This window comes from Rhodococcus sp. UNC363MFTsu5.1 (assembly GCF_000686785.1).
GTDB classification, from domain to species: Bacteria; Actinomycetota; Actinomycetes; order Mycobacteriales; family Mycobacteriaceae; genus Rhodococcus_G; species Rhodococcus_G maanshanensis.
Window position 1 is genome coordinate 57,672 of sequence record NZ_JMLO01000017.1, and the last position, 50,427, is coordinate 108,098.

Here is a 50,427-nt window from a genome sequence, read left to right on the forward strand (position 1 = left end):
CTTCTGGCTGCTGCTGCGATTGCCGTCCGCGGACTTCTACGAGAACCAGGCGTCGCTCGAGGCGGTGGTCGGGGTGTACCCCCGGCTGCTGTTGGCAGGCCTGTCCGGATACCTCGTCGGCCAGTTGCTGAACTCGTTGGTGATGGTGACCATCAAAGAGCGCACCAAGGAGAAGCACCTGTGGGCGCGGCTGATCGGGTCGACCGTGGTCGGCGAGTTCGCCGACACCCTGATCTTCTGCGCCATCGCGGCGGGCGCGATCGGGATCAGCACCTGGGGCGACTTCTTCAACTACCTGATCGTCGGCTTCCTGTGGAAGACCCTGGTCGAGGTGCTGGTCATGCCGATCACCTACCGCGCCATCGCCTTCGTCAAAGAGCACGAACCGACGTACGTGATCGCGAGCTGACGGCTACACGCGACTGGTCGCGTAAAACCGTCCTAGCGTCTGCTCCTTCAGCTCGTCGAAGTAGCCGCCGTCGATGCTCTCCCGGATCCGGTCCACCAATCGGATGGTGAATCGCTCGTTGTGAATGGTCGCGAGCGTCGACGACAGCATTTCTTTCGATTTGAACAGGTGGTGCAGATACGCCCGCGAATAGTTCTTGCAGGTGTAGCAGTCGCACTCGTCGTCGATCGGGTTGTAATCGCGCCGGAAACGGCTCGTGTTGATGTTGAACCGGCCGGTGGTCGTGTAAATCGCGGCATTTCGCGCCACCCGCGACGGATTCACGCAGTCGAACGTGTCGGCCCCGTTCTCGATGGCGACGAACAGGTCGTCCGGCTCGCTGATGCCCAACAGGTGCCGGGGCTTGTGCTCGGGCAGCTCCTCGTTGCACCACCGCACGATGGTCCCGAGGTTCTGCTTCTCCAGTGCCCCACCGATCCCGTAGCCGTCGAAGCCCTGGCCGGTCTCGCCGACGATCGACTCCAGCCCCCGGCAGGCCTTCCTGCGCAGGTCCTCGTACTGCGCGCCCTGCACGACGCCGAACAGCGCCTGGTAGGGACGGTGGCTGCGCTCGGCCGTCAGGCGTTCGTGCTCGGCGATGCACCGCACCGCCCACGCCTGGGTGCGTTCGACCGACTCCTCCTGGTAACCCCTGGTGTTGAACAGGGTGGTCAGCTCGTCGAACGCGAAGATGATGTCGGCGCCGAGCCGGTGCTGGATGCTCATCGAGATCTCCGGCGTGAACCGGTGCCGGGAGCCGTCCCGGTGTGACTTGAAGGTCACCCCGTCGTCGTCGACGTGCGCGAGGCGCTCCTTGCCGACGGCGATCACGTCGTCGGACTGGACCCCGACGGAGTCCATCGAGAGCACCTTCTTGAAGCCGACACCCAGCGACATCACCTGGAATCCACCGCTGTCGGTGAACGTCGGACCCGGCCAGTTCATGAACCGGCCAAGGCCGCCAGCCTCGTCGACGATGTCCGGACCCGGCTGCAGATACAGGTGGTACGCGTTCGCCAGGACAGCCTGCGTGCCAAGGTCTTTCATCGTCTCCGGCAGCACCGCCTTGACGGTGGCGTTGGTACCGACCGCGATGAACGCCGGGGTCTTGATCTCGCCGTGCGGGGTGTGGATGGTGCCGGTACGGCCCAGCCGGCCCGGCAGCCGGGTACCGAGGGTGAAGAAGGGTTGGCTCACCGTGTCATCCAATCAGCCGGTTCACACGGCCGCCTCGGCCGGTCCGACGAACTGGCTGTTGTAGAGCTCGAAGTACGCCCCGCGCCGGGCGAGCAGCTCCTCGTGGGTGCCCTGCTCGACGATGTGGCCCTCCTCCATCACCACGATCAGGTGGGCGTCGCGGATGGTCGAGAGCCGGTGCGCGATGACGAAACTCGTCCGGTCGCTGCGCAGCGCCGCGGTGGCGTGCTGGACGAGCAACTCGGTGCGGGTGTCCACCGAACTGGTGGCCTCGTCGAGGATCAGGATCGACGGTTGCGACAGGAACGCGCGCGCGATCGTGATGAGCTGCTTCTCACCTGCACTGACGTTGCCGCCCTCCTCGTCGATGACGGTGTCGTACCCGGCCGGGAGCGAGTGCACGAAACGGTCCACGTAGCTCATCCGGGCCGCCTCGCGGATCTGCGCCTCGGTGGCGTCGGGATGCCCGTAGGCGATGTTCTCCCGGATGGTGCCACCGAACAGCCAGGTGTCCTGCAGCACCATCCCGATGCGGGACCGTAGGTCGTCGCGCGACATGGTGGTGATGTCGGTGCCGTCCAACCTGATTCGTCCCGAGTCCACCTCGTAGAAACGCATGATCAGGTTCACCAGGGTGGTCTTGCCCGCCCCGGTCGGGCCGACGATCGCCACCATGTGTCCCGGCTCGGCGGTCAGCGACAGGTTCTCGATGAGAGGCTGCTCCTCCTTGTAGCGGAACGACACGTTCTCGAACTGGACGTGACCACGGCGGACCACGGGAGAGGCGGGTGAGACGGGGTCCGGCGACTGCTCGTCCTCGTCGAGCAGCGCGAAGACCCGCTCGGCGGACGCGACGCCGGACTGCATCAGGTTGGTCATCGCGCCGATCTGGGTGAGCGGCTGGGTGAACTGACGCGAGTACTGGATGAAGGCCTGCACGTCGCCGAGGCTCATCGACCCGGACGCCACCCGCATGCCGCCGACCACCGCGACGGCCACGTAGTTGAGGTTGCCGAGGAAGTTGATCGCAGGCATCACCATGCCCGAGATGAACTGTGCGTTGAACCCGGACTGGTAGAGCTGCTCGTTCCGCTCGTCGAAGGCGGCCCCGACCTCACGCTGGCGGCCGAACGCGGTGACCAGCTCGTGCCCGGTGAAGGACTCCTCGATCTGCGCGTTCAGCGCGCCCGTGGTGGTCCACTGCGCCACGAAGTGCTTCTGCGACCGCTTCGCGATCAGCGTGGTCGCCAGCACCGACAGCGGCACGGTGGCCACTGCGACCAGGGCCAGCAGCGGCGAGATCCACAGCATCATGGCCAGGATGCCGATCACCGAGAGCACGGACGTCAGCAACTGGCTGATCGTCTGCTGGACGGTCTGGGCGATGTTGTCGATGTCATTGGTGACGCGGCTGAGCAGGTCGCCGCGGGGGTTGGTGTCGAAATAGCGCAACGGCAGCCGGTGGATCTTCTCCTCGACGTCCGCGCGCAGCCGCATGATGGTGCGCTGCACCACGATGTTGAGCACGTAGCCCTGCACCCAGCTGAACAACGAGGCCGCCAGGTAGATCACGAGCACGACGGCGAGCACGCGGCCGAGCGCGCCGAAGTCGATCCCGGTGCCCGGCACCACGTCCATCGAGGACACCATGTCCGCGAAGGTGCCCTGCCCCTGCGCCCGCAGCTCGTCGACGGCCTGGTCCTTGGTGAGGCCCGCGGGCAGCTGCTTGCCGACGACGCCGTCGAAGATGATGTTGGTTGCGTGCCCGAGGATCTTCGGGGCCACCACGCTGAGCACCACGCTCATCGCCGCGAGGACGAGGACCAGCCCGATCGCGAGCTTGTCCGGGGCGAGGCGTCCGAGCAGGCGCCGCGCGGACGGACCGAAGTCCATCGGCTTCTTCGACGGCGGGCCAGCGGCGGCGGCCATCGGGCCGCGCATGGCGCTCACGACGCCGCCTGCGCGGCGAGCTGGGACTCGACGATCTCCGCGTAGGTCTGACAGCGGTCCACGAGCTCGGCGTGGGTGCCGATCCCGACGACGGCGCCGTCCTCGAGCACGATGATCTGGTCGGCCTCGATGATCGTCGAGACCCGCTGCGCGACGATGATCACGCAGGCGTCGCGGGTGACCGGCGCCAACGCCGCCCGCAGCCGTGCGTCGGTGCTCAGGTCCAGCGCGGAGAACGAGTCGTCGAACAGGTAGATCTCCGGTTCCCTGACCAGGGCCCTTGCGATCGCCAGCCGCTGCCGCTGACCGCCGGAGACGGTGGCGCCGCCCTGCGCGATCGGGGACTCGAGGCCCCCCGGCATGGCCCGGACGAAGTCGGCCGCCTGCGCGATCTCCAGACATCGCCACAGCTGGGCGTCCGTCGCGTCCGGCCTGCCGTACCGCAGGTTGCTGGCCACCGTCCCGGAGAACAGGTACGGCTTCTGCGGCACCAGGCCGATCGAGGCGCGCAGCCGGTCCGGGTCAATGACCCGCACATCGGCGGCCCCGACGCGGACCTCGCCGCCGGTGACGTCGATCAGCCGCGGGATCAGGTTGAGCAGGGTGGACTTGCCGGATCCGGTGCCGCCGATGATGGCGGTGGTCATGCCGGGTTCGGCCAGGAAGCTGACGTTCCGCAGCACCGGCGCCTCGGCGCCGGGGAAGGCGAAGGTCGCCCCGCGCATCTCGACGATGCCGCGCTCGCGCCAGCTCGTGAGCGGCTTCGGCGAGGCCTGCACCGAGGGCTCGGTGTCGAGGACCTCGGTGAGCCGCTCGGCGCACACCGAGGCGCGCGGCAGGATCACGGCGATGACGGTCACCATCATCACCGCCATCAGGATCTGCATGATGTAGGAGAGCACCGCGGTGAGCGAGCCGATCTGCATGGTGCCCTCGTTGATGAGGTGGCCGCCGAGCCAGAGCACCGCGACGCTGGTGATGTTCGCGATCAGCATCACCATCGGGAGCATCAGGGCCATCAGCTTGCCGACCCGCAACGCGGTGCCTGCGAGGTCCTCGTTGGCCGCACCGAAACGCCGCACCTCGTGCGATTCACGGACGAACGCCCTGACCACCCGGATACCGGTGATCTGCTCGCGCAGGACCCGGTTGATGGCGTCGATCCGCGATTGCATCAGCCGAAACTGCGGCACCATCTTGGAGATCACCAGGTACATCGCCAGGCCCAGCAGCGGGACCGCGACGGCGAGCACCCAGGCCAGACCCTGCGACTGACGGATCGACATGACGATGCCGCCGATGCCCATGATCGGTGCCGCCACCAGGATGGTGCAGCTGATCACCACCACCATCTGGACCTGCTGGACGTCGTTCGTGCTGCGGGTGATCAGCGAGGGCGCCCCGAAGTAGCCGACCTCGCGCGCGGAGAACCGGCCGACCTGGTGCACGACCGCGCCGCGCAGGTCACGGCCCATGCCCATCGCGGCGCGGGCGCCGAAGTACACGGCGCCGATGCTGCACGCGACCTGCAGGCATGTGATGAGCAGCATCGTGCCGCCGGTGGAGAGCACCACCCCGGTATCGCCCTTGGCGACGCCGTTGTCGATGATCTCGGCGTTGAGGCTCGGCAGATACAGCGTGGTCAGGGTCGAGATCAACTGGAGCGCAACGACACCCGCCAGGTCACCCCCGTATGGACGCAGGTAGGTGCGCAGCAGTGAGTACAACATAGGCTTCGAGGCTACCAATCGGCCGCCGCGATCGGCGGGATACACCGGGCGAACCCGCAGCTCAGCGCCTCCGCCACGCCTCCGGGTCGGCCGTGAGCCGCTCGACGAATCCGGGCAGCCGACCGCAGGCGATGTCCGCGACGGTGACGCCCTCCAGGACGGCCCGCAGGTTCACCCGCACCGCGATCCACACGTCGAGCAGCGGGGCGGCCGGCCCGTCATAGTGCACCTCCTCGGGGCGCTGGCCGCGCACCGAGGCCAGCGGGCCCTCCACGGCTCGGATCACGTCGGCGACGGTGATCTCGGCGGCCGGCCGGGCCAGCCAGTACCCGCCGTCCGGGCCCCTCCTGCTGTGCACCATGCCCGCCCGCCGCAGGTCGCCGAGGACCGCCTCGAGGAACTTGTGCGGGATCGTCTGCGCGTTCGCGAGGTACTCCGCCTTCACGGGGGCCTCCCCCGCCGCGGCCAGTTCGACCAGCGTGCGCACGGCGTAGTCCACCTTCGCGGTGATGTGCACGGCTGCCCCCTCGCCTGACCGGTCCATCCGGCGGTTGATTCCTACCATCGCGGTATGAAACCGGGCAAGCGCAGTTGACAGGCCCAGCTCGCCACTGCCAGCCTGAACCGCATGTCCGGCAACTCTGCGCTCACGGTGCGACGCCACGTCGACCTCCTGCGCGTTGCCGCCGCGCTCTGTCAGTAGCGGTCCACCCCGCTCCCCCCTCCCCGCGACCGGGCCCCAACGGCTCGTCGACCGGCGCGCGCATGCCGCCGCACTGACATCTCGGAGCACCCTTCATGAGCATCGACCTGCACTGGTTCCTGCCCACCGCCGGCGACGGCCGCGGCATCGTGGACAACTCGAACTCGTCCACCGCCGATCCCCGGACCGCCGGGAACCGGGCCCCGACCCTCGACTACCTGACCCAGGTCGCCCGCGCCGCCGAGCAGGCCGGGTTCACCGGGGTGCTCACCCCAACCGGGACGCACTGCGAGGACGCCTGGCTGACCACGGCCGCCCTGATCCCGCTGACCCAGCGGCTCAAGTTCCTGGTCGCGTTCCGGCCGGGCGTCATCTCGCCGACACTGGCCGCGCAGATGGCCGCCAGCTACCAGCGCCTGTCCGGCGGGCGACTGCTACTCAACGTGGTGACCGGCGGCGACTCGCAGGAGCAGCGCAGTTACGGCGACTGGCTGACCAAGGACCAGCGCTACGCCCGCACCGCCGAGTTCCTGCAGGCGTTGCGCGGGACGTGGGGCGAGGCCCCGTTCGACTTCGACGGTGAGCACTACAAGTTGGTCGGCGCGACCACCTCGGCGCCGCCGAACCCGGTGCCGCCCATCTACTTCGGCGGATCCTCCGCGGCGGCCCTCCCGGTGGCGGCTGCCCACGCCGACGTGTACCTCACCTGGGGCGAGCCGCCCGCACAGGTGGCCGCGAAGATCGCCGCGGTCCGCGAGCACGCCGAACGGGCCGGGCGCACCATCCGGTTCGGCATCAGGCTGCACGTGATCACCCGCGACACCTCGAGTCAGGCGTGGGCGGTCGCCGAGACGATGCTCGCCGGCCTCGACCCGACCGCGGTCGCCGAGGCCAGCGCCCGGTTCGCGCGGTCCGAGTCGGAGGGGCAGCGGCGGATGGCGGCCCTGCACGGCGGCAGCACCGCGTCCCTGGAGATCTCCCCGAACCTGTGGGCGGGCGTCGGGCTGGTCCGCGGCGGGGCAGGCACCGCGCTGGTCGGCAGCCACGAGGAGGTCGCGGACCGGATCGAGGAGTACCACTCGCTCGGTCTGGACGAGTTCGTGCTGTCCGGGTACCCGCACCTGGAGGAGGCGTACTGGTTCGGCGAGGGGGTGCGGCCGATCCTGGCGCGCCGGGGTCTGCTGGCGGATGAGCGGGCGCTGATCTCGGTGTGACCGACGGCGGGCAGGGGCATCTGCGGTCGACCGGACCTACAGTCGCAGCACGCCCATCGCCGCGTCGAGCAGCACCCGCCCGAGCTCCTCGTCGTCGGCGTCCGGCACCGCCAGGTTCGCCGACAGCGCCGTGTTGAGCACCTCCAGCGCCGCGACCGCGCGGATCGTGGACTCCGCTGGGGCGTCCGGGCCGGCCAACCAGATGTTGATCCGCCGGTTGATCTCGATCAGCTCGGGCAGGATCGGGCCGAGGGTGGCGCTCATCGCGGAGGCGTCCCGGACGAACAGCGACCCCTCCGCACGGTGATTGAGCAGCCCGATCAGGTAGCGGCGCAACACCTCCCGGATGCCGTCCTCGGTGTGCGGCGCCTGATCGAGCGCGTCGGCGACGTCGCGCATGACGAACAGGATCGGGGTCACGATGGCCAGGAGCAGGTCGGCCTTGGAGGAGTAGTGGTAGTAGAGCGAGGCCTTGGTGATGCCGACCTCGTCGGCGATCTCCCTCAGACTGGTCTGCTCGACACCCTTGGCGATGAACTGCCGGAGAGCGGCCTCCCTGATGGCCGACCTGGTATCTCGCGCGCCCATCGTCGACCACCTCTCTTCCTTCGGTCCGGTCCGAACACACCGGCACCATAAGGCCCCACACAGCGCGGCGACGAATCATTCCAGTTGTCCGTCGCCCACGTGGGTGCGTAGTCTACCTACCGCACGGTAGGCAAACTTGCAGAACGCGGTGTGGAGGGGCACATGTTCGGGAAACTTGCTCGATTCGTTGTACACAATCCATGGAAGATCATTGCGGCGTGGATCATCGCCGCCGTCGCGGTCGTGGCGCTCGCGCCAACGCTGACCGACGTGCTCAACAAGGAGCAGTCCGGATTCCTGCCGGATACCTACGAGTCCATTCAGGCGCAGCACCTCGCCGAGGAGCAGTTCGGGAAATCCGAGGACGCCACGGCGACCATCGTCATCAAGCGCGAGGACGGGCAGCAGCTCTCGGCGGAGGACCAGGCCAAGATCGAGAGCCTGGCAGGCGCGATCAACGCGACCGGGATCGATCGGGTCGTCGGCGCCGAGACCGGACCGCAGGCGCTCGCCGAGAACAAGGAAGTCCAGCTGGTCAGCGTCGGGCTCCAGGGCCTGCCCGACGAGAAGCCGGTCGGTGAGGCGGTCAAGGAGATCCGCAAGGTCGGTGGGGAGACCCTCGCGGACAGTGGCCTGCGGATGTCGGTCACCGGTGACGCCGCCCTCATGGTCGACAACGAGGAGGCGTTCAAGAACGCCGAGGCGATCATCGGCATCGTCACGGTCCTGCTGATCATCGGGCTGCTGCTGGTCATCTACCGCAGTCCCGTCGCGGCCCTGCTGCCGATCGTCTCGGTCGGCATCGTCTCGTCCATCGCGCCCGGCATCATCGCCCTGGTCGCGAAGGGCACCGGCCTGCAGGTCGACCAGTCGCTGCAGATCATCCTGACCGTCGTGCTGTTCGGCGTCGGCACCGACTACATCCTGTTCCTGCTGTTCCGCTTCCGTGAACGGCTGCGTGCGGGCGAGGAGAAGACCACCGCGCTGATCAATGCGGTCGAGCGGGTCGGCGAGGTCATCGCCTCCGCGGCCGGCGCCATCATCGTGGCGTTCTGCGCGCTGCTGCTCGCGATCTTCGGCGCATTCCGCAGCCTCGGCCCCGGCCTGGCCATCGGCGTCGGCATCATGGCGCTCGCCTCGCTGACGCTGATCCCCGCGATCGTGGCGCTGATCGGCACCAAGGTGTTCTGGCCGTCGAAGTCCTGGCAGAAGGAGCCCAAGGGCACCGTTTTCGCCAAGCTCGGCGCGTTCACCGGCCGTCGTCCCGGCGTGGTCGCACTCGTCTCCGGCGGGCTGCTGGTCGTGATGGCGCTCGGCATGTTCGGCTTCAAGACGGACTACGACCAGCTCGGCCAGCTGCCGTCCACCACCGAGTCGGCGCGCGGCATCAAGGACCTGCAGTCCGGGTTCCCCGCAGGCGCGCTCAACCCGACGCTGGTGTACCTGCACTCCACGAACGGCGCTGCGCTGGACAAGGCCGAGGTGGAGCGGGTCGCCCACGAACTGGCATCCGCACCCGGCATCGGCGGCGCCATGCCCGCGGGGCCGGACGGCGGTTTCGCGCTGATCTCCAAGGACGGCAGCACCGCCCAGATCAACCTGCTGCTGAACTACAGCCCGCAGTCCAACGAGGCGCTCGACGCGATCGACCCGCTGCGCGAGGCCGCGCACACCGCCGCGCCGGAGGGCACCGAGGTGCTGGTCGGCGGGCCGACCGCAGCGTTCACGGACATCCGCGACGCGAACAACCGCGACCTGTCGGTGATCTTCCCGGTCGCGGGCGTGCTGATCGCGCTGATCCTGGCGCTGCTGCTGCGTTCGCTGGTGGCACCGCTCTACCTGATGGCGTCAGTGGTGCTGGTGTTCTTCTCCACCATGGGCGCGACCGCGTTCCTGTTCACCGTGGTCGGCGATCGGCCCGGCATCTCGTTCTCGCTGCCGATCATGCTGTATCTGTTCGTGGTGGCGATCGGGACGGACTACAACATCCTGATGATCGCGCGACTCCGCGAGGAGGCACGCGAGGGCCGAAGTCCAAGGGAGGCAGCCCGATTGGCCATCGCACACGGCGGGCCGTCGGTGGGCGCCGCCGGCATCATCCTGGCGGGCACCTTCGGGTCGATGCTGCTGTCCGGGATCGCCTTCATGACCGAGATGGGATTCGCTGTCGCCCTTGGCATCCTGCTCTCGTCGTTCGTGATGTCGATGTTCCTGGTGCCCTCGATCACCGCGCTGCTCGGCCACAAGGCCTGGTGGCCGGGCCACGGTGACGCCGTCACCGAACACGGCCGTCCCGAGGAGGACCTGGAGCCCGCACGGGTCTGACCCCGCCGAGCCGGAACCACACAGGGCCCGCCCTTTCCGTCACACACGGAAAGGGCGGGCCCTGCTCGTTGTCGTAGTGGCTAGCTGGTCCAGGCCGCCCGGTGGCTGTCGGCCGGCTGCGCCGGATCCCAGTTCTCGGCCTGGAAATTGGTCGTGTGGACGGAGTCTCCCCCGACCTCCGTGACGGTCAGCACGCCGATCATGGATCCCAGCAACGACGGCTTGGCGATCACGGCGATCGCGGAGGCCGTGTCCTTGAGCGCGTCGCCGTCGAGGTCGCTCGCGCAGACCCGGACCGTGAGATCCACGGTCGACGGGGTCTGTCCGCTGTTCAGCTTGGTGACGGCACCGTCGACGGTGACGCCGGAGGGCAATGCCGCGGACTTCGCGATCACGGTCGCGGTGGGATCGTCGGCGCTGGCGTCGCCGGGGCAGGTGGTGGTGGGAGCGGCGGAGGCCTCGGCCGCGGACGAGGTGTCCTCGGAGCTGCAGCCGGCAAGAAGGAGAGTGGCCCCGAGTGCGAGGGCGGTCACAGTGCGTTTCACCCGGTCATTGTGGATGCAAATGTCGGCGCCCGCATCACGGGGGGTGAACATCCGGTGACAGGGCGCCGTGTCGCCGGTCACACTGCTCTACATGTGGGAATCCCTGCCGGAATTGTGGAACTCGCTGCCGAGGCCGTTGCGCGACCCGGTCGCGTTCGCCATTCCCTTCTTCGTCCTGTTCCTGGCCCTGGAATGGACGGCGGCCCGGTACCTGGCCGCGCCCGAATTCGGCGCGGACGGGCGGGCTCATCCCCCGCGCGGCGGCTACGACGCCGTGGACGCGCGGACCAGCATCTCGATGGGCGCGGTGTCCGTGCTGACCAGCGCGGCATGGAAGGCCATCGCCCTGGTCGGCTACGCGGCGATCTACGCGTATCTGGCGCCGTGGCATCTGCCGGTGGACGCCTGGTACACCTGGGCGATCCTGATCGTCGGCGTCGACCTGTTGTTCTACTGGTACCACCGGATCGCCCACCGCACCCGGATCGTGTGGGCCACCCACCAGGCGCACCATTCCAGCGAGTACTTCAACTTCGCCACCGCGCTGCGACAGAAGTGGAACAACAGCGGCGAGATCCTGATGTGGATTCCGTTGCCGCTCATCGGGATACCGCCGTGGATGGTGTTCGTCGGGTTCTCGATCAACCTGGTGTACCAGTTCTTCGTTCACACCGAGCGGGTGGACCGGCTGCCCCGGCCGTTCGAGCTGGTGTTCAACACACCGTCGCACCACCGGGTGCATCACGGCTGCGACCCCGAGTACCTCGACAAGAACTACGCAGGAATCCTGATCATCTGGGACCGCATGTTCGGCACCTTCACTCCCGAGACGCACCGCCCCACCTACGGGCTGACCACCCCGGTGCGCACCTACAACATCCTCACGCTGCAGGGGCACGAGTACGCCGCCATCGGCCGCGACGTGCGTGCCGCCGGGTCGTGGCGGGAGCGGTTCGGGTACGTATTCGGACCGCCGGGATGGACGCCATGACCGCCAGGTAGCGGGGATGGCTTGCGTCACACTTCACGTGTTAACTTACTCAAAAGTAAGAAAGTGTGACGACAGGGGGAACCGATGGCAATCCGAGATCGAGGCCTGCGGGCGGGCCTCGCGCTGATCGGCCTGCTGGCCGCCGTCACCGCAGGAACCGGCACCGCGGCGGCCGAACCGGCGAGCGGGCCGCTCCCGGTCCCCTTCGACCTCGGCGCCGGGCTGCACGCACTGCCCTTCCCCGAGGCGACTCCGCCGGGCGCGAACGACCCGGCCTGCCGACCGTCCGCCGCACACCCGAACCCGGTGGTCCTGGTGAACCCGACCTTCGCGACGCAGGCGTCCGCGTGGCAGGCCGGTGCGCCCTACCTGCGCAACAACGGGTACTGCGTCTACACGTTCAACTTCGGCAACCCCGTCTGGGTGTCAGAGCTCCCCGTCCAGGCGCTCGGGGACATCCGCGAATCGGCCCGGGTGTTGTCCGGCACCGTCGATCGGGTGCTCGCGGCCACCGGCGCGTCGAAGGTCGACCTCGTCGGCCACTCCCAGGGCGGCGGCGTGCTCTCGCACTACTACCTCAACGCCCTCGGCGGCGATCAGAAGGTGGACAAGCAGATCGGTATCTCGCCGAGCGCCCACGGCACCACGCTCAGCGGGGGTGTCTATGTCCGCAGCCTCGTCCCGCCGGTGGGCCGCGCCTTCTACGACATGCTCACCGGGCTCACCCCGGCCCTGACCCAGCAGGCGACCGACTCCGACCTGATGCGGCAGACCTACGGCAACGGCGACACCCGGCCCGGTGTCCGGTACACGACGATCGTGACCAGGTACGACGAGATCGTGACCCCGTACACCGAGCAGTTCCTCACGGGCGCGAACGTCACGAACATCCTGCTGCAGGACGGCTGCGCGGCGGACAGGTCCGAACACCTCTCGTCGCTCTACAGCGAGAGGGCCTGGCGGTTCGTGCTCAACGCCCTCGACCCCGATCACCAGACGCCGGTGCCCTGCTTTCCCGTCGACCCGTTCTTCCCGAACGTGAAGTAGGAGTTCAGTCGTCGAACACGCTGCCGAGTTTGCGCGTCACGACAAAGTGGTGCTGGCACGCAACGGCATTCTCTTGACCCGTGGCCGATACTTGCTGAATGGTCGTTGATGTGAACTCTGCCGGAACGGGCCTCCTGTGAGCGTGGGAACTCTGTCGATGGAGCTGACCAGCTTCGTCGGCCGTAAAGCCGAACTGTCCGAGGTACGCAGAGCCATGTCGGCCTCTCGCCTGGTGACGTTGACCGGCATCGGGGGGGTCGGCAAGACCCGGCTCGCCCTCAGTGCGGCCGAGGCGGAGCGGAGGGCCTATCCCGATGGGGTGTGGCTGGTCGAACTCGGCGAGCTGCGCGATCCGACGTTGGTGGTCGAGCTGGTCGCCGCCGGCGTCGGGGTGAACAATCGCTCAGCCCGCCCCCTACTCGAGGTGCTTGTCGAGCTCCTGTACCCGAGCAAGGGACTGCTCATCCTGGACAACTGCGAGCAGCTGATCGAAGCCGTGGCCGAGCTCGCCAAGAAGCTGTTGACCACCTGTCCGAATCTCCACATCCTCGCCACCAGCAGGGAACCGCTCACCGTCGGCGGTGAATCCGTGGTTCGGGTTGCCCCCCTGACGACGCCACCAGCGGATCGCCCACTCTCGCTTCGGAACTCGGCTCATTTCGATGCCGTGTCACTGTTCGCCGAACGGGCCTCGTTCGTGCTCCCGGATTTCGAACTCACCGGCGGCAACGTCGACGCCATCGCACAGGTCTGCGCCCGGCTGGAGGGGCTACCGTTGGCGATCGAGCTGGCGGTGGCTCGACTGAAAGTGCTCTCACCCGAGCAGATCCTCCAGCGGCTCACCGACCGATACACCCTGCTGACCCGCGGCCGCAGGAATGCTCCGACCAGGCAGCAGACCCTGCAATGGTGCATCGACTGGAGTTACGACCTGTGCACGCCCGCCGAACAGCAATTGTGGGCTCGGCTGTCGGTGTTCGCAGGCAGTCTCGACCTCGAAACGGCAGAGGCCGTGTGCGCCGAAGGCGGGGCTGAGCAGGATCTGGTCTATACCGTGGCCTCTCTGGTGGACAAGTCGATCCTGATCCGTGAGCAATCGGGCGGTGGGGTTCGCTTCCGATTGCTGGAAACCGTGCGGGACTTCGGCCGCGAGAAGCTCGACGACGCCGGCCAGCGGTTGGCCCTGCGCCGGCGACACCTGGACTGGTACCTGCATTTGGCGCTGGAGGCAGACGCCGCGTGGAGCGGTCCGGACCAGCTCGAGTGGACTGCACGCCTCGCCCGGGAACTGCCGAATCTGCGAGAAGCTCTCGAGTTCAGCCTGTCCGAATCCGGCGAGAGCGCGCTTCGGATCGCCGCGGCCATGGGCAAGTTCTGGCTCTCCCGTGGGCTCCTCAGCGAGGGGCGACTGTGGCTCGACCGGGCTCTGGCACGGACATCCGATGAGCCCTCCGTCTACCGGGCCGATGCGCTGTACAACGCCTCCATCCTCGCCGCAACCCAGGGGGACCTGGAAGCCGCGACCGCTCGGCTCGAGGAAGGCCGCGCCCTCGATGCGCTGCGAGAAGACCCGATCCTGCACGTCGACGCCGTGATCATCGAGACATTCATCGCGCTCCACCGCGGTGAGATCGATCGAGACCTGGCACCACTGGAAGAAGCCATCGAAATCTCCCGGGCACGCGGGGACTTCAGACGGCTCGTCGAGGCGCTGTTGGTACTCGGTTTGGCCCGCCAGGCACGCGGCCAGGTCGCAGAGGCAGTCGCTTGCCACGAGCAGGTTCTTGCCGCCAATGAGGCGCACGGCGGGACGGTGTACCGGTCGTATGCGCTGTTGTCGATCGCAACCGCTGTGCGGGGGCAGGGTGACAACGATCGCGCCGTGAAATGTCTCGAAGAGGCGCTCCGGTTGATGCGGGCGGGAGAGGACCCTGGCTCGGCGGTGACCTGTCTGCAGACGCTGGCCTGGATAGCCAGCGAGCAGCACGAACCGCGGCGGGCCGCCGTGCTGATGGGAGCCTCTGACGCGCTCGGCCGTGCCGCAGGCACCGTCACCGTGCGCTTCCCCGACCTCCATGTCCATCCGGACGAGTTCACGCGGAATGTCAGTGGGGCGCTCGGCCTGCCGAAATACGAGGCGGCCTACCGCGAGGGCGGCGCGTTGGACTTCGGCGGCGCGATCGCCTTTGCCTTGAGAGAGCAATCAACCGAGGAGGCCCCCGCCGCTCGACACCTGGCCGGTCTGACCGAACGCGAAAGTGAGGTCGCCGATCTGATCGCCGAAGGCCTGACCAACAGGGACATTGCCGACCGACTGGACATCTCGACGCGCACGGTGAACGGCCACGTGGAACACATCCTGGCCAAATTGGGGCTCTCCTCGCGCGTACAGATCGCGGTCCTGGTCCTCCAGCACAGGCAAGGCGAGCATGGGTGACAGTGCTGCCGCCTTGGAGGCGCGCGACCTGACGCCCTAACGCCCTAACGCCCTAACGCTCACGATCCGTCGACCACGATCTCGACCCCACCGGTCAGCAGAGCGGTCGCGGTCAGACCGAACATCCGACGGAACGCGTCGCTGAAATGCGAGGGGGTCGCGAAGCCGGCGTCGACGGCGGCGCGGGTCAGATCCGAGCCCTTCGACACCGCCGACGCGACGTGCAGCATCCGGGCCCACAGCCGGTAGCGCCGGAAGCTGGTGCCGGTCTCGGCGGCGAACAGCCGGAGGAAGTAGGGCGTCGACAGGTGCGTGTCCCTGGCGAACTCCGCCGCGGAGACCGGCGCCCCCGGCTGCGCCCGGATCGACCGGATCACGCCGTCGATCCGCTCGTCCACCGGACCGGGAACCGGGCCGGACGCCGCGTCCAGGATGCCTAGGGCGTCGAGGGCTGGGGCGCCACAGAGCCCGACCAGCTCCGCTTCGGCCCGGTGCCCGCTCCCGAACCCGCTCTCTGCCGCCGCCATCCGCTCGAGGCACCCGCCCGCCCGCGCCGAGCCGGGATCGAAGTAGCAGAACAACATTCGCTCCCCCGTCGCGACGATCTGGTGCGCCGCCCGCGGCGGCACGAGCACCGATCGGAGCACCACGTCGGCGCTCCCGTCCACCCGCAGGATCAGGGGCGCGTCCACGCCGATCGCCAGGCAGTAGACCGCCGTCGAGTGCGGATCCAGCCGCAGCGAGGGTCCGAGATAGACGGCGTGCCCGTACCCGACCCACAGCGCGGGCGCCGGGGGTGCAGCGCACGTTTCTGGAAGCGGCAGCCGGTCCACAACCGCCATGCTGACACAACAACCACCACGGAAGGGGCAACCATGTGGGCCGATCGGATCGCACGGGCACTGTTGGTCGGGGTCGGACTGGTCAACCTGGCGCCCGGCGCCGCGGCGCTGTCGGCGTCGCGAGTCGAGTCCCTCTACGGCGTGCGGGTGGCCGACGCCGATATGGAACTGCTGCTGCGCCACCGCGCCGCACTGCTGGCGATCGTCGGCGGCGGACTGCTGGCGGGCACATTCGTACCGTCGTTCCGGGTCCCCACCGCCGCCGCCGCCGCGACGAGCATGGGCAGCTACGTCGCGCTGACCGCGGCGGTGGGACCGACGAACCCGCAGTCGTCTCGGGTGCGGGCGGTGGACGTGGGCGCGCTCGCGGCGCTGGCCGTCGCGGTTGGCCTCGAGTCCCGCTCGCTCAGGCCCTCCGCAGGCTGACCAGGAAGTCGACGGTCCCGGACCCGTCGACCGTGACGAACCCGAGGGACGGGGGCTGCACACCGAAATCGGTCCACGTGACCGGGATGCTGCCCGAGGCGACCAGCGAATCGCCCGAACGGAGCACCTCGACATCGACGGTCACGGGCCGAGCCACCCCCTTGATGGTCAGGGCTCCTGTCGCGGTGACGGTTCCTGTGGTGCCGTCGCGCGGCAGGCCGGACAGATCCGCCGGGCCGTCGACAGTGAAGGTGGCGGTGGGAAATTCCCCGGTCGACATCGCGCGGGTGTCGAACTGCCCGTCGCGGCGGGGGTCGTCGGTGGCGATGGAGGCGACCTGCACGGTGATCTCGCCCGCCGTCAGCTTCTCGGCCTCGACCGTCGCCGAGCCGCTCACCTCCCCGGTGGAACCGACCACGGTGACGCTGGCGCCGTTGAGGATCTCGTGCACCGTGTAGCCGGCGGCGGTCTCGTTCGGCGGGAGGCCTGCGTCGACGACCCACCGCCCGTTCACCTCCCCGGTCGCGGGCTGTGCCCCAGAGGTGGACACCGAGGCGGCGGGCGCGTCGTCCTCGGCGATCCAGGTGCCGTACACCCACGGCCCCGCGACGAGCGCGAGCACCGCGACGAGCGCGATCCCGCCGAGTACCCACCAGCGTCTGCTCATGTCGGGGACACTACTGACCGCCCGCGCGCTCCGCAGGGTCTCAGTTCACCGAACCGAATCGCTTGCGGGTGTCCCGGACGAAGCTCGCGAAGAGCGCCTTGTTCACCGGCAGCGCGAGCCGGACCGGGATCCCGAAGCCGGGGCGCGGCGTGAAGGCGAAGGTCCAGACGAAGCGGCAACCGGTCGGCGTCGGCTCGACCCGATAGTCCTCGGCGAAGGACCGGAACAGCGGGACGTTGGCCTGTTTCACGTAGAACGCGTGCCGCCGCTGCTCCTCGTCCCAGACGAAGAACTGCTCGCGCAGCTGCATGAAGCCGCCCGCCACCTTGGCGGTCCTGGTCGTCGCCGCGCTGTGCGGGGCCGCCGAGGTGTAGTGCACGCCGAGCAGCCGGCACCACGACAGCGGCTCGAGGCCCGTCAGGCCCCGCCACACCTCGTCCGCGCCCGCGCGCAGATCCATGCCGTAGGTGTAGACGAAATCCGCGGTCTCGAAGTAGGAGTCGTCGATCGGGTCGAGGTCGAACCAGTGCATGGTCGCTCGCTTTCGTTCGAGGGCCCGCGGCCGTGCCGTGCGATACGTCTCGGGGGCCGACAGTACCGAACTATGCTGACCGACATAGGCAGCAAGGGAGAACGAGCACGTGACACAACGCCCAACCGCCCGCGACCGGATGCTCACGAGCGCCATCGCCCTCTTCCGCGAGCGGGGCATCGACGCCACCTCCTTCGCCGACGTCATCGAGCGCGCGGAGGCCCCGCGCGGGTCGATCTACCACCACTTCCCCGGCGGTAAGACCCAGCTGGCCGAGGAGGCCACCCGCACGGCGGGCGCGCTGATGGAGACGCTGATCGAGTCGAGCCTCGCGCGGGGCGGGCCGTCCGAGACCCTGGCGCGGCTCATCGGCGTCTTCCGTCGGCAGCTGCTGGACTCGGACTTCCAGTCGGGCTGCCCGGTGGCCGCGGGCGCACTGGAGAGCGGGGACTTCGCGGCCGCGCGGGAGATCGCCGGCGAGGCGTTCACCGCCTGCGAGGACGCCATCGCTGCGGCACTCACCCTGCGCGGCGTGCCTGCCGCCCGCGCCGACTCCCTGGCGACCACCGCCGTCACCGCCATCGAGGGCGCGCTGCTCGTGGCAAGGGCGCAGCGCAGCGTGCGGGCTCTCGACCGCGTCGGCGCCGAGCTGACCGGGATGATCGCGTCCGCCGTGGACGAAGCCGAGCGGTAGCCGGGACGCCGTCTGCCACACGTCGCAGGGCTTTTCTGAGAGTTTGCTGAGTATCGTGGCGGGCCCGACGGCGGGTCGCCTACCGTCGCTGCCTGCCGCCCCGGCCCCTAGCCCGAGTCGGGCGGCACGTGGGCCTCGCTGATGTGGAGAGCAGCGAGGCCCACGTTCACACCAGACATAAAAAAAGCCCCTCACCTGCGTGAGCAGGTGAGGGGCTTTTTGGCGGTGGCGGAGGGAATCTGCCACTCCCACCCCCTGTGTGGCACACGAGCCCCGCCGGATGCGCGACCTTCGGCGAGGGCTCGTTTCACGGGCGAGGCCGTCGACGCCCCTGACGCACGCCGGCGGCCCCTCGAAAGCGTGGACAGCCGGAACGGACTCACGCCAATCGCCTACCAAAGTTCACAGAAAATTCAGCGCCCGGTCAGACTCGCCGCTACCCTCCTCTCGATTCTCACGGCCGAGCACCAACCACCCGTCACCACGACTGAAGGAGGAGAACCTTCCGTGTCCCACCGAACTCTCATACGGACCAGGTCGGCGGCGGCCCTCGCCCTGACCGCCGGCATCCTGCTCGCTCCTATCCCGTCGATCGCCGCGGCCGCACCGGTACCGGTTGTCGCGCCTGCCGCGATCGACCATTCGCTGCACCTGACGGGCGCTCCGAACGGCCGCGACCTCGGCGGCTACACCACCACCGACGGGAAGACCGTTCGATCCGGGGTGGTGCTGCGCAGCAGCACGCTCAACGCACTCACCACCGATGACCTGGCCAAGCTCGTGCAATTGAACGTCAAGACAGTGGAAGATCTGCGAACCGACTACGAAAGGGTGCTCGAAAGGGACCAGATCCCCACCGGCGCCACCGTGCACCACCGCGACGTGACCGGCGGAAACCTGGCCACTGCGATCGCGATGAGGGACCTGCGTCAGTTCTACAAGGTGATGCCCAGCAATTCCGATGCCTCCGCCGCGTTCCGGGCAGTCCTGCTGGACATCGCGAATTCCCCCGACACGGTCCTCTACCACTGCAAGAGCGGCAAGGACCGAACCGGCTGGCTATCAGCGGTGCTTCTCACGATCCTCGGCGTACCGCGTGAAACCGTGAACGCAGACTTCATGCTCAGCAATGACTACCTCGGCGGCAGCGGAGGCGGGACGGGCAGCCTCGGGAGCAGCAGCGGGCCCAGCCCTGTGGAGCAGGCCTGGCTCGATTCCGCATTCGCCACAGCGGACGAGAAGTACGGCAGCTTCGACAACTACGTGAGCCAAGGCCTCGGTCTGACGAGTCAGGATATCGCCGGCCTCAAGGCAAAACTGCTCAGTTGATCGCTGTCCGGTCAGGATCAACGATGCAGTGCCAGGGTATGAAAAAAGCGTCCCACCTGTGTAACAGGTGGGACGCTTTGGCGGTGGCGGAGGGATTTGAACCCTCGGACGGGGGTTACCCGTCACACGCTTTCGAGGCGTGCTCCTTAGGCCGCTCGGACACGCCACCGCCGGTGACTTTACCCGACTCGGGGCCTGGCGCTAAATCGGCCGCTGACCGGGGCCTCCGCGCGATCAGCGCTGCTCCCGGAAGAAGCCCTCCAACAGGGCCGCGCACTCGTCCTCCAGCACGCCGCCGCGCACCTGCGGGCGGTGGGTGAGCCTGCGATCGCGGACCACGTCCCACAGCGATCCGACGGCCCCGGTCTTGGGCTCCCACGCCCCGAACACGACCTTCTCGATCCGGGCCAGCACCAGCGCCCCCGCGCACATCGTGCACGGTTCCAGGGTCACGGCCAGGGTCGCGCCCTCCAACCGCCAGCCGTCGCCGTGCACGAGGGCGGCCGCGCGCAGCGCCAGGATCTCGGCGTGCGCGGTCGGGTCGGCGTTGGCCTCGCGGGCGTTTGCGGCCCTGGCCAGCTCGACGCCGTTCGCATCGAAGACAACGGCGCCGACCGGGACGTCTGCGGTGTCCGCGGCGGAGGCGGCGGCGATCGCGGCCCGGATCATCGCCTCGTCGCGGTCCCTCGCCCCGCTGGGCAGCGACATCTACCGGGGCAGGGTGTCGAGCACCGAGGAGAGTTCGGTGGCGAAGCCGAGCCGCTGCGCGATCATGCCCAGCTGCTCGTCGGGGTACAGCTCGGTCTCGGCGAGGATCACCCCGAGCACCGGCTCCGGCAGGCCGAGGTCCGCCAGCAGGCTGAGGTCGCCCTCCTCCCACGGATCGACGTCGTCGAGCTCGTCGGGGTCGAGGTCGGGGGTCTCGATGTTGAGCGCGTCGAGCACGTCGGAGGCGATGTCGTAGTCGAGTGCCGCGGTGGCGTCCGAGAGCAGCAGCCGGGTGCCCGTCGGCGCCGGGCGGAGGATGACGAAGAACTCGTCGTCGATGTCGAGCAGGCCGAACACGGCGCCGGAGCTCCGCATCTCGCGCAGCTCGGTCTCCGCGGCCTCGAGACTGTTCAGCGCGGCCGAGGTGAGCGCCGTGCACTTCCACTTGCCGTCGTCGAGGACCACCGCGACGCCGAAGCCATCGAGATCCTCGAACTGGTCCGAGGGGGCGCTGTTGTCACGCGCGCGCTGAGCAGCCATGCCGTCACCGTAGTCCGCCTGGCGCCGGTAAATGAAGTCCGCAGGCAAATGTGCCAACCTATCCGGGTGTCTGCTGAAGCGACTGACCCGCCGGTGTGCGTTCTCGGGCTCGGACTGATCGGCGGTTCGGTGCTGCGGGCCGCGATCGCGGCCGGCCGGACGGCCTGGGGCTACAACCGCTCCGCAGGTGCCGTCGAGGACGCCCGCGCCGACGGATTCGACGCCGACACCGACCTCGAGGCGGTGCTGCGCCGGGCCAAGCGATCCGGCGCGCTGATCGTCGTCGCGGTGCCCGTCCCTGCCCTCGACGCCGTGCTCGGCGCGGTCGCTACGCACGCCCCCGACTGCGCGCTCACCGACGTGGTCAGCGTGAAGCGGGCGGTCCTCGACGCGGTGCGTGGGCACGGCCTCGGCGCGCGGTTCGTCGGAGGACACCCGATGGCGGGGACCTCGCAGTCCGGCTGGGCGGCGGGCGACGTCGCCCTGTTCCGCGACGCGGTGTGGGTGGTCGGCACCGACGACGGCGTCGATCCCGTGGTGTGGGGCCAGGTGGCCGCGCTGGCCGTGGACTGCGGCTCGGTGGTGGTGCCTGCCGCCGCCGACGAGCACGACGCGGCGGCCGCCCGCATCTCGCACCTGCCACACCTGCTGGCCGAGGCGCTCGCGACCGTTGCGGCGGCAGGCGGCGACCTCGCGCTCGGGTTGGCCGCAGGCTCGTTCCGCGACGGCACCCGGGTGGCGGGCACCGCACCGGAACTGGTGCGCGCGATGTGCGAGGCGAACTCGGGCGCGCTGATCGTCGCGCTGGACGAGGCGCTGCGGCTGCTGACCGACGCCCGCGACGCCCTTTCCGACAGCGGCAGCACCGAGACCCTGGTGACGGCGGGGCACGCCGCGCGGCTGCGCTACGAGAACCTGGAGCGCTGGGAGATCACCGACGTCACGGTCGGCGAGGACGGCTGGGTGGAGCGGATGCGCGACGCCGGCCGCCGCGGAGGGGCGCTGCGCGACCGTGCGCGCCTGGCGAGTGCAGGGACTCGGTAACCGCGCACGGGCGCGGAGCGCCTAGATCCGCTCGGCCAGGCCCTGGTAGTCGAGGATGAACCCGTCGCGGTCGATGGTGACCGACGAACTCGACACCGGCGAGAGCACGTGGATGCCGTCCGCGCCGCTGCTGTAGGTCAGGCTCGCCTCCTGCACGCTCAGGTCGGGCAGGTAGACGTACACGACCGGGACCTGGATGTCCTCGGAGTCGGTGTGCATGCCCAGCCGCCGGATCGGCAGGGTGTTGAAGAACGGGCTGAGCACCACGTCGACGTCCAGCGCGCCGCCGAAGGTGGATCGCTTGGGATTGGTCCCGTTCTCGACCATCCAGTTGCCCTGCGAGTCCCGGCTGATCGAGACCTGCCGCTCACCCGACGCCAGGCTGGTCCGCAGCGAGAGCCTGCGGGTCACCCCGTTCTCGTCGGTGACCAGGTCGTAGGACGCGCTGAACGCGGGGTGCTCGGCGCACTGGCCACCGATGATCCGGCCGGCCGCCTTGATCCGGTTACCGACGAGCTGCACTCGTACCGACTCCATCCGAGGAGCGGTGTGGGCCCGCCACGTGAGGACCGCAGGCCAGACCGAATCGGTGGCCGCTGCGCCCTGAGCTGGATTGGTCACCTGACTACGGTAAGCGACGTGGGGCCTTCGGGCAGCAGTGGCGGCAGAACCTCGCGGGTCGCGGAGGCCTCGACCGCTCACGCCGCCTCGGCCGCCCTGCGCTCGAGCACCGCGATCCTGGCCGAGAGCACCGCCAGCGCGAACAACCCGACCACCACGTTGAGCAACGCCCCGAACTCCTGCGCGACGAAATCGAAGACCTGGGTCAGCAGTACCGTGACCAGTGCCGCGGCCCGCAGGAACTGCAGCGGCCACAACTTGCCGTTGCGGAGCCTCGCGACGCCGACCCAGCTCAGCACGCACGCGACGGCGGTCCCGGCGAGCTGCCCCACGGTGGTGACGACCCCGGCCGAGCCCTCGAGATCGGAGGACAGCGTGACGATCGCGTTGATCAGCCCGGACGTCGAGAAGAGCACCAGGACGAAGGCGGCCACCCCGACCGCGGTGCGACCGCTCAGCACGGCCGGGATCCGCCGCGATCCCCACGCCCGCACTCCCCCGAACCGGCCGGGCTCCCGCGGATCGCAGCGCGCGAGCAGATCGCCGATGTCCGCGACCGCGGTCAGGTCGGCGCCCGCCGCCTGGGCCCGGTGCAGTTGCGCCTCGGCGAGCGCCCGGCGCTCCGGCGGCAGTCCCCTGATCAGTCCGTCCACCGCGATGGCGGCGGCGTTGCTGATGTCCTCGGCGACGCTCGGCGGCCGGGAGTCGTGCAGCCAGCGGTTGAGCAGCAGCAGGACCACCACGACGACGTACATGATCGCGACGGCGGGTCGGTAGAAATAGTCGTTGGTCTTGGTGACGAACTTGCCGACCTCGTCGAGGAAGAGCCCGAATCCGATGCCGCCGAGCACCACGGCGAGGAGCCGCGGCCGCAGGCCGAGGAACGAGAACGTCACGACCAGGGCCGCCACCATCAGCAGCCCGCCCCACAGCACGTGTGCGACGTGCAGCGTGGAACCGCCGACCTGTGGGTAGCCGGTCAGGTGCAGGTAGGCGCGGGTGATCAGGATCGTCAGCACCCCGATGATGACGAACGCCTCCACCAGGGCGCTGGCCTGCGCGTCACGCAGCAGCATCGGCCTGTGCCGGGCGCGCCCGGTCTCGGTCCGACCGGTCAGCGCGGACACCAGTGTCATGGCTGCGTTCCTTCCGTGGCCCTGGATTCCCCAGTGTCCCCCAACCGGGCGGTCGTCGTCCCCGTGACCGTGCCCACGACTTGTCCACAGCTGTGGACAAATCCTGTTAACACCCGGGTCCGGACTGTGGACAGTGTGGACGAACCTGTGGATTACATCGATGTAATTAGCCTGTACCTGCGACTATGCCATCCACAGGCCTGTGGATAGCGGGGTGGCGCACCGGCCACGGCCTGTTGATCCCCAGCCCGACCGGACGCTCCTCCACAGGCGGCACACAGATGGCGGCGGGACCACGGTGGTTCGGGCGCCCCCGCGCCGGGCAACAATGCGAAAGGCCCCGCCGATCCTTGGATCGACGGGGCCCGCATGCCGCCCCAGGTCGGGGAACCGGGCGGCACGTTTGGTGCGGGCCCATGCCTACGAGCTGGCTGGCTCCATCGGCCCGCATCGACCACCTTAGCGGGAATCGAACGTGCGTGCTAGCCGCCTTGATCGATCATGCGACCGAAAGCCATTGCACCCGATGGAAGTTCAACCGTTGGCCCACGAGAAAGCCCCTCACCGGCATCTCTGTCGGTGAGGGGCTCCTCACTGTGCGCCCGAAGGGATTCGAACCCCTAACCTCTTGATCCGTAGTCAAGTGCTCTATCCGTTGAGCTACGGGCGCATGTCTTCAGTTGTGCTGGCCTACGAGCACCAGCGTGGCGGAAGCGAGAGGATTTGAACCTCCGGTCCCCTTTGAGGAGGACAACTCATTAGCAGTGAGTCCCATTCGGCCGCTCTGGCACGCTTCCTAGGCTCAGGTCCTTTCGGAACCGCCGGATGGAAAGATTACACAGGCACGGCGTAGGGCGCAAAACGGCCGGTCACAGCGATTTCTAGCGCAGATTGCCATCGAACCAGTCGAAGATCCGGCGCTGCGCATCCATCATTGCCTGCGCGGCCGGATCGTTGTCATCGCCGTCCACCGGGAACTCCGGCGGTTCGTCCGCTCGATGCTCGAGACCGCTGTAGCTGACCACGAGGGTCGCGACCTCCGCGCGCGCGATCGCGTCCCGCAGTCGTTCGACCTCCGCGCGCGGCGTGCCGGGGTCGTCCTCCCCGTACAGCCCCAGCCACGGCGCCTGCAGTTTCGGGGCCGCCTCCACCAGAGCCGGGGCACCTTCGGCGAGCGGGTTGACGATGCCCCGCGCGGACACGCTGACCGCGGCGCCGACCGGTCTGGACGTCGCGACGAGCAGGGCGGCCGTGCCCGCGTCGTCGAAGCCGAGCACCCCGACGCAGTCCGGGTACACCCCGCGCGCGGTGAGCCAATCGAAGGCCGCGTCGAAGTCGGCGAACAGGTTGTCCCCGAACACCTCGGCGGTGCTGTGCTGCGGCTCCCGGTGAAACAGGTGCGGGGCCACGGTCAGCCAGCCCTCGGCCGCGAGCGAGCGCATGAGAGCGAGCAGGCTGTCGGTGAACTCCCGCGATTCGTGCAGGACCACGATGCCGCCACGGGCGGGTCCGTCCGGTTCGACGGCCGTCAGGGGGACTCGAACGGGGGGCTCGTCCGGATGCTCCCCAAGGGCGCGCAGCACCGCGCTGTCCGTGAAGATTCCCGACATACGTATACCTTGGCACGCTCACGGCCCACCCGTTCAAGATTCTTTTCGCCGGTCACCGCATTCTTTTTCGCCGCACCCGCCACGCCCGATCGGATGCGGCGCATAATGTCGATCCATGACCGTGCGCACCCGCCCCGACCTCTCGAGAATCGCCCCCTACGTGCCGGGACGCAACTTTCCCGGCGCGATCAAACTGGCGAGTAACGAGACCACCGCCGGTCCGCTGCCCAGCGTGATGGAGGCGATCGCCGAGGCCGCGGCCGGCGCCAATCGCTACCCGGACAACGGCTCGGTCGCCGTGCGCGACGCGCTGGCCGCCAAGCTCGGCGTGAGCGCCGACCGGATCACCACCGGCTGCGGATCGGTCGGCATCTGCCTCGAACTGGTGCAGGCGACCTCGGGGCCGGGCGACGAGGTGATCTACGCGTGGCGCTCGTTCGAGGCCTATCCCGTGGTGGTCAAGGTGGCGGGCGCCACCCCCGTCGAGGTCCCGCTGACCGCCGACTACGAACACGACCTCGACGCCATGCTCGCGGCCATCACCGACCGCACCCGGCTGATCTTCATCTGCAACCCGAACAACCCGACCGGGACGGTGCTCGACGCGGAGGCCCTCACGCGGTTCCTCGACGCGGTCCCGCCGCACATCCTCGTCGCACTGGACGAGGCCTACTTCGAGTACGTGCGACCCGAGGCGGGCGCCGAGGCCGCGCCCGACGGCGTGGCCCTTGCCGAGGGACGGCCGAATGTCGTTGTACTGCGGACCTTCTCGAAGGCCTACGGCCTGGCCGGCCTGAGGATCGGGTACGCGATCGGCGACCCGGAGATCATCGCCGCCCTGTTCAAGGTTCACCTGCCCTTCGCGGTCACCAGCGTCGCCCAGGCCGCCGCGGTCGCCTCGCTCGCCGCCGACGCGGAACTGCTCGCCCGCACCGACGGGGTGGTCGCCGAGAGGACACGGGTACGGGACGCACTGATCGCGGGCGGATACGACGTGCCACCGACCTCCGCCAACTTCCTCTGGCTCCCGCTCGGCGAACATGCGACGGCGTTCGGCGAGGCGGGCGTCGCCGCGAAGGTGCTGACCCGACCGTTCGCAGGGGACGGGGTTCGCGTCACCATCGGCGACCCCGACGAGAACGACACCTTCCTGGCGTTCGCCCTCGGGGCCGGACTGCCGATCTGGAAGGCCTCCCAGCAGGACTGAGGTCTCCATACCACGCACAACGGCTCCGACCAGGGCACACCTGGTCGGAGCCGTTTCTGCTTGGCGGAAGCGGAGGGATTTGAACCCCCGGTCGCTCTCACGACGCTCGCTTTCAAGGCGAGTGCATTCGGCCGCTCTGCCACGCTTCCATCGCAGATCCTAACGGCACCCCCGGTTCCCGGCGGAATCCACCGCGCCGGATCAGCCCGCCGATCGCTCCCCGATGGCCGTGTTCACCTTGGTGAACACCCTCTCGACGCTCGTCAGCTCGTCCGCGTCCAGGAGATCGACGAGATAGCGACGCACCCCGCTGACGTGCGTCGGGGCTGCCTCCTCGAGCCGTCGCCGCCCCTCCTCGGTGAGGATCGCCAGCACCCCCCTGCCGTCGTCGAGGCAGGTGTTCCTGGTGACCATCCCGTCCGCCTCCATCCGACGGATCTGGTGGGTCAGCTTGCTGCGCGAGGAGATCACGCCGTCCGCGAGATCGCTCATCCGGACCGACCCGTCCGGCGACTCGGACAGCATCACGAGAATGCGATAGTCGGCCGTGGTGAGCCCGTGCCGGTCCTGTAACTCCCGGTTGAGTAATCCCATCAGCCGCTGGGAGCCGTCGATGAAGGCGCGCCAGGCGGCCATCTCCGCGTCATCGAGCCAGCGAGGGGCCTCGCCCTCAGAACCGTCGATCTGTGTTGTCACACAACCATTCTAGTTGCCTGCGCTCATGATTCATACCGCTCGGTATGAAAGCGGCGTCGCCTCAGCCGGAGACGGCGCGCAGCGCGGAGGTGTCGATCTCGGCAACGCAGGCGAACCCGGCCAATCCGAGCGTCAGGTCGAAATCCGCCAGCAGAATTCGCAGCGCGTGCCGGGCACCCGCCTTGCCCGCGAGGCCGAGCCCGTACACCCAGGGCCTGCCGTAGAGCACCGCGTCCGCACCGAGCGCCAACGCCGTGAGCACATCAGCACCGCACCGAATTCCCGAGTCCAGCAACACATCCGCATGGTCGCCCACCGCCGCGGCCACCGGCGCGAGGGCATCGAGCGCGGCGATCGCACCGTCCACCTGCCTGCCGCCGTGGTTGCTCACCACGACGCCAGCCGCGCCCGCGTCGACCACCGCCCTCGCGTCGTCCGGGTGCAGGATGCCCTTGACCGCGATCGGCAGGTCCGTCCACTCCCGCAGCCGGGTCACGTCCGCCGGCCGCAGGGTGTGGTTCCCGAACATCGACACCCAGGTCAGCACGGCCATCTGCATCGCCTCGGCGCTGTCCTCCGGCGCACCGGGGAGCCGGGATCGGAAAACAGGGTCGGTGAGATAGTTCGCGATCCCCTTGCCCTGCAGGAACGGCAGATGACCCAGCTCGAGATCTCGTGGGCGCCATCCCATTCCCGGAGTGTCGGCGGTGAGCACGATCGCCTTCGCGCCCGCCGCCTCGGCCCGGCGCACGAGCGACTGCGCCACCTCGTCGTCGGACGGCCAGTACAGCTGGTACCACCAGTTCTCGCCGGACACCGCCCCGACCTGCTCGATGGGGGTGGACGACGCCGTGGACAGCACCGAACCGATCCCGAGCTCGTCTGCGGCCTCGCCGACCGCGAGCTCTGCGTTCGGGTGCACCAGTTCGAGGACCCCGACGGGCGCGGTCAGCACCGGCGCGGCCAGCCTGGTGCCGAGCACCTCCACGCTCAGGTCCCGCGCGTCCGGGGCCGCGGTCCCCCGCAGCATCCGGGGCACGATCGAGTGCCGCTCGAATGCGGCCAGGTTCGCGGCGGCGGTCCGCTCGCTCGACGCGCTGCCCGCGATGTAGGCGAACGCCTCCGGCGACAGCGTGGTCGAGGCCAGCTCCTCGAGCCCGGCCGCGGTCATCGGCAGCTCGGGCCTGGCGCCGCCGACCCCGGACAGGTAGATCTCGTTCTGCATGTTGCCGAAGTAGGTCACCCGCGTGACGCTAGCGGGTCCCGGCCCCCGACGGGAGGGGGTGGCGCATCGGTTCGGCCGCTCCCGCGACAGCGGGGCGGCCGCGGGGCTAGCGTCGTCCCATGCGCGCCATCACCGTGACCGGCCCCGGCGGACCCGAGGTGCTCGACTGGACCGAGGTCCCCGATCCGCGGCCGGGGCAGGGCCAGGTCCTCATCGACGTCGCGGCGACGGCCGTCAACCGCGCCGATCTGTTGCAGCGGGAGGGCCTGTATCCCCCGCCGCCGGGGGCCAGCGAGATCCTCGGGCTCGAATGTTCGGGCACCATCGCCGAACTCGGCGACGGCGTGCGCGGGTGGGCGGTCGGCGACCCGGTGTGCGCGCTGCTCTCCGGCGGCGGTTACGCGCAGCGCGTTGCGGTCCCGGCGACCCAGCTCCTGCCGGTGCCCGACGGCCTGGACCTGATCGCGGCTGCGGCGCTGCCCGAGGTGGCCTGCACGGTGTGGTCGAACCTGGTGATGATCGCCGGCCTACAGGCGGGACAGGTGGTGTTGATCCACGGCGGAGGGGGCGGCATCGGCACCCACGCGATCCAGGTGGCCGCCGCCCTCGGCGCCACCGTCGCCGCGACGGCCGGCTCCGAGCACAAGCTGGCTGTGTGCCGTCGACTCGGCGCGTCGATCACCGTCAACTATCGCGAGGACGACTTCGTGGCCGCGCTGTCCGAGACCCCTCGCGGCGGCGCCGACCTGATCCTCGACAACATGGGCGGCGCCTACCTCGGCCGCAACATCGACGCCCTGGCCAAGGACGGCCAGCTCTGCGTCATCGGCATGCAGGGCGGCCGGGTCGGTGAGCTGGACCTGGGCAAGCTGCTCGCCAAGCGGGGCCGGGTGTTCGCGACGGGCCTGCGCGGCAGGCCGGAGACCGGCCGCTCGAGCAAGGCCGCCATCGTCGCCGCGGTCACCGAACGCCTCTGGCCCATGGTCGCGGACGGCGCCGTCCGGCCGGTGGTGCACGCGGAGCTGCCGATCACCGAGGCCGCGCGGGCCCATGCCCTGCTGGATGCGCCCGAGACCGTCGGCAAGGTCGTGCTGACGCTCGGGTGAGGCCGATCAGCCGAGGGCGGCGACGGCGCGCACGAGCTGATCGATCTCGTATCGGGTCGTGTAGGGCGCCAGGCCGATCGTCACGGCGCCGCCCTCGTCGCTGACCCCGAGCGAGTCCAGCAGCCTGCTGCCGCCGCGCTCGCCGACGAGCGTCCCGATCCGGCGCTCGGCGAAGTGCAGCGACACCTTCTCCGCTGGCACCCCGGCGACCGTGAAGCTGATGGTCGGCACCCGACTGTGCGAGGTGCCGATCAGCATCACCTGGGGCAGCCGGCGCAGAGACGCCATCAGGTAGTCGAAGATCCGGTCGTGGTAGTCCTGCAGCGAACTGATCGAGGTCTCCAGTCGCTCCCTGCGGCTGCCGCGGGCGGTCTCGTCCAGCCCGGCCAGATAGTCGATCGAGGCCGTCAGCCCGGCGAGCAGGGCGTACTGGTGCCCGCCCATCTCCAGCCGCTCCGGCCCGGTGGCGTACGGGTTCAACGAGATCGCGGGGATCTTGTCGAGCAGTGCGGGTTCGCGGAAGATCAGGGCGCCGATCTGCGGGCCGCCCCAGCTCGGCGCGTTCACCGCGAGCACGTCGGCGCCCATCTCGTGGATGTCGACGTGTGCGTAGGGCGCCGCCGCGACGGCGTCGGCGACCAGCAGGCCGCCGACCTCGTGGATCCGGTCCGCGGCCACCCGCACGTCCGGCGCCGACCCGACGATCGGGGAGGCCGCGGTCAGCGCGACCAGTCGCGTCGTCGGCCCGATCAGCTCGGCGAACTGCCAGCTGGGCAGGTCACAGGTGTCGATCTCGACCTCGGCCCAACGAACCTGCGCGCCATAGCGATTCGCCACCCGCAACCAGGGCGCGACGTTGGCCTCCTCGTCGAGCCGGGAGAGCACAACCCCGGTGCCGAGGCCGAGCCTCGAGCTGAGCGCCTCGGCCAGCCACGCCAACAGCACGGCCCGGTCCTGGCCGAGCACCACGCCCGCCGGGTCGCCGCCGACCAGATCGGCGACGGCCTCACGGGCCGCATCGAGGGTCGCGGCGCTGCGCCGCGCGGAGACGTGCCTGCCGGCGTGGGAGGCCGCGGAACCACGGAAGGCGGTCGACACCGCGGTGGACACCGAATCCGGGTGCTGCATGCCGGCCTGAGGATCGAGGTGGATCCAACCGTCTCCGAGCGAAGGGATAAGTCCCCGCACCCGGGCGACGTCGTATGCCATGCCCGACAGCCTAGGACCTAATTTCGAATCGGTGCGATGGGGATGGCCGGATTGTGAGGCGTCACAGTATCTGTAACTGCATACAACACAAACTTTTCCGAGTCCGGCGCCGCGCACCGAAACCCGCGCATCGTTCGCCGTAGGCCGATGCGCGGGATCCGCTCCTGATACAAGATGGAGCCATGACGCAACCGGACAATGAGCAGGTGGTCGTGATCGGACCCGATGGGCAACCCATGATGGTCGCCGCCGCAGGCCTCCCCGGTGTCGGATCGGGGCCGGGCGAGACCGGCTTCGCGGGCGGCGGGCGCGCCAACGGGGAGAACGGGGAGTCGATCGCGGACATGGTCGAACAGCCGGCCAAGGTGATGCGGATCGGCACCATGATCAAGCAACTCCTCGAGGAGGTCCGCGCGGCACCGCTCGACGACGCCAGCAGGAACCGGCTCAAGGAGATCCACAAATCCTCGATCCGTGAGCTCGAGCAGGGCCTCGCCCCCGAACTCCGCGACGAGCTCGAACGGCTGACCCTGCCGTTCACCGACGACACCGTGCCGTCCGACGCGGAACTGCGGATCGCGCAGGCGCAGCTCGTCGGCTGGCTCGAGGGCCTGTTCCACGGCATCCAGACCGCGCTGTTCGCCCAGCAGATGGCGGCGCGATCCCAGCTCGAGCAGATCCGTCAGAGCGCGCTCCCACCAGGCATGACCGCAGGCCACGGGCACCAGAATCCGCAGCAGGGCTCGGGTACCGGCCAGTACCTCTAGCCGTGGCGGCTGGTCGGCCGCACGCGGCCGACCAGTAGGCTCGGTCTCCGTGTCAGCATCCGCCCCAGAATCCGAGGCATTGGCCACCGAGGTCCCCCCGGTCTCCGACTCGCAGACCCTCCGTCGCGCGTTCAAGGACCTGCGGGACGGATTCGCGCAGCGCGAGCTGTGGCTGAGCCTCGGTTGGCAGGACATCAAGCAGCGCTACCGCCGCTCGGTGATCGGTCCGTTCTGGATCACCATCGCCACCGGCGTGCAGGCCACCGCCATCGGCATCCTGTACGCGGCGCTGCTCGACATCCCCCTCGCCGAGTTCCTGCCCTACGTGACGGTCGGCCTGATCGTGTGGAACCTGATCAACGCCTCGATCATCGAGGGGTCCGAGGTCTTCATCGCGAACGAGGGCCTGATCAAACAGCTGCCGTCGGCGTTGAGCGTGCACATCTACCGCCTGGTGTGGCGGCAGCTGCTGTTCTTCGCACACAACCTGGTCATCTACGTGATCATGGTCGTCGCGTTCGGGGTGTGGCGAGACCTGAGCTGGGCATCGCTCGCGGCGATCCCGGCGGTGGCCCTGCTCGTGCTCAACGCGGTGTGGGTGTCGATCGTCTTCGGCATCTTCGCCACCCGCTACCGCGACATCGCCCCGATCCTGTCGTCGATGACCCTGCTGCTGTTCGTGCTGACGCCGATCATGTGGACCACACAGAGCCTCGTCGCGCAGGGCGGCGCGGTCGCCGATCGCGCGAGGATCGCCGAACTCAACCCGCTCTACCACTACCTCGAAATCGTCCGCGCGCCGATGATCGGGCAGCCCCAGCAGCTGTACCACTGGTACATCGTGCTCGGCATCACCGTGGTCGGCTGGGCGCTGGCGCTCGTGGCACTGCGCAAGTACCGGGCCCGCGTGCCCTACTGGGTTTAGGGAGAGCGGTCACAGATGACTAAGCACGTCAGCATCGACACGCACAACGCGTGCGTCGACTTCCCGATCTTCGACGCCAAGTCGCGGTCGCTGAAGAAGGCGTTCCTCGGCAAGGCCGGCGGCGCGATCGGCCGAAACGACTCCGACGTCGTTGTGGTCGAGGCCCTGCGCGACATCACCCTCTCGCTCAAGGAGGGCGACCGGATCGGACTGGTCGGCCACAACGGTGCCGGCAAGTCCACGCTGCTGCGGCTGCTGTCCGGCATCTACGAGCCGTCGCGCGGCAGCGCCAGGATCCGCGGGCGGGTGGCGCCGGTGTTCGACCTCGGCGTCGGCATGGACCCCGAGATCTCCGGCTACGAGAACATCATCATCCGCGGCCTCTTCCTGGGCCAGACCCGCAAGCAGATGCTGGCGAAGATGGACGAGATCGCCGAGTTCACCGAGCTGGGCGAGTACCTGTCCATGCCGCTGCGCACGTACTCGACGGGCATGCGGGTGCGGGTCGCGATGGGCGTGGTGACCAGCATCGACCCGGAGATCCTGCTGCTCGACGAGGGCATCGGCGCGGTCGACGCGGAGTTCATGAAGAAGGCGCGGGTGCGGCTGCAGGCGCTGGTCGAGCGCTCCGGCATCCTGGTCTTCGCGAGCCATTCCAACGAGTTCCTCGCCCAACTGTGCGACACGGCGATGTGGATCGACCACGGCCAGGTGCGCATGCACGGCGAGATCGAGGACGTCGTGCGCGCCTACGAGGGCGACGACGCCGCCGACCACGTGCGGCACGTCATCGCCGAGATGGAGCGCGAGCAGGCCGAACCGGGGCACACCCGGTGACCGAACGGATCATCGGCGTTGTGGTCACCCACAAGCGTCGCGAGCTGCTCGCCGAGTCGCTGAAGGTGCTCGCCACCCAGTCCCGCCCGCTGGATCACCTCGTGGTGGTCGACAACGCCGACGAGGAGGAGGTGCGCGCACTCGTCGAGGGTGCGGGCGTGCCGGCCACCTACCTGGGCTCCAAGCACAACCTCGGAGGTGCGGGCGGGTTCGCGCTCGGCATGCTGTACGCGCTGTCCCTCGGCGCCGACTGGCTCTGGCTGGCCGACGACGACGGCCGCCCGGAGGGACCCGAGGTCCTCGCCACCCTGCTCGACTGCGCCACCCGGCACGGACTGTCCGAGGTCTCCCCCGTGGTGTGCGACATCGACGAGCCCGACCGACTGGCGTTCCCGCTGCGTCGCGGCGTCGAGTGGCGGCGACTGCGATCGGAACTCGGCACCGAGGACCTGCTTCCTGGAATCGCCTCCCTGTTCAACGGCGCGCTGTTCTCCGCAGCCGCGGTCGACGCGGTCGGGGTCCCGGACCTGCGCCTGTTCGTCCGCGGCGACGAGGTGGAGGTGCACCGCCGCCTGGTCCGCTCCGGGCTGGCGTTCGGCACCTGCCTGCAGACCGCCTATGTGCACCCCAACGGGGCGGAGGAGTTCAAGCCGATCCTCGGCGGCCGGATGCACACCCAGTACCCGGACAACGAGACGAAGCGGTTCTACACCTATCGCAACCGCGGGTACCTGCTCTCGCAGCCGGGCATGCGGCGGCTGCTGCCGCAGGAGTGGCTGCGCTTCGGCTGGTTCTTCCTGGTCGACCGCAGGGACCCGGCCGGCCTGCGCGACTGGGTGCGGCTGCGCAAGATGGGCAGGCAGGAACGCTTCGAGCGGCACTGACGGCCCACCGGCCCCGGTCGGGGCGTCCCCGTGCGGTCCGACCGCACGGGGACGACTCCTGGCCTCGGCCTACTGCTCGTAGAGGCGTTCCCAGTTCGCGCGGCTGGTCAGCTGCGGGGCGGCGTCGCGGTACTGGCGGGAGACGGCGGCACCGTCCTCACGCAGGCGCCGCAGCACCCTGACCGTCCGCCGCAGCAGCGCGATCGCCTTGCCCTTGTCCCGCTGACGGATTCGCACCCCGGACTGCGAGGCGTCGGTGACCACCACGTGGTCGAACAGCGAGATGTGCCACCAGTGCGCATCCTCGCGCGGAACGTTGACCAGTCCGTGCTGGGTACGGCCGAACCACTGGTCGATGGCCCGCTTGACCAAGATCAGCCGCATGGCGCTCGGCTCGCCGCCCGAGCGCCTGGTGGTGAGGTCCGCGGACCGCACCGGCGCGGTGGCCGCGTCGTGCTTGACCGTCTCCGGGTAGTCGGCCCGCTCCGCGCGGATCGCGGCCATCGCCTCGATGCCGCCGTCCTGCAACACCTTCGGGCCCTCGAGGAAGTCCTCGATACCGCGCAGCGTGGTCGCCGCGAGACCGTACTGCATGCCGACGAGGTACTCGCTGATCTGCCGGAAGAACTGCCGCCCCAGCCGCTTGGTGTCCAGGTCGCTGTGCAGCGCGCCGACGATCAGGGAATTGCGGGTGCTGAAGTAGCGCGCCCAGTCGTCGAAGTCCTTCCAGTAGAAGTCCGCGTGCCAGACCGCCGCGTTCGGCAGGGTGACGGTGACGAACCCGGCCTCCCGGGCGCGGACCCCGTACTCGACGTCGTCCCACTGGAAGAAGATCGGGATGGGGAGGCCGACCTTCGCGACCACCTCGGCCGGGATCAGACACGTCCACCAGGCGTTGTATCCGGCGTCGACCCGGCGCTCCTGGTTCTTCTTCAGCATGCTCGTGTTGCGCAGCGCCTTCGGCACCCTCTGCCCGTGCTGCAGGGTGCCGAGATCGACATCCTCCGCGCCGACGTTCAGGTAGTCCGGGTTGAGCAGGAACAGCATCTGGGCACCGACGAGGGTGGGCTCGACGGTGACGTTCGCGAAGGCGTTGAGCCGCAGCACGGTTTCCGGCTCGCACAGGATGTCGTCGTCCATCAGGATCACGTCGGCATGCCCGTCGGTCGCGGAGACCTCGTAGAGACCGCGGGTGAAGCCGCCCGCGCCGCCGAGGTTGGGCTGCCGCAGGTAGTGCAGCTTGTCGCCGAACCTGGGCGCGACCTCGCCGTACAGCTCCCGGTCCCGGACCAGGTCGGTCCCCTGGTCGACGACGTAGACGGCGTCGATGACCTCGAGCACGCGGTCGTCGGAGGCCAGCGCCGCGACCGTCTTCGCGCAGTCGTCGGCGCGGTTGAACGTGCAGATCGCGATCGCGACAGGGCGGACGGTCTCGGGCGCGGCCGCGGTCCACTCGAGCCGGTCCACGGTCAGCGGGGCGTCCAGCGCGTCGATCTCCACCCAGAGGGCGCCGCCGTCGACGAACTTGTCCAGCGGTGAGGAGAGTTCGACCGTTTCGTCGCCGGATCCGGCGACGGCACCCACGATCCGGCGGTGCCCGGCGATGTCGGAGGCGACCAGGCGGACCCGGAACCGGCCGGAGCCTGCCGCCCGCAGGCTGACCCGCACCTCGGTGACCGTGGTCCAGCGCTGCCAGTAGCTGGCCGCGAACCGTCCGAAGTAGGTGTTGGTGTGGGCGCGCGCCCCCGCGTCCAGGCGCAACGTGTGGCGTTCCCGATCGCCGGAGCCCTTGCGGAACGCGACATAGAGGTCGTCGTTGACGATCGGCGACATGCCGACGAAGACGCCGCGCTGCACGAGCAGCCGCGGCTCGACCTCGGCCGCCGGGGCCCCGGACTCAAGGAATTCGGGCTTGTTCATCCAACCGCCAACTCTCGATCGTGTCGCCAATGTCCACCCGCAGGGTATCCCGACGTGCAGTTGACCGACGAAACCACCGAGGCCGACCTCGGTTAATGTCACTGGGCACCCGACCGCGCTATCTGGAGTTCTCGTGACACTCGAACCGCCCGTATCCACCCGGAGCACCCGATGGGCATGGGGGGCCGTGGTCGCGGGCGTGATCTTCCTCGGGTTCGTCCTGATCCTGAGCGTCGACCCCCGGTACTTCTACGTCGACGACACCGAGTCGGGCGCGGTCGGCAACTGGATCCAGCTCGGTCACCTGATGCGGGAGGGTCAGTGGTTCCCGACGCTGGTGCTCGACCAGTGGATGGCGGGCAACTACCCGGTCGAGGGCCAGGGCGGCCTGTGGAACCCCGTCCAGATGGCGATCAACTACGCGGCGCCGTCGGTGGACAACCTCGCCCTGCTGGCGACGGCGGTCAAGCTCGGGTTCTCGATCGTCCTCGGCTGGGGCGTCTACCGGGTGGCGATGGAGTACGGCGCCCGCCCGGCCTGGGCCGCGGTCGCGGGCGCGGCCGCCCCGTTCGGGGGCTTCACCCTGTACTTCGAGGACCCGTCCTGGGTCACCTCGCTGATCGGCATGGCGTGGGTGGTGCAGGCCTGGGCCAGCGGGGTCCGGTACGCGCGCGGCCGGTCCGGGCCGCTGCCCCTGTTCGCGTTCCTCTATCTCGCGATCAGTGTCGGCTACGCGCACTCCGCGCTGATGGCGGGCGTGCTGATCGGCTGCCTGATGATCGGCGAATACCTGTTCCAGCGACGCTGGCAACCGTCGCTGCTGCTCGGCGGCGTCGGCGTCGCCGCGGCGGCCTGCGGTGCCGTCACCTTCCTGCCCGGGATGCTGTCCTCGTCCGTGACCTGGCGCACCGGCGAGGAGGGCGCACTCAACGACAACTTCCTCACCGCGCCCTGGTCGGAGACGCTCACCGCGAGCATCCCGTCGTCCGTGTCGAGCATCGAGTCCTGGACCGGGGAGACGACCACCGCGCCGATCACCTACATCGCCTGGTTCGCGATCCCGGCGCTCGCGTTCATCGCGTGGCGCAAGGCCCAGCCCGCGCTGCGGGAGTTCTCAGGCGCGATCCTGCTGCTGGCCTTCATCCTGCTGTTCACCGCGGGACCGAGCGACATCGGGCAGATCCGCTGGCCGGCGCGGCTGCTGCCGTTCGTGGCCGTGATCTCCCTCGTGCTGCTGGCCGCGCTGCTGAGCCGATACGGCACCACTCGCCCACTGCGCCCCCGGCTGGTGGCGGCCGGGTTGCTGATCGTGGTGCTGGTGCTGCGCGCGAGCTCGTCGGGGCCCCAGTACTTCGGGCGCCACGTCATGTGGGGCGCGCTGATCGCGATCTTCGGCGCCCTGGCCCTGTACCTGGCCAAGAGGTTCGGCGATCGCGCGGTCGCCGCGCTGCTGATCGCGACGATCCTGCCGATCGCGGTCTACCAGGTGTCCAACTATCCGCAGGCCCTGAACAAGTGGTACCTGCCGACCTCGCAGTCCGAGGCCAAGGAGGGGTTCCCCGACTTCGAGGGCACCACCCTGCAGCTCGGCAACCGCAGCCTGATCCGGATCGACGCGGAATCCACGGAACTGCCCTGGCAGTCGCAGGTGTACGGCAACTACGCCAAGGACCTGGACCTGACCTACGTCAACGCGTACACACCGGTCGGGCATCGATGGTTCTCCGGGATGCTGTGCATGGAATTCGACGGGTCGACCTGCCCCGATGCGCTCGAGAACGTGCTCACGGTCGATCCCTACACCGGCAGGAGTTTCGCCGATCTGATGCTCGTCGATCGGATCGTGCTGCAGGACAAGCAGTACCCCGACGCCGCGGACAACCCGCCCCCGGCCGGATGGACCTGGGTGAGCGTGCCCGAGCCGGCCGCGAGCCAGGTGCACGTGCTCGAGCGGGTCGACGGTCCGGTGTCCACCCAGGCCGGGCGGGTGAGCGCCGCGGTCGGGACCGAGGTCGTGCCCGAATCGGCCGAGGTGAACTCCGAGCGGCTCCGCGTCACCGCCCCCGACGGCGGCAGCGTGGTCTTCGCCCGTCTGGCCTGGCCGGGGTACACGGCCACCCTGAACGGCGCCCCGCTGCAGACCAAGGGTCTCGGCGATATGTTCCTGATGGTCGACCTGCCGCCCGGCACCGACGACGCCGAGCTGGTGATCGACTTCCGGCCGCCGGGGCAGCGACTTGGTTTCGCGGCCGCCGGGTTCGGGCTCGTGCTGATCGTCATACTCACGGGGCTGTACTACCGCGGTCGTCGCACCTCCCGCACCGACGCCCCGGTGGATGCGAACACCAGCGAGACCTAGGCGGGCGGACCGGAAAGGTTGCCGATGAGTCCAACGCACTCCCCCGACGTCGTGGCGACGCCGGGGAGCGACTCGCTGCTCCCCGGTGACGGCGGGGCGGCGCGCCGGAGCCGGGTCGCCTCGGTGTTGCTCGTCGCGGCGGGACTGCTCGGGGTGCTCGTGCCGCTGACCATGGCTGCGGTGACCGGCGGCCTGTCCATTCCGCACAACGACGCGTGGTCGTACAGCCGGATCGCGCAGACGTTCGGAAGCACCGGGGGCATCGAACTGCTCGGCTGGAACCGTTCGGCGCTGTTCGGGCAGTTCATCGTGCTGGGTCCGCTGGCCCGCTGGCTGGTCGCCCAGCATCTCTTCGTGGCCCTGCTGGGTGTGGTCGCGCTCGCGGCGGTCTACGACCTGGTGGTCCCGTCCGCGGGTCGGGCCCGTGCCGCCCTCGCCGTGCTGATCGTCGCGATCTGGCCTGGATTCGGGCTGCTGACCACCAGTTTCATGCTCGACGTGCCCGCGATGGCGGCGATCATGGTCTGCCTCGCCGTCGGCCGACGGGCACTGCGGAGCGGGTCGCTGGTGCTGCTGGCGGTGTCGATGGCCGTCGGATTCTGGGGCTTCACCATCCGGGAGCAGGCGCTCGCCGCACCGGTGACGGTGTTGGCGGTCGCCGCGGCGACCGCCTGGCGCTCGCGGCGCAGGCGTGACTGGATCGTGGTGGCGGGTGCCTGCGCGATCCTGCTCACCGTGGTCGTGGGGTTCGAGCTGTGGCGCCAGTCCTTCGGCGCCGGCGACCCACCGGTGCTGGCCGTGCCGGAGAGCCTGGCAAAGACCGGCGGCAACATCCTGGTCCAGGGCTATTTCGTGCTGGCGTTGGGCGCGGCGCCCGCGGTGCTGCTGGTCGCGCGGCCGTGGCGCTGGGGCCGGGGCGCCCTCCTCGCCGCCGCCGCGGCCGCGGTGGTCGCGGTCGCGGCGGTGTACCGCTACGGCACCGAGAGCTTCTTCGTCGGCAATTACCTCGACCCCTCCGGGCCGTACTGGGCCGCGGGCCACGGCCGTCCCGCCGCGATCTTCCCCACCGGCGTGTGGTGGCTCATCGTGGCGCTCGCCTGCGGTTCGGGTGTGCTGCTCGCCGGGATCCTTGCGCGACAGCTCCGCCGGGTCGACCCGGTGCTGGGCACGTTCAGTGCGCTGATGGTGCTCGGCAATCTCGCGACCGCGCTGACCGGGCAGAACCTGTTCGACCGCTACTGGCTGCTGCTGTTGCCGCCGCTGCTGGCGATCGTCCTGGCCGAACGGACCTCCGGCTCGTCGGAGCCCCAACGGCGCCCGGCCGCCGCCCGCGTCGCCGAACGGCTGCCCGCGGCGGCCGCGCTCGCCGGGTTGGCCGTCGTCTCGCTGATGATCACCGCCGCCGGTCTCGCCTACGACTCCGCCCGCTGGGACGCGGCGGAAGACCTGGTGGCGACGGGCGTCCCGGCCGTCGACGTCGACGCCGGGCTGGAATGGAACGGCTATCACTCGGCCGTCGGCATGTCGCCGCCCGGTTCGTGGATCTTCCCCGGCAACCGCTCCTGCTACCTGGTGAGCGCCGTGCCGCGTCCGGGCCAGGACGCCGCGACGGTCTCGACCTACCGACCCCTCCTCGTCGCGGGCACCGCCCGGTTGTGGGTCTACGGCGACGATTGCCCGTAGGCCCGACGACGGCAGGAGCCGTCACACGGGGGCGGCGAACTCACGGCGTGGGCGGAGGCCGTGGTCGTCCCGAGTAAACTCCCAGCCCGTGACCTCCGATGACGCCCGACCCTCGGCTGCTCCGCACCGGATCTCGGTCGTGGTGCCGGTGTACCAGGGCGCCCAGACGCTCCGCGCGCTGATCGACGAGATCCTGCCGTGGACGACGACCCGCCTCACCCCGGCGGGCCGGCCGATGCTGGTCGAGGAGGTCCTGCTCGTCTTCGACCACGGCCCCGACGACTCGGCCGAGGTCATCCGGCAGCTGGCGGCCGAACACGACTTCGTCAGGCCGATCTGGCTGAGCCGGAACTTCGGACAGCATCCCGCGACCCTGGCGGGCATGGCCTCGAGCGGGGGCGAGTGGATCGTCACCATGGACGAGGACGGTCAGCACGACCCCGCCGCGATCGGCGGGCTGCTCGACACCGCACTCGACGAGCAGGCCACCGTCGTCTACGCGAGACCGACGAACGCCGCGCCGCACGGGATGCTGCGCAACGCCGCCTCCCGCGGCTCGAAGTGGCTCATCGCGCGCGCTCTCTCCGGCGACAACACCCGCAGCTTCCAGAGCTTCCGGCTCGTCCTCGGCGAGGTCGGCCGCTCGGTGGCCGCGTATGCGGGCTCCGAGGCCTACCTCGACGTCGCGCTCGGCTGGATCGCGGGCGACGTGACCACCAGCCCGGTGGAGCTTCGCGCCGAGCACGGCCGCCGCTCCGGCTATCACCTGCGCAGCCTGCTCTCCCACTTCTGGCGCATGGTCCTCTCCAGCGGGACCAAGGGCCTGCGCATGGTCAGCTTCATCGGGGTGCTGTTCGCCGTGCTCGGCCTCGCGCTGGTGCTGTACGTGCTGGTGTCCTATCTGTTCTTCGATGTCCACAGCGAGGTTCGGGGCTGGGCATCGACGATGGTGATCCTGCTGTTCGGTATGGGTGCGATCCTGTTCTCCCTCGGGGTGATCGCCGAGTACATCGGGGTCAATGTCAAGACCGCGATGGGCAAGCCGCCCTACCTGATCGTCGGTGATCCGGCGGCGGGCCCGCTCGGACGCGTCGAGCCGGTACCGCACGAACATCGAACCGACCCAGCGGGCGCCTGACTTGGGCACCCCGACCTGGGTCGTAGGCGGCGGCGGACTGCTCGGCAGCGCCGTCACCGGCGAGCTCGGGCGGCGGGGCCTTCGGGTCGAGACCAGCCGGATCCCGTGGCACGACGGCGACCTCGCCAGGAGGGTGCTCTTCGCGGAGGCACGCCGGGTGATCGACACGGCCGAGGGTGGACCGTGGCGGCTCGTCTGGTGCGCCGGGATCGGCGTGAACGGCACCACGTCCGAGGAGTTCGCCGCGGAGAACGCCGTCCTGTCCGACGTGCTGGACGAGATCGGCAGGATCACCCGCGGCTCCGCGGGACCGGGCGTGGTCCTGCACGCCTCCTCGGCCGGCGGGGTGTACGCCGGCTCATCCGGGGCGCCGTTCACGGAGGACACCGACCCGGTGCCGCTCGGCGACTACGGCCGCGCGAAGCTGGCGGCGGAGCAGTTGATGTACCGCTTCGGCGCCGACACGGGGTCGTCCGTCGTCGTGGGGCGGTTCGCCAACCTGTACGGGCCCGGCCAGAACCTGACCAAGCCGCAGGGACTGATCTCGCACCTGTGCCGCGGCTACCTGATGTCGGCACCGATCTCGATCTACGTACCGATGGACACGATGCGCGACTACCTGTTCGTGACCGACGCGGCCGCGATGGTCGCCGACGCCCTCGACCTCGCGCAGTCCAGGACTGGCGAGCGGGTCACCAAGATCTTCGCCTCGGGCCAGAGCACCACCATCGGCGCCCTGCTCGGCGCCTGCCGGACCGTGTTCCGCCGCAAGCCGACCGTCGTGCTCGCGTCGTCGCCGCTCGCGAACGTCCAGGCCGGTGACCTGCGGTTGCGCTCGACCGTCTGGACGGAACTGGATCGACGGCCGTACCGGACCCTGCCCGCGGGGATCGCCGCCACCCTGGAGGCGACCCGGCGGTCACTGGGCCGGTAGTCCGGTCAGCTCGCCGAGTCGGCCGATCCCAGCACGGTCTCGCCCGCCGCGGCGTAGGCGCGTTCCGTGGCGTCCTTCTGCGGACGCCACCACTGCTCGTTGTCGCGGTACCAGTCGACGGTGGCGGCCAGGCCGGAGCGGAAGTCCCGGTATCGCGGTTGCCAGCCGAGCTCGGTGCGCAGCCGGGTGGCGTCGATGGCGTACCGCATGTCGTGGCCAGGCCGGTCGGTGACCGCGTCGAAATCGTCCGGATCCTTGCCGAGCAACTCCAGGATGGTCCGGACGACCGTGCGGTTGTCGACCTCGCCGTCCGCGCCGATCAGGTAGGTCTCCCCCGGCGTGCCGCGCTCGATGATCGTCCACACGGCGCGGTTGTGGTCGTCGACATGGATCCAGTCCCTGACGTTGAGGCCCTGACCGTAGAGCTTCGGCCGGACACCGTCGAGGACGTTCGTGATCTGCCGCGGGATGAACTTCTCCACGTGCTGGTACGGCCCGTAGTTGTTCGAGCAGTTCGAGATGGTCGCGGAGATGCCGAACGAGCGGGCCCAGGCGCGCACCAGCAGGTCGCTCGACGCCTTCGTCGAGGAGTACGGGCTCGACGGGTTGTACGGGGTGGCCTCGGTGAACCGGGCCGGGTCGTCGAGTTCCAGGTCGCCGTACACCTCGTCGGTGGAGATGTGGTGGTAGCGCACGCCGTGCTTGCGGATGGCCTCCAGCAGCGTGAAGGTGCCGATCACGTTGGTCCGCACGAACGGGGACGGATCGTTGAGGGAGTTGTCGTTGTGCGACTCCGCGGCGAAGTGGACGACGAGGTCCGTCCCGGCGATCAGCCGGTCGACCAGGTCGGCATCGGCGATGTCGCCCTGGACGAACTCGATCCGGTCCCGGACCGGCGCCAACGATTCGACGTTGCCCGCGTAGGTCAGCGCGTCGAGGACGGTCACCTCCACATCGGGCCGCTCGTCGACGGTCTGCTGGACGAAGTTGGCGCCGATGAATCCAGCGCCGCCGGTCACGAGTAGCTTCACGATCCGCACGATACCGGTGGCCGGAGTTTGCGAGGGAACCGAACACTGGAACACTGCCCGCTATGCGCGGAATCATTCTGGCCGGTGGAACAGGGTCTCGGCTGCATCCGATCACGCTCGGGGTCAGCAAGCAGCTGGTGCCCGTGTTCGACAAGCCGATGATCTATTACCCGCTGTCGACGCTGATGCTGGCCGGCATCCGCGACATCCTGGTGATCACCACCCCCGAGGACGCCGAACAGTTCCAGCGACTCCTCGGGGACGGATCCCGCTTCGGCGTCTCCCTGACCTACCAGGTGCAGGCCGAGCCCAACGGGCTCGCACAGGCCTTCGTGCTCGGCGCCGAGCACATCGGTTCGGACTCCGCCGCGCTCGTGCTCGGCGACAACATCTTCTACGGACCCGGTCTCGGCACCCGGCTGACGCGCTTCGAGCAGATCGAGGGCGGCGCGGTGTTCGCGTACTGGGTCGCCGACCCGACCGCATACGGCGTGATCGAGTTCGACGGCGACGGTCGCGCGATCTCGCTGGAGGAGAAGCCCCAGCAGCCACGCTCCAACTACGCGGTGCCCGGTCTCTACTTCTACGACAACGACGTGGTGTCGATCGCTCGCGACCTGTCGCCGTCGGCACGCGGCGAGTACGAGATCACCGACGTCAACCGCGCCTATCTCGAGGCGGGTCGGCTGCAGGTCGAGGTCTTGCCGCGCGGCACCGCCTGGCTGGACACCGGTACCTTCGACTCGCTGCTCGACGCCTCGAACTACGTACGCACCATCGAGGAGCGACAGGGCCTGAAGATCGGCGCGCCGGAGGAGGTGGCCTGGCGGCGGGGCTTCATCACCGACGACGAGCTCCGGGTGCGGGCCGAGTCACTCGTCAAATCCGGTTACGGCAACTATCTCCTCGGTCTGCTCGACCGCGGCAAGGAATGGTGAGGAATGCAGTTTCGCGAACTGAAAGTGCCCGGCGCCTGGGAGTTCACCCCGCAGCAGTTCGGTGACGACCGCGGCGTGTTCCTGGAGTGGTTCCGGGACCCGACGTTCACCGAGGCCACCGGCCGCACCCTCGACCTGCAGCAGGCCAACTGCTCGGTGTCCGCGGCTGGCGTGCTGCGGGGCGTCCACTTCGCGGACGTGCCGCCCGGTCAGGCCAAGTACGTGACCTGCGTCCGGGGCGCGGTCCTCGACGTCGCGGTGGACCTGCGGGTCGGGTCGCCGACGTTCGGGGTGTGGGACGCGGTCCTGCTCGACGATGTCGACCGCCGCGCGGTGTTCCTGAGCGAGGGTCTCGGTCATGCGTTCCTCTCGCTCGAGGACGACTCCACCGTCGTCTACCTGTGCTCGACCGGGTACGCGCCGGGCCGCGAGCACGGCATCGATCCGCTCGACGCCGAGGTCGGCATCGACTGGCCAACCACGGGCCGGGACGGGACCGCGCTCGAGTTCGGGCTCTCCGAGAAGGACGCGGCCGCGCCGTCGCTCGCCGCGGCACTCGAGTCCGGGCTGCTGCCGCGGTTCGGGGCCGGTGCACCACCCCTCGGGTAGGGTGCACCGGGCAAGCGGGCAGCACCACCAGCGATGAAGGACCACCAGTTGACCGACCGAGGTCCCCACGACCCGAGTTCGGGCACCGCCGCGGCGACCCCGCCTGCGGGGATGTCGGGCGGCGCCGGACCGCTGATGCGGCTGGTGAAGAACCAGGGACTGGCCTTCCTGCTGGTCGGCGGGTTCAACACGGCGCTGGGCACGGCCTGGTTCATCGCCTGGCAGCTCGCCGTCGGTGACCAGCTCGGCTACCACTTCGCGATCGTCGCCGGCTACCTGTGCAACGTGCTGTGTGCGTTCGCGATGTACCGCTACCTCGTGTTCCGCGTCCGCGGGCACCTGCTGCGGGACCTGTGGCGGTTCGTCGTCGTCAACTTCGGCGCCTTCGCGATCAACATGGCCCTGATGACGCTGGCGGTGTCGGTGTTCGGATTCCCGCCGATCCCGGCGCAGATCGTGATCACCGCGGTGACCGCGACCGCCAGCTTCTTCGGATATCGAGATTTCTCGTTCAGTAGAAAGAAAAGGTCTGGTTCCGCATGACGCCTCGGGTCTCCGTCGTCGTTCCGGCGTACAACAACGCCGACTACATCGCCGAAACAATCGACTCGATCCTCGGGCAGACCTTCGAGGACTTCGAGCTGATCATCGCCGATCACGCCTCGAGCGACGGCACGCTCGCCGCCCTCGCTCCCTACGCCGATGACCCCCGCGTCACGATCCTGGACACCCCTGCCGGAGGCGGCGCCAAGGCCAACTGGGACCGCGTCAGCCAGGCCGCGAGCGGCGACCTGCTCAAGCTGGTGTGCGGCGACGACACGATCTTCCCGACCTGCCTCGCCGAGCAGGTGGCCGCGTTCGACGAGCATCCGGAGACGGTGCTGGTCGCCTCGCAGCGCACCCTGGTCGACGCGGCGGGCAAGACCGTGCTCGCGGCCCGCGGACTTGCGGGCCTGTCCGGTCCGGTCAGCGGCCGGGTCGCCGCACGACGGGCGGTGACCGCGGGCGCGAACATCTTCGGTGAGCCGGGCTGCGTGCTGATGCGGCGGGCCGTACTCGAGAAGATCGGTTGGTGGGACGACGCCAACCCGTACCTGATCGACGAGGCCACCTATGTCGGCGTCGCCCTGCACGGCGACGTCGTGGCGATCCCCCGTCCGCTGGCGTCGTTCCGCATCAACGCCGGCCAGTGGAGCGTGCGACTGGCGCGCCAGCAGGCCTCCCAGGCGGCGGCGTTCCACGAGGCGCTGCGGGCGGCCGAGCCGGGACTGCTGTCCGCGATGGACGTGCGGATCGGCAACGCCAAGGCGCTGGGCACCTCGTTCATGCGCCGCGCCGTGTACATGGTGCTCAAGCGACGAATGGGCTGACCCGGCAGGCGCCAGGGCATGTCTCCTAATCCCTCTCGGATGCTCCTGGCGAGACAATCGTCGTCCGGCAAGGCGGAGGAGAAGCCGATACCGGGGTTGTATCGGCGCCGACGACAACGCCGCAGGGCGGCGATTGGACGCCAGGAGCGCCGAAATGGGGATTGGGAGACATGCCCTAGTTCCAGTTGATGCCGAGCGATCCGAAGCCGACCGATCCCAGCCCGGTGACGAAGATGCCCTCGGTGAGGATGCCGGTGTTCCCCGAACCGGTGTTGAGCGAGCCGGTGTTCAGGGACCCCATGTTGCCCGAACCGGTGTTCCCGAACCCGACGTTGTCGGAGCCGGTGTTTCCGACGCCGGTGTTGCCGGAACCGGTGTTTGCGACGCCGGTGTTGTTCGAGCCGGTGTTCCCGAAGCCGGTGTTGTGCGAGCCGGTGTTCTGAGAGCCCGTGTTCTCGGAGCCGGCGCTACCGGAGTCGAAGGTGAGCCCGACGCTGCCGAGCCCGGCGAAGCCGGTGTTCAGGCTGCCGATGGCGGGGCGGGTCAGCGAGTCCGCGAACTCGGCCAGGCCCGGCGGCGCGGCGCCGGGCGCACTCGGGCCGGTGGACGCGAATGCGATGCCGGCCGAGCCGGCCGTCACGAGCGTCGAGGCGAGGGCGATGGTCGTCGCCCGCGCGAACCGGCGCGACCTCCCCTTCGATGTGACCTCCATGGAAGTGCCCCTCCCCGGTTCGCAACGAGTGATCGTGCACGCGCCAGGGACGCTACCGCCGCAACGGCACCGAACTGTCGATATCGGCACTTTTCGGCGAGTCCCGCAGTGAGGGGGGACGCCAAACGCCCGACCGCGCCTGCGGCACCCGCGTAATCTTGAACGACCGCACCACGCCGACCAGAGTCCCCTCCGGATGCCGGGTGTACATGACCAGGACCGAGCAAGACCGGACCACCCCGCAGCGTCGCCGCGCCCGCCGCGCCCGCCGCGCGCTCGCGATCCTGGCGGTCGCGGCGGCCGTCACCGCGGGCCTGCTCGCCGGCCAGCGGCTGACGTCGGAGCCGCCGACCCTGGTGCCCGCCCCGGCGCCCTCCGGGGTCGTCGCCCCGGAAGTCGCCACCCCGCAGTCGATTCCCCCACCAGCACCGCCGCCGCCGATCCTGCTCACCCCCGAACAGATCCACCAGCGGGTGGCGCCGACGACCGTGCACCTGATCTCGCGCGTTGGCTGGCGCGAGACCGCAGGGACCGGCATCGTGCTCACCCCGGACGGCCTCGTCCTGACCAACCACCACGTCATCGACGGCGCCACCGACATCCTGGCGGTGAACCAGGGCAACGGCGCGAGCTACGACGTCGAGGTGGCCGGGTACGACCGGACCCGCGACCTCGCGGTGCTCCGACTCGCGGGCGCCACCGGGCTGCCGACGCCCGCGCTCGGCCACTCCGCCGCGGTGCGGACCGGCGATCCGGTGACCGCCATCGGCAACGCCGAGGGTGCGGGTGTCCCCCTGGCCGCAGGCGGCATCGTCACCGCCCTGAACCGCTCCGTCACCGCGCGCGACTCCGCCGACGGCTCCACTAACAAGCTGTCGGGCCTGATCGAGGTGAACGCCGACATCCGACCTGGCGACTCGGGCGGGCCGCTGGTCGACGGCACCGGGGCCGTCATCGGAGTCAGCACCGCGGGCACCGCCGTCTCGCACGACCCCGGGCCGACGCCCGCACCGCCGCGGGAGATCAAGTCGTACGCGGTCCCGATCGACGAGGCGATCACCGTGGTGGATCAGATCCGCGAGGGCCGCGGCTCGGAGACCGTGCACATCGGGCCGACGGCCCTGCTCGGCATCAGCGTCAGCGACTCCGTCACGATTCCCGGCGCCCGGGTGGTCGCGGTCAGCTACGGCACCCCAGCCGAGGAGGCCGGGCTGGTGCGCGGCGACGTGATCACGACCGTCGACGGCAAGCCGATCCGGACCGCCGCCGAGCTCACCGCGACGATGGTCGCCCGGCATCCAGGCGATCGCATCGAACTGGGATGGACCGACGCGAACGGCGGGTCGCGGGTCGCGACGATCGTGCTGACGACCGGTCCGCCGCGGTGACCTGCCCCGACGGGTCAGCCGGCGGCTTCCGAGGTCGCTCGAGATCGCGCGGACACCCGATCGAGCCGATAGTGCAGCCGCATCGCCGCCATTCGCCACATCCGTAGCACGTGGTCGGTGCGCAGGACGCCTTCACCGTCGACGTAGATGCGGAACTCCTCGCGGATCGGGACCCGCGCCGCGTAGTGACGCCCCCGCTCGAGGACGGTGACGTACGCACCGTCGGCACCGAACTCGCCGGCTGGGGACTCCAGGAGCAATGACCCGTCCTTGCCGTTCTGTGGGCGCAGGAAGACCTGGACGTTGCCCTGCTCGAGCGGGAAGCTCACGTGGATGCTGGGTCGGTCGTGTCCGGGCAGCACGACGCTGCGGTAGTACCCGCTGTACATGAAGTCGCCCGTACCGCGCAGCGTCCGCAACCAGGCCGAGCCGACGTGGTCACCGTCGCGATCAATCACTTTCGTGATCGCACTGTCCACGCCGTGCGCTACAGCGAGCGGATCCACCGGCAACGCGAGTTGCTGAACCCGCTTGCCGTACAGCCGGCCGATCATCGATCCCCCCGGCGCGAACAGCGGCGACCACTGGGTCCAGACCTCCATACGCCATTGGCTGGTGTGCTCGTAGAAGTCCCGGATCGCCGGGTCGAGGCGGCCCGGGTCGAACCCGGGTCCGGCGAGGCATCCCATGTCCGGCAGCAGTCCGGCGTCGGCATCCGCGGCGATCAGCGCTCCCCCGAGTCGCTCCGCCTCGGCCGGGAGCCAGTGGTCCCGGACTACTCCCGCTGCCGAGGTGGGCGCCGTCAGCCAGGAGTGGTCACCAGCCAGGTCGACGGGCCGCCCCACCGTGCGCCACCACAACCGAGACGCCCTGTCCGCGATCGGCCACAAACGATTGTGTTCCACCTGGACAGGCTGTCACAGCCCGCCACGAGACACCCCCGACCGACCCGCCCGACTCGCTAGTGGATCTTGAAGATGACCGCGCGCTGGACGACGAAGTTGATCACCGTCGCGGTGCCCTGCGCGATGACGAAGGCCAGCGGGACCTTCCACCACTCGTCGGGGAACACGTTGTACATCAGCGAGTTGAGGCCGACCTGCACGGCGAAGGTGATCGCGTAGAGCACCACCACCGCGATGAAGCGGGCGCGGCTCGGCTCGGCCTTGAAGGTCCAGCGCCTGTTGATCAGGTAGGCAGTGGTGGTGCCCGCGATGAAGCCGATCGACTTCGCCACGTACACGGGCAGTCCGAGCGCGAGGAAGAGCGTGTAGAGCCCGAAATCCACGACCGCGGACAGCGCACCGGTCGCGATGAAGCGCACCATCTGCGTCTTGAGGTCCACATCGGTGCCGCCCGGCTCGTCGGCGAGCGGCAGCTCGACGGGTAGCGGGAGGTGCGGCTCGGGGGCACTGGTGGTTCCGGACACGGGTAGAGGGTAGGCGACCGCGTCGCCCGTGCGCGTGTCTCACCCCGGCGGGGGTACAAAGCGCGCACCGTCCCGGCATGCGTGATGTGCCGCACAACCCCTGGACCTCCAGTGCAGTTGAGGTTGCAGGATCGGGTTCACGTCAACCGCAAAGGAGCACCTCGTGTCTGTCTACTCGCTGCCTGAACTGCCCTACGACTACGCCGCCCTCGAGCCGCACATCTCCGGCAAGATCATGGAGCTGCACCACGACAAGCACCACGCCGCCTACGTCGCAGGCGCCAACGCCGCCCTCGACAAGCTCGCCGAACTCCGCGCAGCCGACGCCGTCGCCCCCGTGGTCAACCTGCACGAGAAGAACCTCGCCTTCCACCTCGGCGGCCACACCAACCACACCGTCTTCTGGAACAACCTCAGCCCCGACGGCGGCGACAAGCCCGAAGGCGAACTCGCCGCAGCCATCGACGACCAGTTCGGCGGCTTCGACGCCTTCCGCACCCACTTCAACGCCAACGCCAACGCCATCCAGGGCTCCGGCTGGTCCATCCTCGCCTGGGACTCCATCGGCCAGCGACTGATCATCGTCCAGCTCTACGACCAGCAGGGCAACATCTCCATCGGCCTCACCCCCCTACTCATGCTCGACATGTGGGAGCACGCCTTCTACCTCGACTACCAGAACGTCAAGGGCGACTACGTCAACGCCTTCTGGAACATCGTCAACTGGAACGACGTC

At 69.4% G+C, this 50,427-nt stretch carries 48 protein-coding genes, 4 tRNA genes and 1 pseudogene (1 of these 53 cut by a window edge); 27 read left to right on the top strand and 26 right to left on the bottom strand.

The features are described from left to right. On the top strand, positions 1 to 409 hold the 3' portion of the coding sequence (locus BR31_RS0115115) for a queuosine precursor transporter (RefSeq protein WP_027501689.1). It extends 326 nt beyond the left edge of the window; 409 of the gene's 735 nt are visible here — the last part of the coding sequence; the start codon falls outside the window, past its left edge; its stop codon occupies positions 407 to 409. Positions 410 to 412: 3 nt separating this feature from the next. Here BR31_RS0115115 and tgt read toward each other — a convergent pair whose 3' ends face one another. The 4 genes from tgt to BR31_RS0115135 form a co-directional block, all read right to left on the bottom strand. After that, positions 413 to 1,657 carry a tRNA guanosine(34) transglycosylase Tgt gene (tgt, locus tag BR31_RS0115120; protein ID WP_027501690.1) on the bottom strand — a complete coding sequence of 415 codons (1,245 nt, stop codon included), beginning with the start codon at positions 1,655 to 1,657 and terminating at the stop codon, positions 413 to 415. A gap of 9 nt (positions 1,658 to 1,666) precedes the next feature. After that, the gene (locus tag BR31_RS0115125; RefSeq protein ID WP_037176817.1) at positions 1,667 to 3,586 is read right to left on the bottom strand and encodes an ABC transporter ATP-binding protein; all 1,920 of its coding nucleotides are present in this window, start codon (positions 3,584 to 3,586) and stop codon (positions 1,667 to 1,669) included. Positions 3,587 to 3,591: 5 nt separating this feature from the next. Then, positions 3,592 to 5,325 (bottom strand): ABC transporter ATP-binding protein, encoded by a 1,734-nt coding sequence (locus BR31_RS0115130; protein WP_027501692.1) that lies wholly within the window; start codon positions 5,323 to 5,325, stop codon positions 3,592 to 3,594. A 61-nt stretch (positions 5,326 to 5,386) separates the two neighbouring features. Further along, entirely contained in the window at positions 5,387 to 5,842 is a 456-nt protein-coding gene (locus tag BR31_RS0115135) for an RrF2 family transcriptional regulator (RefSeq protein ID WP_027501693.1), read from the bottom strand. A gap of 111 nt (positions 5,843 to 5,953) precedes the next feature. On the opposite strand from BR31_RS0115135, the gene BR31_RS32600 reads away from it, so the two are divergent. Both BR31_RS32600 and BR31_RS0115140 read left to right on the top strand, forming a co-directional pair. Further along, entirely contained in the window at positions 5,954 to 6,028 is a 75-nt protein-coding gene (locus BR31_RS32600) for a putative leader peptide (protein WP_369693554.1), read from the top strand. 95 nt (positions 6,029 to 6,123) lie between these two features. Beyond that, entirely contained in the window at positions 6,124 to 7,242 is a 1,119-nt protein-coding gene (locus BR31_RS0115140; RefSeq protein ID WP_027501694.1) for an LLM class flavin-dependent oxidoreductase, read from the top strand. Positions 7,243 to 7,278: 36 nt separating this feature from the next. Here the strand turns inward: BR31_RS0115140 and BR31_RS0115145 are convergent, their stop codons facing one another. Then, positions 7,279 to 7,830, bottom strand: coding sequence for a TetR/AcrR family transcriptional regulator (locus BR31_RS0115145; protein ID WP_027501695.1), 552 nt, complete (start codon positions 7,828 to 7,830; stop codon positions 7,279 to 7,281). A gap of 162 nt (positions 7,831 to 7,992) precedes the next feature. Here BR31_RS0115145 and BR31_RS0115150 point away from each other — a divergent pair, with 162 nt between their 5' ends. After that, positions 7,993 to 10,155: an MMPL family transporter gene (locus BR31_RS0115150; protein ID WP_027501696.1), complete on the top strand. Its 2,163-nt coding sequence runs from the start codon at positions 7,993 to 7,995 to the stop codon at positions 10,153 to 10,155. Between the two features lie 80 nt (positions 10,156 to 10,235). Here BR31_RS0115150 and BR31_RS0115155 read toward each other — a convergent pair whose 3' ends face one another. Continuing rightward, complete coding sequence (locus tag BR31_RS0115155) at positions 10,236 to 10,700, bottom strand: hypothetical protein (RefSeq protein ID WP_156042500.1); 465 nt, start codon at positions 10,698 to 10,700, stop codon at positions 10,236 to 10,238. A 91-nt stretch (positions 10,701 to 10,791) separates the two neighbouring features. On the opposite strand from BR31_RS0115155, the gene BR31_RS28835 reads away from it, so the two are divergent. The 3 genes from BR31_RS28835 to BR31_RS28840 all read left to right on the top strand — a co-directional run bounded on the left by BR31_RS28835 (position 10,792) and on the right by BR31_RS28840 (position 15,175). Continuing rightward, positions 10,792 to 11,691 carry a sterol desaturase family protein gene (locus tag BR31_RS28835; RefSeq protein WP_037176819.1) on the top strand — a complete coding sequence of 300 codons (900 nt, stop codon included), beginning with the start codon at positions 10,792 to 10,794 and terminating at the stop codon, positions 11,689 to 11,691. A gap of 84 nt (positions 11,692 to 11,775) precedes the next feature. Continuing rightward, positions 11,776 to 12,738 (top strand): esterase/lipase family protein, encoded by a 963-nt coding sequence (locus BR31_RS0115165; protein WP_027501698.1) that lies wholly within the window; start codon positions 11,776 to 11,778, stop codon positions 12,736 to 12,738. 157 nt (positions 12,739 to 12,895) lie between these two features. Further along, a complete protein-coding gene (locus BR31_RS28840) occupies positions 12,896 to 15,175 on the top strand; it encodes an ATP-binding protein (protein ID WP_081830501.1) in 2,280 nt (759 codons plus the stop codon). A gap of 59 nt (positions 15,176 to 15,234) precedes the next feature. On the opposite strand, the gene BR31_RS0115175 is transcribed toward BR31_RS28840, so the two are convergent. Further along, positions 15,235 to 16,017, bottom strand: a complete 783-nt coding sequence (locus BR31_RS0115175; protein ID WP_027501699.1) for an AraC family transcriptional regulator — start codon at positions 16,015 to 16,017, stop codon at positions 15,235 to 15,237. A 33-nt stretch (positions 16,018 to 16,050) separates the two neighbouring features. On the opposite strand from BR31_RS0115175, the gene BR31_RS0115180 reads away from it, so the two are divergent. Further along, positions 16,051 to 16,443: a hypothetical protein gene (locus BR31_RS0115180; RefSeq protein WP_027501700.1), complete on the top strand. Its 393-nt coding sequence runs from the start codon at positions 16,051 to 16,053 to the stop codon at positions 16,441 to 16,443. On the opposite strand, the gene BR31_RS0115185 is transcribed toward BR31_RS0115180, so the two are convergent. Together BR31_RS0115185 and BR31_RS0115190 are read right to left on the bottom strand one after the other, a co-directional pair. Beyond that, positions 16,424 to 17,110: a YceI family protein gene (locus tag BR31_RS0115185; RefSeq protein WP_027501701.1), complete on the bottom strand. Its 687-nt coding sequence runs from the start codon at positions 17,108 to 17,110 to the stop codon at positions 16,424 to 16,426. The two genes, BR31_RS0115180 and BR31_RS0115185, sit on opposite strands and share 20 nt — an antisense overlap. Positions 17,111 to 17,150: 40 nt before the next feature. Further along, entirely contained in the window at positions 17,151 to 17,642 is a 492-nt protein-coding gene (locus BR31_RS0115190) for an SRPBCC family protein (protein ID WP_027501702.1), read from the bottom strand. A gap of 109 nt (positions 17,643 to 17,751) precedes the next feature. Between BR31_RS0115190 and BR31_RS0115195 the strand changes: the two genes are divergently transcribed. Together BR31_RS0115195 and BR31_RS0115200 are read left to right on the top strand one after the other, a co-directional pair. Further along, the gene (locus BR31_RS0115195; RefSeq protein WP_027501703.1) at positions 17,752 to 18,336 is read left to right on the top strand and encodes a TetR/AcrR family transcriptional regulator; all 585 of its coding nucleotides are present in this window, start codon (positions 17,752 to 17,754) and stop codon (positions 18,334 to 18,336) included. Between the two features lie 360 nt (positions 18,337 to 18,696). Then, positions 18,697 to 19,665, top strand: coding sequence for a tyrosine-protein phosphatase (locus BR31_RS0115200; RefSeq protein WP_231496504.1), 969 nt, complete (start codon positions 18,697 to 18,699; stop codon positions 19,663 to 19,665). Between the two features lie 78 nt (positions 19,666 to 19,743). Here BR31_RS0115200 and BR31_RS0115205 read toward each other — a convergent pair. The 3 genes from BR31_RS0115205 to BR31_RS0115215 form a co-directional block, all read right to left on the bottom strand. Next, a tRNA-Ser gene (locus BR31_RS0115205) sits at positions 19,744 to 19,834 on the bottom strand. Positions 19,835 to 19,899: 65 nt separating this feature from the next. Then, a complete protein-coding gene (locus BR31_RS0115210; RefSeq protein ID WP_027501705.1) occupies positions 19,900 to 20,373 on the bottom strand; it encodes a nucleoside deaminase in 474 nt (157 codons plus the stop codon). After that, the gene (locus BR31_RS0115215; protein WP_027501706.1) at positions 20,374 to 20,913 is read right to left on the bottom strand and encodes a tRNA adenosine deaminase-associated protein; all 540 of its coding nucleotides are present in this window, start codon (positions 20,911 to 20,913) and stop codon (positions 20,374 to 20,376) included. 48 nt (positions 20,914 to 20,961) lie between these two features. On the opposite strand from BR31_RS0115215, the gene BR31_RS0115220 reads away from it, so the two are divergent. Beyond that, on the top strand, positions 20,962 to 21,957 hold the full coding sequence (locus tag BR31_RS0115220) for a prephenate dehydrogenase (protein ID WP_027501707.1): 996 nt from the start codon (positions 20,962 to 20,964) through the stop codon (positions 21,955 to 21,957). Between the two features lie 21 nt (positions 21,958 to 21,978). On the opposite strand, the gene BR31_RS0115225 is transcribed toward BR31_RS0115220, so the two are convergent. From BR31_RS0115225 to BR31_RS0115245, 5 genes and pseudogenes are all read right to left on the bottom strand, one after another. Further along, on the bottom strand, positions 21,979 to 22,578 hold the full coding sequence (locus BR31_RS0115225) for a putative glycolipid-binding domain-containing protein (protein ID WP_081830503.1): 600 nt from the start codon (positions 22,576 to 22,578) through the stop codon (positions 21,979 to 21,981). Continuing rightward, a pseudogene (locus BR31_RS0115230) lies at positions 22,575 to 23,714 on the bottom strand (hypothetical protein). Before BR31_RS0115230 ends, BR31_RS0115225 begins: the two are co-directional and overlap by 4 nt. A gap of 597 nt (positions 23,715 to 24,311) precedes the next feature. Continuing rightward, positions 24,312 to 24,384: transfer RNA gene (locus BR31_RS0115235), tRNA-Arg, on the bottom strand. Positions 24,385 to 24,419: 35 nt separating this feature from the next. After that, positions 24,420 to 24,511: transfer RNA gene (locus tag BR31_RS0115240), tRNA-Ser, on the bottom strand. Positions 24,512 to 24,595: 84 nt separating this feature from the next. Further along, complete coding sequence (locus BR31_RS0115245) at positions 24,596 to 25,324, bottom strand: dienelactone hydrolase family protein (RefSeq protein ID WP_027501710.1); 729 nt, start codon at positions 25,322 to 25,324, stop codon at positions 24,596 to 24,598. A gap of 115 nt (positions 25,325 to 25,439) precedes the next feature. Here BR31_RS0115245 and hisC point away from each other — a divergent pair, with 115 nt between their 5' ends. Then, the gene (hisC, locus tag BR31_RS0115250) at positions 25,440 to 26,531 is read left to right on the top strand and encodes a histidinol-phosphate transaminase (RefSeq protein ID WP_027501711.1); all 1,092 of its coding nucleotides are present in this window, start codon (positions 25,440 to 25,442) and stop codon (positions 26,529 to 26,531) included. Between the two features lie 61 nt (positions 26,532 to 26,592). Here hisC and BR31_RS0115255 read toward each other — a convergent pair. The 3 genes from BR31_RS0115255 to BR31_RS0115265 all read right to left on the bottom strand — a co-directional run bounded on the left by BR31_RS0115255 (position 26,593) and on the right by BR31_RS0115265 (position 28,452). Beyond that, positions 26,593 to 26,680 (bottom strand) — tRNA-Ser (locus BR31_RS0115255). Between the two features lie 52 nt (positions 26,681 to 26,732). Then, positions 26,733 to 27,167 carry a MarR family winged helix-turn-helix transcriptional regulator gene (locus BR31_RS0115260; RefSeq protein ID WP_051637454.1) on the bottom strand — a complete coding sequence of 145 codons (435 nt, stop codon included), beginning with the start codon at positions 27,165 to 27,167 and terminating at the stop codon, positions 26,733 to 26,735. A gap of 121 nt (positions 27,168 to 27,288) precedes the next feature. Beyond that, on the bottom strand, positions 27,289 to 28,452 hold the full coding sequence (locus BR31_RS0115265; protein WP_081830505.1) for an alpha-hydroxy-acid oxidizing protein: 1,164 nt from the start codon (positions 28,450 to 28,452) through the stop codon (positions 27,289 to 27,291). Between the two features lie 119 nt (positions 28,453 to 28,571). On the opposite strand from BR31_RS0115265, the gene BR31_RS0115270 reads away from it, so the two are divergent. Continuing rightward, a complete protein-coding gene (locus tag BR31_RS0115270; RefSeq protein ID WP_027501714.1) occupies positions 28,572 to 29,558 on the top strand; it encodes an NAD(P)H-quinone oxidoreductase in 987 nt (328 codons plus the stop codon). A 6-nt stretch (positions 29,559 to 29,564) separates the two neighbouring features. Here BR31_RS0115270 and BR31_RS0115275 read toward each other — a convergent pair whose 3' ends face one another. Then, complete coding sequence (locus BR31_RS0115275; protein ID WP_027501715.1) at positions 29,565 to 30,767, bottom strand: cysteine desulfurase-like protein; 1,203 nt, start codon at positions 30,765 to 30,767, stop codon at positions 29,565 to 29,567. A 182-nt stretch (positions 30,768 to 30,949) separates the two neighbouring features. On the opposite strand from BR31_RS0115275, the gene BR31_RS0115280 reads away from it, so the two are divergent. Genes BR31_RS0115280 through glfT1 form a run of 4 tightly spaced genes read left to right on the top strand, consistent with a single transcriptional unit; the run spans position 30,950 to position 34,180 of the window. Continuing rightward, entirely contained in the window at positions 30,950 to 31,534 is a 585-nt protein-coding gene (locus tag BR31_RS0115280; RefSeq protein WP_027501716.1) for a bacterial proteasome activator family protein, read from the top strand. Between the two features lie 49 nt (positions 31,535 to 31,583). Continuing rightward, the gene (gene wzm, locus BR31_RS0115285) at positions 31,584 to 32,459 is read left to right on the top strand and encodes a galactan export ABC transporter permease subunit Wzm/RfbD (RefSeq protein WP_027501717.1); all 876 of its coding nucleotides are present in this window, start codon (positions 31,584 to 31,586) and stop codon (positions 32,457 to 32,459) included. Between the two features lie 15 nt (positions 32,460 to 32,474). Next, complete coding sequence (gene wzt, locus BR31_RS0115290; RefSeq protein WP_027501718.1) at positions 32,475 to 33,296, top strand: galactan export ABC transporter ATP-binding subunit Wzt/RfbE; 822 nt, start codon at positions 32,475 to 32,477, stop codon at positions 33,294 to 33,296. After that, a complete protein-coding gene (gene glfT1, locus BR31_RS0115295) occupies positions 33,293 to 34,180 on the top strand; it encodes a galactofuranosyltransferase GlfT1 (protein WP_027501719.1) in 888 nt (295 codons plus the stop codon). Before wzt ends, glfT1 begins: the two co-directional genes overlap by 4 nt. 69 nt (positions 34,181 to 34,249) lie before the next feature. Here the strand turns inward: glfT1 and BR31_RS28845 are convergent, their stop codons facing one another. Further along, positions 34,250 to 36,100 (bottom strand): glycosyltransferase, encoded by a 1,851-nt coding sequence (locus BR31_RS28845; RefSeq protein WP_051637455.1) that lies wholly within the window; start codon positions 36,098 to 36,100, stop codon positions 34,250 to 34,252. Positions 36,101 to 36,233: 133 nt separating this feature from the next. On the opposite strand from BR31_RS28845, the gene BR31_RS28850 reads away from it, so the two are divergent. The 4 genes from BR31_RS28850 to BR31_RS0115320 all read left to right on the top strand — a co-directional run bounded on the left by BR31_RS28850 (position 36,234) and on the right by BR31_RS0115320 (position 42,214). Further along, the gene (locus BR31_RS28850) at positions 36,234 to 38,459 is read left to right on the top strand and encodes a membrane protein (RefSeq protein WP_037176804.1); all 2,226 of its coding nucleotides are present in this window, start codon (positions 36,234 to 36,236) and stop codon (positions 38,457 to 38,459) included. Positions 38,460 to 38,483: 24 nt separating this feature from the next. Beyond that, positions 38,484 to 40,142: a glycosyltransferase family 39 protein gene (locus BR31_RS0115310; protein ID WP_081830504.1), complete on the top strand. Its 1,659-nt coding sequence runs from the start codon at positions 38,484 to 38,486 to the stop codon at positions 40,140 to 40,142. A gap of 130 nt (positions 40,143 to 40,272) precedes the next feature. Continuing rightward, a complete protein-coding gene (locus tag BR31_RS28855; protein ID WP_051637461.1) occupies positions 40,273 to 41,280 on the top strand; it encodes a glycosyltransferase in 1,008 nt (335 codons plus the stop codon). A 1-nt stretch (position 41,281) separates the two neighbouring features. Further along, a complete protein-coding gene (locus BR31_RS0115320) occupies positions 41,282 to 42,214 on the top strand; it encodes an NAD-dependent epimerase/dehydratase family protein (RefSeq protein WP_027501721.1) in 933 nt (310 codons plus the stop codon). A 5-nt stretch (positions 42,215 to 42,219) separates the two neighbouring features. Here the strand turns inward: BR31_RS0115320 and rfbB are convergent, their stop codons facing one another. Next, positions 42,220 to 43,245, bottom strand: coding sequence for a dTDP-glucose 4,6-dehydratase (gene rfbB, locus BR31_RS0115325; protein WP_027501722.1), 1,026 nt, complete (start codon positions 43,243 to 43,245; stop codon positions 42,220 to 42,222). A 62-nt stretch (positions 43,246 to 43,307) separates the two neighbouring features. Between rfbB and rfbA the strand changes: the two genes are divergently transcribed. Genes rfbA through BR31_RS0115345 form a run of 4 tightly spaced genes read left to right on the top strand, consistent with a single transcriptional unit; the run spans position 43,308 to position 46,162 of the window. After that, positions 43,308 to 44,183, top strand: a complete 876-nt coding sequence (gene rfbA / locus BR31_RS0115330) for a glucose-1-phosphate thymidylyltransferase RfbA (protein WP_027501723.1) — start codon at positions 43,308 to 43,310, stop codon at positions 44,181 to 44,183. 3 nt (positions 44,184 to 44,186) lie between these two features. Beyond that, positions 44,187 to 44,792: a dTDP-4-dehydrorhamnose 3,5-epimerase family protein gene (locus BR31_RS0115335; protein WP_027501724.1), complete on the top strand. Its 606-nt coding sequence runs from the start codon at positions 44,187 to 44,189 to the stop codon at positions 44,790 to 44,792. 48 nt (positions 44,793 to 44,840) lie between these two features. After that, positions 44,841 to 45,335, top strand: a complete 495-nt coding sequence (locus BR31_RS0115340) for a GtrA family protein (protein ID WP_051637462.1) — start codon at positions 44,841 to 44,843, stop codon at positions 45,333 to 45,335. Continuing rightward, positions 45,332 to 46,162: a glycosyltransferase family 2 protein gene (locus BR31_RS0115345; protein WP_027501726.1), complete on the top strand. Its 831-nt coding sequence runs from the start codon at positions 45,332 to 45,334 to the stop codon at positions 46,160 to 46,162. Before BR31_RS0115340 ends, BR31_RS0115345 begins: the two co-directional genes overlap by 4 nt. 175 nt (positions 46,163 to 46,337) lie before the next feature. On the opposite strand, the gene BR31_RS30645 is transcribed toward BR31_RS0115345, so the two are convergent. Beyond that, complete coding sequence (locus BR31_RS30645; protein ID WP_051637456.1) at positions 46,338 to 46,874, bottom strand: pentapeptide repeat-containing protein; 537 nt, start codon at positions 46,872 to 46,874, stop codon at positions 46,338 to 46,340. Positions 46,875 to 47,083: 209 nt separating this feature from the next. On the opposite strand from BR31_RS30645, the gene BR31_RS0115355 reads away from it, so the two are divergent. Then, entirely contained in the window at positions 47,084 to 48,262 is a 1,179-nt protein-coding gene (locus BR31_RS0115355; RefSeq protein WP_051637463.1) for a S1C family serine protease, read from the top strand. A gap of 14 nt (positions 48,263 to 48,276) precedes the next feature. On the opposite strand, the gene BR31_RS28865 is transcribed toward BR31_RS0115355, so the two are convergent. Further along, positions 48,277 to 49,167, bottom strand: coding sequence for a hypothetical protein (locus tag BR31_RS28865; protein WP_051637457.1), 891 nt, complete (start codon positions 49,165 to 49,167; stop codon positions 48,277 to 48,279). A 56-nt stretch (positions 49,168 to 49,223) separates the two neighbouring features. Beyond that, complete coding sequence (locus BR31_RS0115365; protein WP_269321354.1) at positions 49,224 to 49,691, bottom strand: GtrA family protein; 468 nt, start codon at positions 49,689 to 49,691, stop codon at positions 49,224 to 49,226. A gap of 163 nt (positions 49,692 to 49,854) precedes the next feature. Here BR31_RS0115365 and BR31_RS0115370 point away from each other — a divergent pair. Further along, positions 49,855 to 50,427, top strand: a 573-nt coding sequence (locus tag BR31_RS0115370) for a superoxide dismutase (RefSeq protein ID WP_027501729.1), incomplete at its 3' end; no start/stop codon positions are given.

Bases quoted from the DNA above. Each gene is read 5' to 3' on its own strand.
- BR31_RS0115125 (WP_037176817.1), bottom strand. From the start codon at position 3,586: ATGCGCGGCCCGATGGCCGCCGCCGCTGGCCCGCCGTCGAAGAAGCCG.
- BR31_RS0115130 (WP_027501692.1), bottom strand. From the start codon at position 5,325: ATGTTGTACTCACTGCTGCGCACCTACCTGCGTCCATACGGGGGTGAC.
- BR31_RS0115140 (WP_027501694.1), top strand. From the start codon at position 6,124: ATGAGCATCGACCTGCACTGGTTCCTGCCCACCGCCGGCGACGGCCGC.
- BR31_RS0115145 (WP_027501695.1), bottom strand. From the start codon at position 7,830: ATGGGCGCGCGAGATACCAGGTCGGCCATCAGGGAGGCCGCTCTCCGG.
- BR31_RS0115150 (WP_027501696.1), top strand. From the start codon at position 7,993: ATGTTCGGGAAACTTGCTCGATTCGTTGTACACAATCCATGGAAGATC.
- BR31_RS28835 (WP_037176819.1), top strand. From the start codon at position 10,792: ATGTGGGAATCCCTGCCGGAATTGTGGAACTCGCTGCCGAGGCCGTTG.
- BR31_RS0115165 (WP_027501698.1), top strand. From the start codon at position 11,776: ATGGCAATCCGAGATCGAGGCCTGCGGGCGGGCCTCGCGCTGATCGGC.
- BR31_RS28840 (WP_081830501.1), top strand. From the start codon at position 12,896: ATGGAGCTGACCAGCTTCGTCGGCCGTAAAGCCGAACTGTCCGAGGTA.
- BR31_RS0115175 (WP_027501699.1), bottom strand. From the start codon at position 16,017: ATGGCGGTTGTGGACCGGCTGCCGCTTCCAGAAACGTGCGCTGCACCC.
- BR31_RS0115180 (WP_027501700.1), top strand. From the start codon at position 16,051: ATGTGGGCCGATCGGATCGCACGGGCACTGTTGGTCGGGGTCGGACTG.
- BR31_RS0115185 (WP_027501701.1), bottom strand. From the start codon at position 17,110: ATGAGCAGACGCTGGTGGGTACTCGGCGGGATCGCGCTCGTCGCGGTG.
- BR31_RS0115190 (WP_027501702.1), bottom strand. From the start codon at position 17,642: ATGCACTGGTTCGACCTCGACCCGATCGACGACTCCTACTTCGAGACC.
- BR31_RS0115210 (WP_027501705.1), bottom strand. From the start codon at position 20,373: ATGTCGCTGCCCAGCGGGGCGAGGGACCGCGACGAGGCGATGATCCGG.
- BR31_RS0115215 (WP_027501706.1), bottom strand. From the start codon at position 20,913: ATGGCTGCTCAGCGCGCGCGTGACAACAGCGCCCCCTCGGACCAGTTC.
- BR31_RS0115220 (WP_027501707.1), top strand. From the start codon at position 20,962: ATGTGCCAACCTATCCGGGTGTCTGCTGAAGCGACTGACCCGCCGGTG.
- BR31_RS0115245 (WP_027501710.1), bottom strand. From the start codon at position 25,324: ATGTCGGGAATCTTCACGGACAGCGCGGTGCTGCGCGCCCTTGGGGAG.
- hisC (WP_027501711.1), top strand. From the start codon at position 25,440: ATGACCGTGCGCACCCGCCCCGACCTCTCGAGAATCGCCCCCTACGTG.
- BR31_RS0115260 (WP_051637454.1), bottom strand. From the start codon at position 27,167: ATGGCCGCCTGGCGCGCCTTCATCGACGGCTCCCAGCGGCTGATGGGA.
- BR31_RS0115265 (WP_081830505.1), bottom strand. From the start codon at position 28,452: ATGCAGAACGAGATCTACCTGTCCGGGGTCGGCGGCGCCAGGCCCGAG.
- BR31_RS0115270 (WP_027501714.1), top strand. From the start codon at position 28,572: ATGCGCGCCATCACCGTGACCGGCCCCGGCGGACCCGAGGTGCTCGAC.
- BR31_RS0115275 (WP_027501715.1), bottom strand. From the start codon at position 30,767: ATGGCATACGACGTCGCCCGGGTGCGGGGACTTATCCCTTCGCTCGGA.
- BR31_RS0115280 (WP_027501716.1), top strand. From the start codon at position 30,950: ATGACGCAACCGGACAATGAGCAGGTGGTCGTGATCGGACCCGATGGG.
- wzt (WP_027501718.1), top strand. From the start codon at position 32,475: ATGACTAAGCACGTCAGCATCGACACGCACAACGCGTGCGTCGACTTC.
- BR31_RS28845 (WP_051637455.1), bottom strand. From the start codon at position 36,100: ATGAACAAGCCCGAATTCCTTGAGTCCGGGGCCCCGGCGGCCGAGGTC.
- BR31_RS0115310 (WP_081830504.1), top strand. From the start codon at position 38,484: ATGAGTCCAACGCACTCCCCCGACGTCGTGGCGACGCCGGGGAGCGAC.
- rfbA (WP_027501723.1), top strand. From the start codon at position 43,308: ATGCGCGGAATCATTCTGGCCGGTGGAACAGGGTCTCGGCTGCATCCG.
- BR31_RS0115335 (WP_027501724.1), top strand. From the start codon at position 44,187: ATGCAGTTTCGCGAACTGAAAGTGCCCGGCGCCTGGGAGTTCACCCCG.
- BR31_RS0115345 (WP_027501726.1), top strand. From the start codon at position 45,332: ATGACGCCTCGGGTCTCCGTCGTCGTTCCGGCGTACAACAACGCCGAC.
- BR31_RS30645 (WP_051637456.1), bottom strand. From the start codon at position 46,874: ATGGAGGTCACATCGAAGGGGAGGTCGCGCCGGTTCGCGCGGGCGACG.
- BR31_RS0115355 (WP_051637463.1), top strand. From the start codon at position 47,084: ATGACCAGGACCGAGCAAGACCGGACCACCCCGCAGCGTCGCCGCGCC.